The following is a 57,671-nucleotide window of genomic DNA, read 5'->3' on the forward strand; positions in this document are numbered from 1 at the left end:
CACAGCTTCTCCGATTGCGTATTCTATACCATTTGCAGGTGAAGTGATGGACACTTCAGGAAGGATATTGTCAGCGATAACTGTTACAGTCACAGCAGCTGAAGTAGTTTCTCCGCCTCTGTCATCTGTGGCAACAGCTGTCAATTCAAAGTTTCCTGCTTCTGTAGCATTCCAATTTATAGTATAAGGCGCTGTATTGTCAGATCCGATCAGGCTTCCGTTGACATAGAAGTCAACTTTAGTGATAGCTCCGTCAGCATCTGTAGCATCTGCGGTGATTGTTACCGATTTACCGATAGCGTACTCAGAACCATTTGCAGGTGAAGTGATGGACACTTCAGGAAGGATATTGTCAGCGATCACTGTTACAGTCACAGCAGCAGAAGTATTTTCTCCGCCTCTGTCATCTGTGGCAACAGCTGTCAATTCAAAGCTTCCAGCTTCTGTAGCATTCCAGTTTGCGGTGTAAGGCGCTGTATTGTCAGAACCGATCAGGCTTCCGTTGACATAGAAATCAACTTTAGTGATAGTTCCGTCAGCGTCTGTGGCATCTGCGGTGATAGTCACAGCTTCTCCGATAGCGTATTCTGAACCTTCCGCAGGTGAAGTGATGGAAACTTCAGGAAGAACATTGTCAGCAATAACTGTTACAGGAACAGCAACTGAAGTAGTTTCACCTCCTCTATCATCTGTGGCAACAGCTGTCAATTCAAAGTTTCCGGCTTCAGCAGCATTCCAGTTTGCCGTGAAAGGTGCTGTATTGTCTGAACCTATCAGGCTTCCGTTCACATAGAAGTCAACTTTAGTGATAGCTCCGTCAGCATCTGTGGCATTTGCGGTTATGTTTACAGCTTCTCCGATTGCGTATTCTGTACCATTTGAAGGTGAAGTGATGGACACTTCCGGAAGGATATTGTCAGCGATCACTGTTACAGTAACAGCAGCAGAAGTAGTTTTTCCGTTTCTGTCATCTGTGGCAACAGCTGTCAATTCAAAGTTTCCTGCTTCAGCAGCATTCCAGTTTGCGGTGAAAGGAGCATCTGACGAAGTTCCGATCAGGCTTCCGTTCACATAGAAGTCAACTTTAGTGATAGCTCCGTCAGCATCTGTGGCATTTGCGGTTATGTTTACAGCTTTTCCGATGGCGTATTCTATACCGTTTGTAGGAGAAGTAATAGAAACTTCAGGAAGGATATTGTCAGCGATCACTGTTATAGTCACAGCAGCTGAAGTAGTTTCTCCGCCTCTGTCATCTGTGGCAACAGCTGTCAATTCAAAGTTTCCTGCTTCTGTAGCATTCCAATTTATAGTATAAGGCGCTGTATTGTCAGATCCGATCAGGCTTCCGTTGACATAGAAGTCAACTTTAGTGATAGCTCCGTCAGCATCTGTAGCATCTGCGGTGATTGTTACCGATTTACCGATAGCGTACTCAGAACCATTTGCAGGTGAAGTGATGGACACTTCAGGAAGGATATTGTCAGCGATCACTGTTACAGTCACAGCAGCAGAAGTATTTTCTCCGCCTCTGTCATCTGTGGCAACAGCTGTCAATTCAAAGCTTCCAGCTTCTGTAGCATTCCAGTTTGCGGTGTAAGGCGCTGTATTGTCAGAACCGATCAGGCTTCCGTTGACATAGAAATCAACTTTAGTGATAGTTCCGTCAGCGTCTGTGGCATCTGCGGTGATAGTCACAGCTTCTCCGATCGCGTATTCTGTACCATTTGCAGGAGAAGTGACAGACACTTCAGGAAGGATATTGTCAGCGATAACTGTTACAGTCACTGCAGCTGAAGTAGTTTTTCCGTTTCTGTCATCTGTGGCAACAGCTGTCAATTCAAAGCTTCCAGCTTCTGTAGCATTCCAGTTTGCCGTGAAAGGTGCTGTATTGTCTGAACCTATCAGGCTTCCGTTCACATAGAAGTCAACTTTAGTGATAGCTCCGTCAGCGTCTGTGGCATCTGCGGTGATAGTCACAGCTTCTCCGATCGCGTATTCTATACCATTTGAAGGTGAAGTGATGGACACTTCAGGAAGGATATTGTCAGCAATTACTGTTACAGTCACTGCAGCTGAAGTAGTTTTTCCGTTTCTGTCATCTGTAGCAACAGCTGTCAATTCAAAGTTTCCTGCTTCAGCAGCATTCCAGTTTGCGGTGAAAGGCGCTGTATTGTCAGATCCGATCAGGCCTCCATTGACATAGAAGTCAACTTTAGTGATAGCTCCGTCAGCGTCTGTAGCATCTGCGGTGATTGTTACCGATTCACCGATGGCATATTCTGTACCATTTGCAGGTGAAGTGATGGACACTTCTGGAAGGATATTGTCTGCAATTACTGTTACAGTCACTGCAGCTGAAGTAGTTTCTCCGCCTCTGTCATCTGTGGCAACAGCTGTCAATTCAAAGTTTCCTGCTTCTGTAGCATTCCAGTTTATAGTATAAGGCGCTGTATTGTCTGAACCTATCAGGCTTCCGTTGATATAGAAGTCAACTTTAGTGATAGCTCCATCAGCGTCTGTGGCATCTGCGGTGATAGTCACAGCTTCTCCTATGGCGTATTCTGAACCATTTGCAGGTGAAGTGATGGAAACTTCAGGAAGGGTATTGTCTGCAATTACTGTTACAGTCACTGAAGCCGAAGTAGTTTTTCCGTTTCTGTCATCTGTGGCAACAGCTGTCAATTCAAAGTTTCCTGCTTCAGCAGCATTCCAGTTTATAGTATAAGGTGCGGTATTGTCTGAACCTATCAGGCCTCCATTGACATAGAAGTCAACTTTAGTGATAGCTCCATCAGCGTCTGTGGCATCTGCGGTGATAGTCACAGCTTCTCCTATGGCGTATTCTGAACCATTTGCAGGTGAAGTGATGGAAACTTCAGGAAGGGTATTGTCTGCAATTACTGTTACAGTCACTGAAGCCGAAGTAGTTTTTCCGTTTCTGTCATCTGTGGCAACAGCTGTCAATTCAAAGCTTCCAGCATCTGTAGCATTCCAGTTTAAAGTATAAGGCGCTGTATTGTCAGATCCGATGAGGCTTCCGTTGACATAGAAGTCAACTTTAGTGATAGCTCCGTCAGCGTCTGTGGCATCTGCGGTGATTGTTACCGATTCACCGATGGCATATTCTGTACCATTTGCAGGTGAAGTGATGGACACTTCTGGAAGTATGTTTTCATTCTGAATATTAACAGTAATAGGAGAGGAATTTACCTTATTTCCTACGTTATCATAAACAATAGCATTCAAAACGAATGACCCTGAAGTTTCAAAATCCCAAATAAAATTCAAATCATTTGATTCAAAGACCTTAACAACTTGATTATTCACAAGGAATTCAAAAAATAAAATTTCCGAATCAGGGCTTAATATTTCTAGATTAATATCTATAATTGATTCTGAAATTGTTAAATTATTTTGAGGAGAAACAAATTTAACTGTTGGTTCAGCCTGCTTTACGAACTTTCCTACGACATTAATATCTTTTGAAGGCATTTTAAATTCATACTCATGCCCCCCACCTACATTTACGCCATCTATTTCCCAATGGCTAAAGACATATCCAGTAAAGGAATCGGCTACTATTTGGACGTTTTCGCCTTCAATTACTTCTAATTCTGATAATCCAGAAAAATCGATTTCTCCACTTTTTGAAAGTTCATTTTTAACACCTAGTGTATAATTTTTTACTTCATAAACATTGGGTGTAGTTGGATTTTTGCCAACAACATAATGATCAGTAAAATTATCCCATCCATCCCTATTTTGAACCTCTGTTGAGGCCTCATTTAATTCGCCTTTATAGACCAATTTCTCTTCTCCAAAAATACCTGCTAGTAGGAATAAGATCCCGATTTTTATAAACCCCACCATATTTACAACACTTTACTTTTCAGCTCTTGATTTTTGAAGTTCAAATGCATTTTTTTATATTTTGAGAATTAAAATATAATTTTATGCGTTTGATTAATACTAATATGTTATTCCGTATTTTCTTGTTATTCACTTAACAAACAGAATATTTCATTAAAAAACAAAATCAAAAATGCTGAAAAAAAAGTATAATTGATCATTAGTTATAGCGGGAATATTATAAATAAAAGTAATTGCGATTCATATACTATTTTATGATAAAAGTGTCAAAATAGGGTAAGATAAATAGTGTATTTCTTTGCCAAAATATTTTTAAAAAACATAGGTTAATTTAATTATCACAACTCCATATTGACACTTTGACAAAATTCAAAAGAATAAGCGTTTCTGAAAGTAGAGGTCTTAGAAAAAAAACAAAAAAAAAGCATCTGATAAAGAGGCCTCATTATTTCGTAAAAGTTACTTTTAGTTTCTAGCCTACCTCAAAAAGCTTCCCCAAAAGTCAAATAGAACAACAGGCCCTCGCCGGGGGAATGGGCAAGGTCAAAACGGAGGTTGAGCTTTTCTTTCTTGGACAGCTTATACCTCAATCCTGTACCGTAGGTGAGTTTGGTGTTTTGAATTTGAAAAGGCCTGGAAGATGAATAAATATTGCCCAATCCACCAAAGCCTACCAAACCCCACCTCTCTTTAAACTTCCAACGGTATTCACTTTGGAGCAAAACCATATTGTTGTCCCTGAACTTTCCTTCAAAAAGTCCTCTCATCAACCTGTTGCCTCCCAGCAAGGGAAGACCAAAAAAAGGTACATTGCCGTTTAGCATCTCTGCGTATGCCTGATAGACAAATACAGAATTTTTCCCTGTTGGTAAAACCTGCCTAAAATCAGCCATCCACCTGACATACCTGAAAGATGAGCCTGCCCATGAATCAAAAAACTGTAAACTACTCTCAGCAAATATCCCTCTAGTTGGGTACAATTGGCTATCTCTATTGTCTAAATATACCATGGGGCCAATCCCTCCTACTCTGCCACCTTCATTTCCCAGATAGTCTTCTGAAGCTAATAAGCCCCCTTCCTCAACATTCCGTATATCAAAATCATCATACCAATACCTTAATCCAACATAAAAATCACCTTTGACCTTTTTCAAATAATCAAATTTAATCCTTGGTAACCTTGCTTGAAAAACTTCTCTATTGGATTGGGGTACACCTGAACCTACTCCAAAAAAGAAAAAGACATAATCGTACCACCCTATTTCACCAGCAAACAAGTGTTGATTTTCTGATGTGAAAATCCGCCAACTCCCATAACTTAGAAACTGATTGAAAAGGGTATAGGCACCACCAATAGCCACTTGGCTCTCAAAAGTATTGGATTTGTCCCCTAACGTGAAGTTTGCAACCGCACCTGCCCCAAATGCCCAAGAGGTCTCTGGGGTATAATAAACCAAAGGCAATACTGCCAATGATACTTCCTTCGCTGAATCTAATGGTTCTTTTTCCGGAAAGTCTTGACCCAAACCTGAAATACAAAAGTTGGTCAAGATATAAAGTGTAGTGACAAAATATCTCACGTTTGAATTTACGGATATTCTCTCTAAAACGGATTAATTTCTAAACCTAGGTTCTACCCATACAAAAGTTAACGTAGCCAAAACAATCAGGAACCAGGCCCAATCCGGAATAAATTTTTTCACCTTCCTCAAACCCTCAATCTCATTTGCAAACCCTCTCCTGTGTTTTAAATATTCCAAGATCATCTGGTGCTGGCGAATGGGTTCAAAGTCATCGTAGGACTCCACATAAACAGACAATTCTCCAAATAGCTCTTGCCATCCCTCTTTTTTAGGGGTAAATTGGTAAATGAATACATTATCATTCACAGGGTCTTTTTTCCAATTTGTACCCATATCCTTTAGGCTCAAATTTTCATCGGAAAGATGTAAAGCAGTCAACTGACCTTCAAAAATCGGCTTCGAAAGTGAATAGAATCTTTTGGGTTTAGGTGAAAGCTTTTCCAAAATCGGTTCCCAAATTTTGGCATAACCAATACTGTCGCCAGACAACTGCAATTCAAAACTGCTTTCCAGTAGGCTTACTCCGATGACATAATCTCCTGTAATTTCAAATCCTGATGAAAATAAACTGTCCTGATTACTCTTGAGTAAAAACTCATAAGGTAAAACACTCACACCATTTTCACTCTCAACGGATACTTCACCGGTTTTATTTAGCTCAAATTTTGTATTTAGCTTTGTATTTATGTTGAGAATATCCTGTGCTGGGTTTGACAGATTGAATAAAAACAATCCTGAATAAACGGTTCCCACGTCATCAACATTTAGACTATTCAATTGGCTCGGATCAATAAAAAGAATAGTCTTGCCTTCGGAATCCATATCTGAGATGATCCTTGAATCTCGTGAAACCTGTACATCTAACTTGGCCCGCTCTCCTCTTCTTCTCAGGTAATCTGTGATGATCCTTGCCTCCGGATTTGGGAATCCTACCTTAACTTCAAGATCCAAAACTTCCGCTTCTTGCACAAAAAAGCGCATATCTCCCACTTTTTCATCAGCAATGTAAATCCCCAATTTATTTTTCCCCAAAACCAAAGCAGGGAAAATGACTTCCACTTTTCCATCCTCATCTATTTGATTTGCTGCCAATATTTCCTCAGAAAGTCTGACCTCAAGCTTACTGCCTGTAGCACCGGGTACTTTACCCTTTAATATTTGCCGCTGACCGTATTGAAGGACACCTTTCCAATTTAAATTTTCAAAATCTCCCTCCACAAAAGGTTGAGGGATCCAATCTATATCTACCAAAGGTATAGCTAGCAAGTCCTCCTCACTGAATTCCTGCCCGTAAAGAATCAGCTTGTTGACTTCCCTGATTTCTTCCCCCGCTTTAAATACCTTATCAGCATCATATTCCTTTGCCAAAGCAGTAAAATCTTCCTTTTTCTGATCTTTTGAAATCAATAAGGCTGTTTGCTCAGGTATCTCAGCTTCCCAATATGGCTGAAGCACAAACAAAATCAAGGTTAGGGTAAAAAGAGAAAACAGGAATGACTTAAGGCCTTTTCTGGTAATATTTTTGACAAAAAAATAGGTGCATTGTGCAAGACACAACAACAATAAAATCAAGATGACTGCAAACAAAAAATAGCCTTCCAATATTGGTTCAAACTGCATCATTTGTAATTTTTCCAGAAAGATTTGGCAAGTTTTGAATTACTGAAATCATTGGCCTGACTTCCTCTTTCAGATTGTAAAATCGGATTTAACTGTTTCCTCAATGTGGCTACTTCTGACGAATTGAGGGCTCCTTGTCTTAATTTTTGAATCAACAGCAAGGTATTCCAGTCTTCCATGCCGGTATCGGCCATTCTTATAGACCAGAGCTGTCCAAACCTATCCAATGCTTCCTTATCGTCTTCAGATAACTGTTGCAGGGTTGTCATCCCTATCACCTTACTGGCCAAAAAGGGCAGTTCTTTCAATGAGGCACTTACTTCTTTTCTGTAAACCGCATCCAAATCCTTGGCATCTCCAGTCAACCTCTTTTCTGCTTCTTTGATAGGTGTGGGGTCAAAGCCTGACTTCTTGACGTAGGTTCTGGATTTTTGCTGGACAGTTTTGAGGTATTCCAGTGCCTTTTCTTGAAAAGGAAGCGCTTTCTCTGGTTCAAACAACCTCAAGTGGAGTTCGGATTGCCACATTTGTTCCAATGCCATCTTCAATAAATTGCGAGTGGATTGTTCATATAAGGTGTTCATTTCTTCCGAATCATGGTTGTGCAGGTATTCTTCCAAAAGACTGGCCAAGGCATCGTCTTCATCGTGATCATGGTCATGGTGCTCATGACTGCCACCGGATATCTCTTCTAATTGCTGTTTGAGCATTTCCTGATTCTCGTCGTGGTTCTCCTTATATTGTTGCAAGGCAGCATACCTGAATTTACTCAATGCCGGTGCTCCTTCATTTTCCCCCTCATGGTCATGGTTGTGAATGAAGCTTTCCAAAATATTTCTTCCTTCGGGAGAACTTAAGCTTCCACCTGGAGCACTTGATTCGAATTCCTCTCCTAAATACTGTCCATAACGCATCCTCAATAGTTTTTGCTCATGTCCCAATTCATTGGATTGACTCTGAAATTCCTTTTCAGCTAACTCTTTCTTCTCTTTCAACAGCTTCTCTGTATCAATGATGATTTGGCGCTGACTCCTGAAATAATCAGGAAGCACATGAATGGCCATGGACTCTAGCTGCCCATCAGATAGACCTGTAGAGTCTACAAATTGGATAAAATAGGTGTCTGACTTCGTGATATTAGGTTCGGGCCTTTTATTGTCAATGGCCAACCAATAGTAATACAGTTCATCTCCTGGCTGAAAATCCATTGCCTCAAAATCGAACTGGTGATTGAGTATTTTTTCTTTGAAAGCTGTCGAAGACAATTGAATTCTGTTTTCTCTGAACTTGACATTTTCCCCTCTTCCTCTTGCCAAAGTGGCTACAAGGTGAACTTGACTGACCAAAAAATCATCGCTTATGCTGGCTTCAAGTGTCTTCTTATTCGGATCTTTTGCAAAGTGATACGCATACAAATCTTCTTGTTTTGGTATAATCAAAGGAGCTTTGTCTCTCACACTTTCCAACTTATGAAAGCCAGATTCAAAAACCAGAGAGTCTACAGCATATGCCTGAATGGCATATAAACCAGAGCCCTCCAAACGATCTTCCAACCAAAATGTATCATCATTCGCCTTGAACTCAACTTGAAGCCCCTTGGCGTCTGTCAACAACACACGATCAACTTTGGGTGAATAAAAATTCAAATGCCACTTAATCAGTGAACCTTCCAAGCCTCGGATATCAAATTCTCCTTGGGTTTTGGTGGCCAAATTACTATAGGCAGGCGGTGATATTGTCAAGCTAGCTTCAGAGAGTGCAATGAGAGCATCTCTCGTCTTGGCAGTGGTTTCTGGGGATTTTTGGGATTTTTTTTCTTTCGGGAAAATGGCTTGAATGTTCGTGAAATTGCTCATGGCAAAGATCCCGGTACTCAGTACGAGAAAGACAAGTACTGGCAGTATGTTCCTACCTATTAAAATCGGGACTTTAGTTTCTTGATATTGAGCATCCAATCTTTTTAGCTGTAATATTTCAGCTAGGTTCTTTTCTTTTTTGTCTAAAATATCAAGACTGTATTCCAAACCCGGAAAATTATGGTGCAAGATGTGTTTTGCGGTTTTTCTATCTCTGGTAAAGCCACCAAAAAACCATGCTGAACTGATAAGGACACCTGTTCCCAATATCAAACAATACTTGAGATCTAAGCCAAGCGCAGAAAAAGCAAAGCAAAATCCGACAGCTAACAATGAAGCCTTAAGAAAGGCGTTCAGCTGTTGCTGCAGTATGGTTTTAGATATAAGCCTCTCCAGTTTTGTCATAACCCTGCTTTGTTCGCTACTATTCTTTCAGCTATCAATACCAACAGGAGGATGACCCAGATAATTTCCTGTGCATTGGCTTTCTGTGATTGTTGTGAATAGGATTGTTGATCCTTAACAATGAATTTTTGCTGAATTTCTTCTTGATCCAATCGCATCGGATTACCCTCAATGCTATAAAAATGCAAAATTGAATTCAGTATTTCAGATGGCAATTGTTGCTTTGCTGAAAGTCTTCTTTCTTGATCAACCTTTATAAAATATACATTGGGATATTGGGCATTAATCCTGTCACCAGAAAAGTCGAAAATCAAAAGTTCATCCTTAATCTCTTGAAGCTTATCGGTAAATACCATATCTACTTCACCTTCCTCCTTGATTTCAAATTTCAACCCGAATACTTCTTCAATGGCTTTTAAGGAAGAAAGAACTTCCTTTTCCCTATCTGCTTGATTTAATTGAATACTTACCTTAAAATTTCCATTTGAAACCTTCCTAAGAGAAGAAAGATTATTGGAAACTGCCACCATCTGGTCTCCATCATTGATTTTCACTACTTCTTCAGGACTGATTTCAATAGCATTCCTGCCCCCCTGATACGTTACATGCTGCCCAATGAAAATTTCAGGATCACTTTCAACCAGGTATTTTGGCAAATCAAAACTACTGGCAAAACCAGTCAGGTAAAGTTTAAGCTCATAACCTGAATATTTTTGTATAGCCTTATACATATTCATTTTCTGATTTCCCGAAGTCTCATTCAACGACTCGCTACCAATAACTTCCAAGTCAGGATTTAACAAGATTACCTGGTCACCATTTTCGATAGCTTGATTGAGCTCAAACCTAAATTCAGACAGTAATTCTGGATTGGGTTCAACCAAATGGACAGTCATAACTTCTTTTTCATTCTCCAGAAAATCAAAAAACACCTGAACCATCACCAACACAAAAAGCGAGATAAAAACCATTCTCAACAGCATCAAAAACCACTGCTCTAACCTTATATGCCTGATCGGTTTATTGTCATTTTCTTCCAGAAAACGAAAAGCTGCCCAATACACTTTTTGCCCCTTTCTCCCATTCCAAAGATGGATAAGCAAGGGCACTGAAAGTGCTAGAAGACCCCAAAACATATATGGTGATAAAAAACCCATCAGCTCAAATGCTTTTGCTTAAGTACCCTTTCCAATATTTCCTCCACAGGCTCGTCTAATCTGACCCTATGGAGGCTGACCCCGGGAAATTGCAATGCCAATTCCAAAGAACTCAAATATGCTGTCATTTTTTGGTTATACCGCTCTACCAACTCCGATGCATTCGCATGAATAGAATGGCCGGATTCCAAATCTACAAACCTCATATTTCCATCTAAGCCCATTTTGATTTCATTAGACCCTAGCAATTGAAACAATAGGATATTTTTGCGGGGATGGACCATAGACCTGACTATGCTGGTCCACTCATTTTCTTCCTGAAGAAAATCAGACACCATGATGATCAACTCTTTTTCTTTTGACTTCAATTCAGGAAATGTAGTGGTTTCAATCGGCCAATTCCCGCTTGCTTCGGCTGATTCCAAATGGTATAAAATGGATTGAAACCCCTTTCCACTGGGAGAGGTCATTTGTTCCACTTTGCCGTTTTTCAAAAAATAAAGTGACAATCTATCCTCCTGCATGTAAGCTAAGTAAGACAATGAGGCCAACAGAACTTTCGCATATTGCAATCTCTGGATGCCATTTTCTGCATAATTCATAGAACCGGAAAGGTCTAATATCAATCTCACATTCAGGTGGCTGTCTACGGGTGATTCTTTAATCAGGTATTTTTCAGATCTGGCAAAAAGTTTCCAATCCAAGCGCTTCAAGTCATCCCCAGGTTCATAATGTCTATACTGTTCAAATTCAGCACCTGAACCTACTCTTTTACCTACATGACTGCCCTGTATCAGTTTTTCGCTGATGATTCTTGCAGCCAATCGGAGATTTTGCAGCTTGATGATTTCAAGATGTTCTTGTTTAGATTCCAATTTGTGCAGATTTGAGCATTTCGGCAATTACTTTATCAGCATCTACACCTTCCGCTTCAGCCCTGAAATGCATGGAAAGCCTGTGCCTCATCACTGGAAATACCAATAGCTTGATATCATCAGGAATCACAGAGAATCTTCCTTGAATGATAGCCCTTGCTTTTGCGCAGAGAATGAGTGCTTGACCTGCCCTGGGACCTGCCCCCCACTCTACGTATTTCTTTACCACTTCGGACTTCGACTCATCAGGACGACTCTGTCTGATTAATTGATTGATACTGCTGATAAGGCTTTTATCGATATGTACTTGTCTAGTAAGCTCCTGTAGCTTCTTGATATCCCCTGCGTTAAAAACCACATCAACGTTTTCTTGTCCTGTCCCTGTGGTTTTTTCCAATATTTCCAATTCCTCCTGCTCTGTTGGATAGCCCAGTTTGATATACAATAAAAACCTGTCCATTTGCGCCTCAGGCAGTGGGTAGGTTCCTGATTGTTCTATTGGATTTTGGGTTGCTATGATCAAAAAAGGATTGGGTAAGGTATAATTTTTACCTGCGTAAGTGACTTTTTTCTCCTGCATGGCTTCCAGAAGTGCCGCTTGTGTTTTGGGAGGTGTCCGGTTGATCTCATCGGCAAGGACCAAATTGGAGAATATCGGCCCCTGATTGAACTGGAAAAACCTCTTTCCTGTACTATGGTCTTCTTCCAGTACTTCTGTACCCAGTATATCTCCAGGCATCAAATCGGGTGTAAACTGTATCCTTTTGAATTGAAGGTCCATGGCTTCGGAAAGGGTTTTGACCAATAAAGTCTTGGCCAATCCCGGCACTCCCTCCAAAAGACAATGTCCACCAGCCAATAGGGTAATCAACACTTCCTCCACTGCTTCCTGTTGCCCCACTATGATTTTGGCTATTTCTTTCTTTAATGAAGGCAATCTTTGCAACAATTCCTCGTATGCCTGTGTATCTATATTTTCCAAAACTGATTACGTTAATGCATAAATAATGATGTTAATACCGAATTTGGTATTGTCTTCTCTCAGGAAACGCTTATTCCTGAAATCATAGTCCCACTCGCAACCATAGTCTTTATTGCTGTACAACACCCCTATTCTTCCATTGATGACAATTGCCTTGAGGTAATCATGAACCAAGTCATCTCCCCATCCATTGAGTTCAAAAGATGTGGTCGGAGGCCCATCCTCAAACTTGAAAAAACAAGAATATATCTCATGGTCATTTGGGATTTTTTGCAGTGCATTTTCTCCAAATATTTTCGCCATTTCTTCTTCAAATGATTTGGCAAACAGACCGTCAATATCATGATTGCAGTCATCTGCAAATAGAAAACCTCCATTTTGGATATAGGTCTTGAGGTTATTTCTTTCACTTTCTGAAAAAGCAACCAGCCTATGTCCACTGATGTAGCAAAATGGAGACTTGAAAATTTCCCTACTTCCTATCTCCACTATTCTTTCTTTTTCATCTATTGGAATCGTAGTGTATTCCACCAATGAATTGAGAATATTGGATGGCATACGATGATCGGTGTCCCAATTTCCGGAGTTGTATTTGATTCTGGTGAAGAAAAAAGGCTGCATGTAAACATAAACAATCCCCGGAATAGGAAGATTCCGGGGTTGGGTTTTCAAGGTGTAAGAATTATACTGCGTCAGAAAGACTGGTAAAGGTAAAGTCTCTGATTTTCATTGGCGGTATTAGGTTTCCTCCAGCTCTCTGTGGTTTACCCATAGCTTCAATATTATTGAGCATGATCACAGGGCTCTCGTTGAAACGGAAGTTTTTGACCGGGAACTTGATCTGACCATCTTCTATATAGAAGGTGCCATCTCTAGTCAATCCAGTGTAGAGCAATGTTTGAGGATCTACTGCCCTGATATACCAGAACCTAGTTACCAATACACCCCTTTGGGTATTCCTGATCATATCAGCAAGTGAGTCATTGCCTCCTTCAAAGATGATTCCTGTAGGTCTTCCGACCGGATCCACTCCTTTTTTGTCCGCCCAATACCTAGAATAGAACATGTTTTTGACAGCTCCATTCTCTACCCAGGTGATTTTCTCACTAGGCAAGCCTTCATTGTTCCAAGGTCTTCCGGGGAGATCCGGGTGCATAGGGTCTGAGTAGATATTGACCCTTTCATCAAACAACTTCTCTCCCAATCTGGTGCCCCCTCCTTTTTTACTCAAGAAACTTCTACCTTCATCCGCACTTCTTGCATCCATATTGAAGGCCAACAACCTCAATAAATCATTGGCTGCGGTAGGTTCTAGAATTACCGTATATTTTCCAGGTTCGATTGCTTGGGCATTGATTGAAGCTTGGGCTTTCTGAGCTGATATTTCGGTGACGTTTTTAGCGCTAAGCAAACCTACATCATTGAAATCGCGGATTGCATAACCGGATCCTGTTCCATCAGCTGTTCTGACTGTCACAGAAAAATCAACAGAGGAACTCTGGTTATAACCAAACATCCCTTTGCTATTGCCCATAGCTGTAAAGCCGGCAAAGTCTTCCATATACCCAGCTGCAGTGAGGTTTCCGGCATTGGAAACTTCAATGCTATCCATAGCAGCCTTTGCCCTGTAGGTAGGGTCAATGTCTGCCGTCTTTTGAGAAAAGTTTTTGGTTTCGGGATAATCCTGAGGCCCTAGCATAGGCATATACTCAGGATTTTCAGGCGCTAATTGGGCGATTTCTTCAGATTTCTCCACAATTCTTTTAAGCGCTTCATCGGTCAACTCATTTCCTGTGGCTACACCTGATTTCTTGCCATACACAGAAGTCACTGCCACAGAGATCGTGTTGGACTCACCACTTGTGTTCACTGTATTTCTTGCGTACCGTATATTACCTGTCCTGCCACCACTCACACTGACTTCTGTTTCATCAGCACTGGCATACGAGAGGACTTTATCTATAATCTGTTTTGCTTCTTCTTTTGATAACTTTGCCATTTTCTTTGATTTTAGATGGTTAAATCTGTCTTCCAGTGTTGATTACATTGACTCCGTTAAACCTTGTAGTGGCGCTGCCATGTGATACAGCGGAGACTTGAGAAGGCTGACCTTTTCCATCGAAAAAGGTTCCGAACAACTTGTAATCATCCTTGTCACAAATCTGTGCACAGGAATTCCAAAACTCTTGGGTGTTTGATTGATAGGCTACATCTTCCAACATGCCTACGATTTCACCATCTTTGATTTCGTAAAACAACTGACCACCAAACTGGAAGTTGTACCGCTGTTGGTCAATGGAATAGGATCCTCTACCTACAATGTAAATACCCTTTTCCACTCCTTTGATCATATCATGGGCACTGAGCTTGTCTTTACCTGGTTTCAAGGAGACATTTGGCATCCTTTGGAACTGTACAGAATCCCAAGAATCAGCATAGCAACAACCGTGAGACTCTGATTCGTCAATGATACTGGCCTGATCTCTGATTGCCTGGTAATTGACCAGCACACCATCCTTGATCAAATCCCATTCTTTGCACTTGACACCTTCATCATCATAAGCGGTAAGGCCCAAAGATTTGGATTGGGTTTTGTCCGCTACAATATTGACTAAATCACTGCCATATTTGAAATCACCTTGACGCCATTTATCCAGCGTGGCAAAGGATGTTCCCGCATAATTTGCTTCATAACCAAGAACCCTGTCCAACTCCAATGGGTGACCGACAGATTCATGAATGGTCAATCCCAAATGGTCAGGGTCCAAAACCAAATCATACTTGCCTGGAGTTACAGACTTGGCTGATAGTTTTTCTTTGGCATGTTTGGCCGCTGCCACTGCATCTTCCACCATGTCATAAGAATTCCTATAGCTGACCAAACCTGCCGGAGCCTGAATTTTTTCAGAAGCCAAGCCATCAAGGTACTCGTAACCCATTCCCATAGGTGCACTTAAAGCTTGCCTACTTCTGAATTTGCCTTCAGATTGATTTACTGCTGTGACATTGAACGTCGGCCAAATTCTGTGGATATTCTGATCGATGTAAGAGCCATCAGAGGAGGCAAAATACTTTTGCTCATTGACCATAAAAAGGTTGGAATTCACAAATGTGGCACCATTATCCATTGCGGCAGCATTGACACTTAGAAGAAGGTCAATTTTATCCGCTACCGGAATTTCAAAAGGATTTTTGGTAATCGGGGTCTCCCAGCTTACCTCTCCTACACCCTGAACCGGCGCAAGGATTACCGGTTCTTTTTGCATGATAGAATTTGCCTTGGCTATGGCTACGGCCGTTTCAGCACACTTCTTAATACCATCAGGACTCACATCATTTGTGGCTGAAAATCCCCAAGTACCTTCTGCAATAACCCTTATTCCTACACCGTAGCTCTCTGTGTTGGCTATATTTTGGACATTTTTTTCCCTTGTAAATAAAAATTGATTGAGATACCGCCCAATTCGCACATCAGTATAAGTGGCACCTTGTGATTTGGCTGCATTCAAAGCAATGTCAGCCAATGTCTTTTTCTCAGCATTTTCCAGACCTGGGTGCAACAGTTGCGCTGCTGAAACCGGATTTCCATTCAATAGAAAACCGGAAGTCACCAAAGCTCCCATTCCAAGGCCAGATAAATGAATAAAGTCTCTTCTTTTCAATGTTCCTCCTTTGTTAAGCTTGTCAGAATTTTTAATCACGGAAAATATCTCTATTTACCAAGGAATACAAAAACCTTTACAAGGCTGGTATTATTCAAGGATTGGGATGAGTCAGGACTCCCGAAGCTCAATTAGCTAAAGATTCCTCTTCGTGCTTTTTTAGGTGAATGACCATCTCTGTACCACGGCCATATTCACTGTTTACTTTCAAAAAACCACCGTTGTATACCAAAAGCTGTTTTACCAATAACAGTCCCAAACCAGTTCCTTTTTCTTCTTCAGTCCCTTGACTTGATGTAATCATGCTGAAATCATTCTCCAATCGTTCTCTTTTTTCAGGATCCATTCCTTCCCCTGAGTCTCTGACATGCACTTTGAGATGATCGGTTGTAGTCGTGTAAAAAATTGAAATCTGACCTTCTTTTGGAGTAAACTTTATCGCATTGCTAAGAATATTAAATAAGATAACCCTTAGGTTATTTTCATCCACTTTTGCATACACAGGGTTATCTGTGGACATTTGATGTTTCATTTCAATTCCCTTAAGCATCAATTGGTAATCGAATTGGCTGATTACTTCATCCATTACATGGCTGACATCGATTTTTTCAGGATTGGGGTCCAAGCCTTTCATTTGAGTGCTGGCCCATTGCAGGAGGTTTTCGAGAAGTTTGTCTGTTTTGCCTAACTGCTCTTCGATCAAAGTCAATGCTTCTTCCCTTTCTTCTTGCTCAAAGACACCCATCCTATCCAGTTTGAGGAAACTTTTCAAATTACCGATAGGCGATCTAAGGTCATGTGAAAGAATGGAAAAAAGCTTATTCTTGGATTCGTTGATTTGGTTTAAAGATTCATTTTGTGCGGTTACTAGTTCTTTTTTTTCAGCTAGCTCATGATTCAGCTTTTCAAGCTTAAGGCTAAAATTCTCCTTTACTTTGAGACTTCTACGGTAGCTAAAAATCAACAAAACCAACAATAAGACAACTATTGCCAATCCCAGATTCAACTGTTGGTTTACCCGTGACTTTTGTAAGATCAGCTCATTTTCATTAAATAGTTGTTTGTTTTCTGCCTCCACTACCTGTAACTGTAAAAAATTAATCTCCCTCTCTTTCTCCGTATTGAAAAGACTATCTGCAATATCTTTATTGAGCCGGGCTATTTCAAGTGCTTTTGGATAGTCACCAGCATTTTCTAAAGCTTGAGACCAAAGCTTTAAAGCCCTTTCCTGATCCCAAAGCGCATTCATAGACACAGCAGCGTTAAAGGATTCTTCTGCATGGAAAATTGCCTTTTGATATTCCTCATTTCGTAATTCGAGTTCGGCCAAGCCCGCATAAAGAAAAGTCTTCTCCCAAGTGCTGATCTCAGCCTCTCTTGCCAATAGTTTCTCGTAATACATTTGGGCATTATAATAGTCACCCATATCAAAATTGACTTTCCCCATCCTATTGATCACCATATCTCTAACAGGTAGATTCTCTTCAATCTCCAATATCGCCAAAGCTTTTTGCAGCCATTCCAAGGCCACTTCAAACTGTTTAAGTTGGGAATAAGCCAAGCCTATATTGAAAAGCAGGTTGGGTTGAAGCTCTAAACTCTTATTAGACTGAAAAATAGCCAATGCCTCCTTCCAAATTTGAATAGCCTGATCGTATTTTTCCTGGCCTAAAAAAACCAGACCCCTTCCATTAAGCACCTTAGCCTTTTCCAGAGGGTCATTGATTTGCTCAGCCAGCTGATATGCTTGATCGTAGACAGTTTGCGCTTTTAAATAATCTCCACTGATGTAATAGGCTCCACCCCGCAGGTACAAGATTTCAATTTTCATCTTAGGGTTATCTTTTTGCTCTGCGAGATTTTCTAATCTGTCTAAAAAATAAATGGTAGTATCAAGGTTGTCGTATCGGTATTTCAGAACTTTCTCCATCAAAAAATCATAATCATCCTCAAGGGAAAATTCCTGATGTTGAGAAACCTGAAAATAGAAGAATGAAACGAGTAAGTAAATTGAAACCATTAAGATTAGACAGGGTGATATTTGGGTGACAATGATAACTAGTGAACGCAATAAAACAAGCTACCAATCTACATTTCGGTTTTTTTTCTTTTCGGCATGAATCTTTTTTGATTTGAGCCTTTTTTCAATGGCTGCTTTACCAGGACGCGTAGCCTTTCGTGTTTTTTTCTGTTTAAATGCCTTTTTGATTAAATCATAAAACTTTTGAAGAGCGATTTCTTTGTTTTGGTGTTGCGAACGCTTCTCCTCCACTTGAATCACAATATCACCTTCATTGGTGATTTTATTTGACAATTTTTCGCCTATGATCTCTTTTTCTTCAATTGATAAGAATTGAGAATTGCTCACAGAAAACCTCAAGGTGATTTTGGAATTGACTTTATTGACATTTTGACCACCTGGTCCAGAACTTCGACTGGCCTGAAAGTCCAATTCTGAATCAAATACTCTTTTCGCTATTTTCTCTCTTATATTCATTTGGTTTTTATCGGAATGATATTTATAACAACTAAGCTATATAAATCCCTCCCAATTACCAATATCAAAAAGTATTGAGCAAAATGAGAGGAATTACTTAGATTCGGGCAAAATCATGGCAATCATGAAAATAAGAAAAATAAGCACTGAAGAACTGCCATTAGTAAGAGACGTCGCTCTTGATGTATGGCCAAAGACTTTCTCTGATGTCCTGACACCCACACAGGTCGATTTTATGTTGGACTGGATGTACAGTCTGGAATCGCTTAAAAATCAAGTGGAAGAGAAAAATCATGTATTTTTACTGGGTGAAGAAAATCATAAGCCCATAGGCTATTGCTCTTATCAACTGGATACAAAGGAAGTTAAAACCAAGATTCACAAAATCTACCTCTTGCAGGAAACACAGGGCAAAGGTTATGGCAAGATGTTGATAGAAGAAGTCAGGTCAATCGCAAAGCAGAACGGGCAAAGCCACATTTATCTAAATGTCAACCGACATAACCACAAAGCCATTTCATTTTACCTAAAAATCGGTTTCTACGAAGCCTATCGTGAAGTAATCGATATAGGAAATGGTTTTGTGATGGATGATATCGTGATGGAAATGGCTATCTAAGATTTTAAAATTTAGCATTTACAGAAAGAGAATGACAGTATGGTCCGCGTCATGCTGAACGGAGCCTACCTCGTATAGGCAGGCTTGCGAAGTTGAAAGCCTTTCTCGGAGCATTGCGGGGCATCTCCAAAAAACAGGAGATTCTTCTCCCCTTTAGCTATCGTGATCAGGGTGACGGTCCCTACAAATTTGTCTTTGATAGTGCCTCGGGCTGGTAGTTCCTAAGCGGCTCCTCCTCCATTAAGTGCTCAATGAAGTAATCCCACCGCTTTTTGGTAAAGTAATCTCCATATGCCCTGCCAAAGTTGTGGTTTCTACTTGGCCAGATAAAGAAGTCAAAGTCTTTTCCCGCTTTGATGAGGGCTTCTGCAAACTTATAGGAAGCCGATGGATTGACATTTTCGTCCATAGCACCATGAGCTATCAACAATTTCCCCTGAAGCTTATGTGCATTGGTCACATTGGATTGCTCGTGATAGAAGTCCTCTACAGGATAGCCCATAAACATCTCTGGCCACCAAGCTTTCTCCATCCTATGGTCGTGGTCACCGGCTGAACTCACCGCTACTTTATAAAACTCAGGATGAAGCAACATTGCCCTGGCTGCATCGTATCCACCCGCAGAATGACCGTAAATCCCAACTTTATTGATATCGATAAAATTGACCTTTTCAGCTAGCTGCTTAATAGCCAATACATGATCTGTGGTGCCATCTCCCAAGTTCCTGTAGGAATGATTATGAAAAACCTTCCCTCTCCCCGCTGTGCCAAGGCCATCTACCATCACTACGACAAAGCCCAATTCAGCCATTTGTTGTGGGTGATTAAGTATGGATGACTTGAAAGTTTTAGGCGTAGTGGCTGTATGTGGCCCAGTGTAGGTGTAATCAATTACAGGATATTTTTGATTTGGATCAAAGTCGGATGGAATAAAATACAAGCCATGAATCTCTGTCTTGCCATCTTTGGCAATCGCAGTAAAAGGATCTGGAAACTTGTAATTTCTTTTCTTCAAATTTGATATATCCGCTTTGGATATTTCTTGGAGGATTTCCCCATCTTTTGTAGACCTCAATACGGAAATGGTTGACATATTCGGCTTGGAATAGTTGTCTACGAATACAGAAAAGTCAGGAGCTAAAGAGATTTCATGGTAAGCATCCTCCTGAGTCAATAAAGCCAACCCTGTGCCGTCCAACTTCACTTTATATAGGTGATTGAAATAAGGGTTTCGACTATTTTCTTTCCCAGAAGCTTCAAAAAACAATAACTGGTTTTCTTCTTGTACTCCAGCAATTTTACTGACCACAAAATCCCCATTTGTCAATTGCCTGATCAACCTGCCGTTTTTATCGTAATGATAGAGGTGATTCCATCCTGATTTTTCAGAGGAAACGATAAAATCACCATTTTGGAATTGATAAAACAACATGTCCCTGTTAACAAATGTATCCTCTTCATCGCTGAACAAATCCTTGAAAGTCCCATCCAACCCAACTTCTAAAAAGTGTACTTTTTTAAATCCCCTTTCAAAATACATTCCTCTAAGTGACTTACTATCCTTTTGCCAACTTAGATTCATGGACATGAAATGTGGTCTCTTCAAAGATGTTAAAAGAACTTCCTTTTTATGCTCTACATCAAAAAGTACAGGTATAACCTGCACTACTGTGGTATCCCCAGGAGACCCTCTGTAGTATGCATAAAGGTCGGGTCTGAATTTATCATCCTGACTAAAGTCCAGCAAATACATTTTTTCAGCAATCCGCAAGTCGATCACATTGGTCAGGATCTTTTTTGAATCAGGTGACCATGAAACATATAACATTTCAGGCCTCACTCCTCCTTCCCCTTTGATCAGGTCACTCCATCCAAAGGATGATGCATATTCAAAATCTTTTTTTCCTGCAAAACTCAACTGATTGACATCCCCTGAAATCAAATTTTCCACATAAAGGTTGTGTTCTTTGGTAAATGCGCGCCATTGACCATCAGGGGAAACACCCGGTACAGATTCTATATTGTCTTTGGGGATAAATGTCAACTCGTTCTTGGCAATATGATACTTCCACGACATATTTCTCCATTCAAACTCAATCAAATCATTATCTTTTACCTTCATTTTGTCTAAAGGCAGTTTTGCTGAAGAAACATTTTCCCCTGATTGTTTTGTCAATAGTGCTGCAAGCTTTTGATGATCAAAAAACTCTTGTGTTGTCTGTCTTTTGGTATCACTTAGAAAATAGCGTTTTCCATTTTCTGTCTGGCTAACATGCCAGAAAAGAGTACCTCCTTTGATCCAGTTTGGACTTACTTCCAAGTGATAAATCTCTTTCTCTAGGTTATTGGTAAGGTAGTATGCGGCCTGCTCGTACCTTTCCTTGGGGAACTGAGCAAAACTTGAAGAAAAAGATATTACAATAAAAAAGAGCGTTATCAGAGCTTTCATAAGGATAATGTATAGTCAATAGCATTTTAAATATGAAGAATTTCTACTATACTTGTTAACTTACTTTGACAAACGGAATTTTAATTTTCTAACTTTTTGACCAATGGATACTCAAAAACCTCATGACCCCATTATCGGAATTTTCAATTGGTGCGACAGATGGTGTGAAAGGTGTATTTTCACTGACAGGTGCACCCTATTTGCCAAGGAACAAGAAAGAAAAGATGACTATGAAGACCCCGATTCTCCAGAGGCCTTGATGGAGATGTTCAAAGATTCTCTTGCCGAAAGTTTGGAAGCCTTAGGGGAATTGGCTGAAGAAATGGGCATTGATCCTGAAGAAGATCAAGATGAAGTAGAAGCCAATTTTGCCTCTTGGAAAGAAAAGGATAAGCTCGTCACAGATTCGGAATTGGTCAAACTTACAAGTCAATATACCTCAGAAGCCCGTCAGCTGATTAATGGTGACCTCCTCCCAAGGCTGACAGATGAGCTTATTCAACAAACAGAGCTTGGAATTTTGACAGAAGATGGTGCCAAGTTCAAATTAGCTGAAATCGAGGAAGCATGTGATGTCATTCAGTGGTTTATGTTTATGGTGCACGTCAAGTCAAAAAGTGCTATGCAAAGCCGGATTTCTGACGATCTAGAAATTTTTCCCGAAGAGGAAAGACATTATAATGGAACCGCCAAAGTAGCCAATTTAACCATTGAGCGGAGTATTGCAGCATGGGAAAAGCTTTTTGACATCTCAAATAAAGAAATGGAAGAAATTCTGAGCATATTGGCATTGCTACAAAAAGCAAAAAAAGAACTTGAATCAGAATTTCCACACTTTCAGTCTTTTGTCAGGCCGGGGTTTGATGAGTAGAAAGAATGGCCTAAATTATCTGCGTTTCTATCTGCTCCGATATTTTTATCGGGGTTGTGGCTAATTAAATTTTTTCCAAAGATGAAAAAGATCTACACGGATAAGCCATTCGTGGAGACACGAACGGCAGCACGGTAATTGGCCACAAAGGCTCAAGGACACAAAGGATGCTCTAAGTTACAGTTTAGAAATGCTTCGGATTTTTTGGCCTCGGTTAGTGTCTCCACTAACCGAAATTTAAAAGTTATACCCGCAACAAAATACCAAATTTATCTCCCACAGAACTCGCTGATTTCCGCGGATGAAATTCTTTATCATTGTTTTTATCTGCCCAGATAGCTATCGGGGTCAGTGGTTATATATTAGAACCACAGATGAAAAAGATAAACACAGATAAGCTCCGCTTGGCCTCGGTTAGTGTCGCCACTAACCTATTTTACCGTTACCCTGATACACTTCAAGAAGCCATTCGTGGAGACACGAACGGCGGCAAGGAAAGACATAAACAGCGACAAAAATCTAAAAATCAAACCCGGCCTCGGTTAGTGTCGCCACTAACCGAAATCAACATATATTTTTGTCAAACAAACCTGAACTTGAGGTATTTAATTTTCTCACCCTTGTCACTGAATATCTTTTCGTATCTGGTCTTGATTCCGTGGTGCTCGTCTTTCAATTCTGAAGTGTAAAAATCATGTGTATGAAATGTCAGGTTCACATCTTCTCGGCTTTGTAGCAATTCCAAAGTATAATCGAACAACCCGGTATTATCGGTTTTGAAATGCACAGTTCCATCCTTTTGGATCATTGGTTTGTACATATCCAGAAATCTTGGCGACGTAAGCCTCCTTTTTTCATCTCCATCCCTGGGAAATGGATCTGGAAATGTAATCCATAGCTCAGCAATTTCTCCCTCAGCAAAAAACTTCTCCAGCATCTGAATTTGCGTTCTAAGGAAGGCTACATTTTCCATTCCTTCTGCAATGGCTATGGTACTTCCTTTCCAAATCCTTGAGCCTTTGATATCAACTCCAATAAAATTTCTTTCAGGATATTGCCTGGCCAATCCGACTGTAAATTCACCCCTACCACAAGCCAACTCTACCGTGATGGGTTTTTCATTTTCAAATTGAAGAGTTTTCCAGTTACCTTTTATCTTTTCAAAAATCTCTTTTCCTTCTTGGACAACGTTTCTATTTTCCTCGTTTTCCTTAAACCTTTGCAGTTTTTTTCTGCTCATATTATAAATCCTTGATTTCAGCGACCACAAAGGTACTCCCTCCAATGAAAATCATATCCTTTGGGCCAGCTTTTTTCTTAGCCTTTTCTATAGCCACGTTTACATCTTTTTCAATTTCACCCTTCAAGCCCATTTCAAAAGCCTTCTCCGCTAAAGTTGCCGCTTCCAGCGCCCGAGGAATATTGGCCTGGCAGAAGAAATAATAGGCTGTTTTGGGTAAAAGCGACATGACTTTACTTACATCCTTGTCATTGACCATGCCCAGCACCATAATCAACTTTTCATGAGAGGTGTTGTTGATTTGATCCATCAACAGTTGAATCCCATCCTCATTATGGCCCGTATCACATACGACCAATGGAGATTGGGCGAGTACTTGCCATCTACCCTTTAGACCTGTAAGCCTTCCAATCTGCATCAATCCACTTTTGATATGACTATCTTTGATATTGTATCCCAACGTTCTAAGGACTTCACAGCTTTTTAATATTCCAGGGAGATTTCTGCCTTGATAAACTCCTAAAAGATCCATAGATACGGAATAGGAAAAAGCTCCTTTTCTTATGGTATAATTCCTGAGATCCGTACTAAAATTTGTGGATGGTTTTACTTCATACTCCTCTTCAGCAAAAAATATCGGAGCACTTTTTTCTTTGGCTAAATTGATAAAAACTTCTTTGATTTCATCTTGCTTTTGGCTGATGACAACAGGAACTCCCTGTTTGATAATACCTCCTTTTTCTCCAGCAATTTGGGTTAAAGTATTTCCCAAAAACTGCATATGATCCCAGCCAATATTTGTGATCACACATAACTTGGGATGTATGACATTGGTACTGTCAAACCTACCTCCCATGCCTACTTCTACAACTGCAATATCGACACCCTTTTTGGCAAAATACCAAAAGGCCATACCAACAGTCATTTCAAAGAAACTTGGTTTGACTTTTTCCAAGAAGTCCTGATTGATAGACACAAAATTAACCACGTCATCCTCAGAAATTTCCTGACCATTGACCTTAATGCGCTCAGTAAATGATTTCAAGTGAGGAGAAGTATACAGGCCAACATTATAACCGGCCTCCATCAAAACTGCGCAAATAGCGTGGGAAGTGCTGCCTTTCCCATTTGTGCCTGCAACATGAACAGCTTGAAATTTTCGCTCTGGATTGCCTAAATGGGTACAAAGCTGAATGGTGTTGCTGAGGTCCTTTTTGAAGGCTGTGGCTCCTACCCTTTGGAACATCGGCAAAGCATTGAACAAATAGTCCAAAGTTTCCTTATATGTCATTCTAATCAACCTTGATTCTGAAAGTGATTTTCCCTTGAGAGTAATCAGCTGTAGCAGCTGTCCCCTGTCTTCTGAAATTGATTTGGTTGACTACTGTTCTGTAGTAAGCCAATACATCATTGGATACATTGTATTCCAATGGTACTGCCTGTACTACCTTACCGCTGTTGTCTACCGTAATCCTAAAAACTATAATGCCATTCCTCGTAGAAACGTTGTCATTGATATTTGGTCTACCTGCAAAATCCCATCCTGCCAACTCTAGGTTATACCCCGATGCCGGACCGGGGTTGCCTTCACCTGATCCTGAACCCATTATTGCTCTTCCGTCAACAGTGCCCTGTGGCTTACCTTCATCGCCTTTTTGGTCAGAAGATCCTTGTGCTGAACCTTGCGCAGGCTGATTGCCTGTACCTGAAGTTCCACCACCGCCAAAGATTGCCCTTTGGTCAATTTTTGGTTTTTCCTCTGCTTTTGTAGTAGTTTTTTCAGCTTCTGATGTGGCAGGCTGTGTCACTGGTGTAGTTTCTTTTTTGACAGGGCTAGGCTCCTTAGGCGCTGGTTTGGGTTGTTCACTACCTCTCACAGGGCTTGGAGTCTTAGAAAGTGCTTCTACAGAAGGTTTCGCCGGTGTAGTCTGTGGCTTGGCGGCCTCAGTTTTTGGTTGTGTGATAGGCACCGCAGATTCTGTTGGTTTCGGCGCTTGTTCACCTGGAGCAGGAGCTTGGGTGTTTGGTGTTTGGGCTTCAGATGGAGGTGCGGTAGTCTGTAAATTACCACTGCCAAAATCCGAAAAACCTAAATTCAATTCCATACCATATTTAGGTAATGGAGGAATTTGCTCCTTCCATACTACAATAAAGAAAATAGCCAAAAGCACCAGGATATTTACTATCAAGGTGATAATGGCAGCTTTCTTTTTGTTTTCTGCCTCTTGGCTATCTGATTCCCAAATTTGCATTATTTGTATGGTTTGGTGGCGATGGTCACGTTAGCTTCCAATCCTGCGGCAATTCCGCCGATCTCCACCAAGTGTTCTACCGGTACTTCTTTGTCTATATGAAGGACTACCTGCCCTTTTTTATCCATCAGAAGGTTTGTAAGTTCTGCTTTCACCTGTTCTCTTGTTACAACCTTATCATTGACAGAAAACCTAAGGTCCTTTGTTACTGTAACGGTAATTTCCTGCATAACGATATCCGAAGATTCACTTGAAGGCAGATTGACAGGTAAACCAGAAGGTGTGATGAATGAAGAGGTAAGCATAAAGAATATCAACAACAGAAATATAATATCTGTCATGGAAGACATACTGAATGCTGCATCTACTTTATGTTTGGATTGCAATGCCATATTACTTGTCCTGAAGTAGGTCGATAAATTCTATGGAAGAATATTCCATACTGTGTACGAGCTTAGAAACCTGAGAGACCAGGTAATTGTAACCTAAATAAGCTATAATACCCACGACCAATCCTGTGGCAGTGGTAATCATAGCTTCATAGATACCAGTAGAAAGCAATTTGGGGCTTACCATACCTTCTTCCTGAGCCACACCGATAAATGCCCTAATCATACCAGCAACAGTACCCAAGAAGCCTATCATAGGTGCTGCACCGGCCACTGTTGCTAAAATGCCAAGATTTTTTTCCAGTTTATAAATTTCGATCTTGCCGACATTTTCTATAGATACTTCGATATTTTTCAAAGGGCTACCAATCCTTTCCAATCCCTTCTGTACCATGTTGATTACAGGGGTATCTTCTTGTTGGCAGAGCATCTTCGCTTGTTCGATTTTGCCTGCCTGTACCAAAATCTTGACCTGATCCATCAGGTTTTTAGGAGATTTGGAAGCTTTTCTCAAAGTGATTACTTTCTCTATAAATATGAAAATCGCCAGGACAAACAAAATATACAAAGGGATCATCATATATCCTCCTTTGATCATTAAGTCCATAAGTCCTATACTCTCAGGAGCTTTTTCCATTACCGAAAGGGTGTCGGCCATCATTTGGCCATCAGTGCTGATTTGCGTGATTGTCATATTAGTATTTCAAAATCCAGATTGATTCGTCAAATTCGGGTTTGGCTTCTTCCAAAGCTACAGAAGCTGCCCTGAAGGTGCTGTAGCTTCCAACGGAAATCCTGTAGTTTTTGGTTTCACCTTTTGGTGTTAATAAATAAAGGTCTTTTCCTTTTTTGAGTAACTTTTCAGCCTCGGTTCTTGCCAATCTTTCATTTGGCATACTTCCTACAATAATGTGATAAACAGGTCTATCACCTGAGGCAGGTATTACTTGTAATGTAGCTGGAGTATTGCCACCACTTGTAGCTGGCATTGGGCTTTGGGTTTCTTCCAAGTCTTCAGGTTCATTGGGCTCTTCCTCTTCATTGGCAATTTCCTCTTCCTCATCAACACCTTCATCCTCTGTCAAAGGAGGTTCTTCTGTCACCGGGGTAGTGTTTTCCTGAGCCACTCTTTGCTGCAAACCTGCATCCTCTGTAGTAGGCAAGTAGTACAAGAAATATGCCATCACACCCAAAACGACTACAATCAACAATACCAATGAAAATAAAACAGGAGATTGCCTTTTAGGACGTTTTTGGGATGGATTTGTAGGACTGATCAAACCTTTGCCAACAGTTGGTTTTATTGCATCAAAAGCTTTACCTGAAGACTCACTTTCATGAGTTTCTCCTTGTTTCTTTTTCTCTTTAGAGCTTGCCTCAGCCAAAGGCGTCACCTCTACAAAAGGAAAACCATAGTCTTTATCTTCAGGTGCTTTATTTTTATCAGGTTCTTTTGTTGACATAGTTCTGGATTTTCAATTAACCTACGAAGCTAAAATATTTGAAGCAATTGGCAAACCTTATATATAAGTGCTTTAAGTGCTTTCGCATTTAATAGCCAAACTTATACGTCAATCCAACTATTCCCTGAATACCCCTTACCGGATAATTCAGGAAACGCTGATTGGTCCTATTGAGAAGGTTATTTCCAATAGCAAATGCTGAAAATTGATCATTGATTTGATAGTCGGCTTTTAGCTGCAGGTCTATGATCACAGGAAGCATTTCACTTCGGAATAAAGTTGGGTTAGCAATTCCATCTGTAGCCGCAATAGGATCAAAAACGCCTCCTACTATTCCTCCCATTACATTGGCATTGAATTGAAGTAACCACTTCTCGTCCAACATAAAGTTATTGTTCAGGCTAAGTTCCCATTCCGGCCTTTGGAAGGCAGCTTCCAAAGTAGAGGTATTGTAGAAATAGTAATTCGCCTTGCCTATCAACCTGTACCATCCTTCATAGTTCCAGCTTACTTTGGCATTGTAATTCAAGACCCTGGTATCGTCATCGTAAAAAATATTGAACCTTGTGGTATCCATTCCTGAATTGGCAAAGAAATGCATATTTCTAAACCTTCCATACCCTATTCCAGCCTCATAGGTCAGCTCATTGTTCAGTACCCCCTTTACGCCACCTTTTATTTCATAATTCTGAATGGTATTCAAAAGCTCCATGCTCGGCCCCAAAAATGGATTTTCCATTACAAAATCCTGGTAGGTCTGTCTTTGTACATCGCCTTCAAAACCTGCATATATTCCAAATTCATCCTGAATCATATATTCTCCAAGAAGCTGAGGGAATACTTGAAAGTCTGATTCTTTATTTTGGGTCACGTCATTTTCATAGACAATATTTGCTCCTGCCCTGACTTTCAAATATTCATTTTGATACCCAACGAATGGATTGACCTTTAAGTAGTTTCTGTTGATGTTTGAATAAAAAACATCTTTTGGCTGCGTGAGAGACAAGTCCAAGTCAATACCAGAACTGATCGCATTGTCAAACCAATAGCCCGATTTTATTTTTAGCGCAATATCGGTTTCTGCAGCTTCGTAATTATCATTGAAGGCACGAATTCCCAAATTGACATCATAATTAAAACCTTCTGTCTTATCCAGGTCCTGTATACCTGCAGTGATTTTGAAGGTATTGAGGATATTTTGATTAGGCACATAATTTTCAAAATCGGGATTCTCAAAATCATATCCATAGAAATTAAACTTGTGTCTGTAATAATCTACACCACCATAGACTTGGAAAAAATCCCTGTAAAGGTTCCCATTTAATCCTACATCTGTAAAGTTTTCTCCTGAATTCCTTCCGTCAACAGGACCGGTATAAAAGCCTTCATGTTTGATTTTTACGCCATAGTTATAATCCCCCTCTTCCCAATTGTTGTACCTGCCTTCAATCAAAGGTGAACTATAATTTCCAAAACCCAATCGGGCAAAACCCGGGTAAAGGTCTTGCCTTCTTCTAGGCCATTGCTTTTGGGCTGCTTCCGGTTCAATCACTTCAGGAGCTAAAGAAAGAAAATATGGATTGACAACATAGTTGAATTTGCCATCACTTTGAGGGACAGGTAAAACGGGAGTTCTTTCAAACTTCCTTGGTTTTTGGGGCAAGGTCAACACCCTATCTTTTCGGATGACAAATTCTTGGTCTGTAACTTCACCCGCCTGCTGTGCTAGAACAGGCATTGAAGTGACCATCAAGACCAAACCTACCAATACTTTGATTTTCATATACTTGTCGGAAATATTCATGATAGGAATGATTAATTGATTTTGTTCAACTTTTCTTTGGCCAATTTTATCACTTCCTCATTATTTGAGTTTGCAATAATGGATTCCAAGGTTGCTTTTGCCTGAAAATCTTCATCGAGTTTGATGTAGTTTTCAGCCAAGAGGACAAAGGTTCTTCCATACCAATATCCATATCCCGAGTAAGGTCCTGAAAGGTCAAAAATCGTCTCATTGGATTTTTCGAATTCTCCGGCTTTGTTTTGAATTTCCGCTAATAGGAATAATGCCTCGGCGCCATGGACAGTCTTAAACTCATCAATCAAATCTTTAAATACCAGCTCGGCCTGATTGGTATTTCCTCTTTTAAGTAGCGATTTCGCTTTGATAAGCATAGCTGCCGGCACAGCTTCTACAGTTACATTACCTAAAGCAATTACTTTATCCGAATAAAAGGCAGCAGAATCAAAGGTTTCCGTTTCAAAGTGGGCCACCATCAGTCCTCTATTGGCCTCATATTCTTCGATTTGGTTTCTGGCATTTTTTGAGGATTCTCTCAGAAAAGCCAAGGCTTTACCATAATTCTTATTTTCCATTTCAATAGCCGCAATTCTTTGTACAGCCCTCAACCTTTGGTTAGAGTCCTTTTCTCTTTCTATCCTGTAGAAATTCTCCAAGGCCAAATCCTTTCTATCCGCCTTATAGTGAGACTCTGCAATAAAATAAACGGCTTCAGTCCTGTTGGAAGCTTGAGGATAATTTCTCAAATAACTTTCAAAAGCCTGAATGGCAGGCTGCCAGCTGTTGTCGAAATACAAGGCTTTGGCAGCTTCAAATTCAAGGTTCTGTAAACTTGTGTTGTCAGGATTAGCTCCTCTGAAACGTGTCAGGTATTGGGAGAATTCGGCAGACCTACCCTCAATGGCCAATGCTTCTTGAAGTCCAACCAAAGCAGCTTCGGAATTGGATGAATTGGGATGATTTTCCAAAATCCGCTTATAGTCATCAATAGTAGCACTGTAATTTTGAAGAGAAAAATTCGCCACCGCTCTGCCTTCTAATGCAAAAGGAATAAAAGGGCTATTTGGCTTCGAAGAAATCAATCTACCAAAACCGTCTCTGGCATCAGCATAGCGCATTTCCTCCATGTTGATTTGGGATTTTTGGTAAATAGCATCTTCCAAATGAAGGCTGCTCGGATAATTGTTGATCAGGTTATTCATTTGCTGAATGGCTTCATCATTTCTATTTTGAAAATTAAAAACCACACCACTTCTGAAATAAGCATAATCTATAAAGTCATTATTTTCTCTGATTGCTCTTTGAAAAATATTTTGCGCTTCAGAAAATTTCTTTTGCACGTAATAGACATCTCCAAGTCTGATTAAAGCTTCATCGTAATTTTCCGGATCAGTGCTTCCTTGTTTGCGGTCCACATAATTCCTGAATTGTGTTTCAGCTTTTGTATACTGTTCAGTATTGAAAAAGGAGTACCCAAGACCGTAGTATGACTTGATTAAATAAGGATCATTTGGATTAGGCCTCTGATTCTGCACTGCTTCATAGGCCCTGATGGCAGTTGGTAGATCCCCTTTTGCTGATAGTGCCTCCCCTTTCCAGAAATAAGCCTGTACTACGAGGTCTTTGTTGACAGGAGTTGCTATGGACTTATCAAAATAATTGGTTGCCAAATCGTGTCTATTGTCTCTGTAATAGACTATCCCTTGGTAGAAAGTGATTTTCTGATAAGCCTCTCTGATGCGTTGGGATTTGTTGGGCATGCCTTCTATATGTTCTATTGCCCTGAGGTAATTGTTTGTGTTGATCAACGCATCGGTCAGTAAAGCCTCGGCTTCTCGGGCATGCTTGCCATTTGGGAAACTATCCAAATACGTATCCAATGCTCCTACAGCATCCTGAAAACTCCCTCTTTCCAAGTTTACTTTGGCAAAATTGATCAAAGCATCTTCACGTATCTCTGAATTGGCTTCACTTTTATAAGCAGCAGAAAAACTGTTAGAAGCAAACTGAGGATTATTCAACTTTACATAGGCATGGCCTAAATAGTAAGAAGAAACCTGACCGATTTCATCATTTTGACCTGCAGATACTTTGAAATAATCCGAAGCCCTTTGGAAATTCTCTATCTCGAACTGCGAAATACCAGCCTTGTAAATCTGAGACCTATTCAAATCACCCTTTCGTGCATTGACAAAAGCATCATAATTTTCAGCCGCTTTATTGAAATTTCTTTTTTCAAAATAAGCCTCTGCCAAATAAAGATGGATTTCTTCTTTGCGATCAAGGTTCTTCCTATTCTGAAGAACATTCTCTGCATAAGAAATCAATTCATCATATTGAGCTTGGCGGTAATAGACACCCGCTAGCATATATGGAACTCTCGTTGAATAAAACTGAGACTTATCAGCAGCACCAAAGTCACGGGAAGCTTGTTCATAATTACCCTGATTCATGGCAATGAAACCAGCGTAATAAAAAGCATCCGCAGAATATTCTCCAGGCTTGCCTTTGATCTGATTGAAATATGATAAAGCGCGTGGAAGATCCCCCAACTGAAAATAGGCATAACCAGTTTTGAAAATCACTTCTGATCGCTGTACATCAGAGACCTTATCGACTTTTACCTGTTCAAAAGCAGGAATGGCTTCTCTGTAATTTCGGTTTTCAAAAAAGAAATTACCCAATACATGAGCTGCCTCATTTGTTTTGGGATGATTTCTGTAATCCCTTATAAATGCATACACCAAATCAGAACTCCCGGGAATGTCTATTTTGATAGAAGATATGGCATAATAAAAATCACTGAGAATTTTCACTTCGTTTTCATCAGTGGAAGTTTTCAGGTCTTCAAATTCATACTTAGAAGCGCTGAAGAGATGTTTTTGAAAAAGTTCGAAGTGATCATCCAGTTGCTTTAATTCACTGGTTTGGTACAAGCTTGATTGTGAATAGGCCGCATGACCCATGCCCAATATCAAGAGCAAAACAAGGCTTTTTTTCATAGTTTGGCACAATTATCAGTGCATGATTTTAAATATCATTTCCCGTAAAATTTCGGAATGCTCCATCCCTCCGGAATCGACTCCTTTAGAACGTAAATCCGCCTCACGGATGTATGTGAGGCAATCAATAACCTTGCCTAAGTGGTAATTTCGAACAGCTACCCTGTATTCTTTTAAGAAGTAAGGATGTACCCCTACTTTTTTGGATAATTCGGCATCACCCAAACTTGAATTGTAATGGATAAGGGCAACTTTATTGAAATAAGAATACACAAGCGCGATGATGGGTATTAAAGGATGACTTTTGGGGTTTTGAGAAAAATAATGGATGATTTTATTGGCCTTAATGACATCTTTGAATCCTATGGCCTTAGTCAATTCAAAAGTATTGTACTCTTTATTGATACCGATAAACCTTTGGATATGGTCTTTGGTGATTTTGGTAGGTTCATTAAAATTAATAAACATTTTGCCCAATTCATTGGCAATGACTTCAAGGTTATTTCCAATACTATCCGCCAAAAATGTAGCAGTTGGGCTATCAATCTGATGTCCTTTTTCGATAATGTAAGCCTCTATCCATTTTCCTAAATCCCAGTCTTTGACCTTATCACTTGTCACCAATATTGCTTTCTTATCCAATTCTTTGGATAAAGGCTTCCTTCCATCAAGTTTCTTGTATTTATGGGCAAAGACCAAAATCGTACTTGGAAGCGGATTTTGTAAGTATTGAATCAAAAGATTGTCTATATCCTCCTTGCCCAGCCCATAGATATTTTGTGCTTCTTTGACAATCACTACCTGTCGGTCTGCCATCATGGGGAACCTGCGGGCATTACTAAGGATCTCATTCATCTGGGCATCCTTTCCATACATGACGACTTGATTAAAGCCTTTTTCATGTTCTGCAATAGCATTGGTCTCAACAAAATCACTGATCTGATCAATAAAAAAGGGTTCTTCTCCCTGCAAAAAATAAACGGGTGCATATTTGCCCGCTTTCAAATCTTTGAGTATAACTTCTGCTTTACTTGCCATAGTCTGCTTTTCAGCTCAAAGATATAAAGAATTGCATTTTTCTAAAGCCGATAGTAGCCGCTTTAAGATTTAATTTTAAACTTTATCTAGCTTATTATTGTATTTAATTTGTAACCAATAAAGTATACCGTGAGTAATTTCGATAAGTCAGTAGCGTTTTTTAAAGAGGGAAAATTTATAGAGGCCTTAGAAACCATCAACATCAGTATTCAGGAAGAGAGCACCAATTCAGAATATTATTTTTTCAGGGCAAGAATACAGACAAGGTTAGGGAATTATGAAAGTTCTCTGAGTGATTTTGACCACTTGATATCCTTAGAACCATATAATCCTACCTATATCAGCGATAGGGCGGTGGTTTTGCATTTGCTTAAAAGGGATGATGAAGCCATGAATGAATTTGACAGGGCAATCAACCTCGAACCTCAGAACCCATACCGCTATTCCAGCAGAGCCTATTTCAAAGACAGAATCGGTGACCTGAATGGAGCAATTGAAGACTATGAAAAGGCGATTGAACTAGATCCTGAAGATGCAGTTGCATACAACAATAAAGGTCTGGTGGAAGAAAAACTTGGCTATCAAAAGAGATCCAAAAAAAGCTTCGAGAAAGCGGATGATCTGGTAGGATATAAACCAAAAGAGTCTCAAAACAACAACCTTCCTCCAATTGGGAAAAACAAGGAAATTGAGTCTGAATCCAGGGTAACAATAGAACCTATGGATCCCAATGAAGTACCCCGAAAAATAACTTTGAGTGGCTATCTCAGAACTTTAAGGAAAGTATTTACGGATAAAACCACTCAAAAGGAATTCTTCAGTTTTGTCTCAAATGGCTTTAAAAAGAAAGAAAACTAAAGCTATTTGGCTTATGCTCTTTTTAAAACTAAAAGAGGTTTATTGATGAAATAAGACATTTTCTTGGAAAGATTATTGGTGAATATTTGTTCAAACCAATCCTTCTTTTTACTCAAGGTAACCAAAATATCACCTTTGGCAGTAATCAGGTAATTTTCCAGCCCAAGACCAGGTTCGTCTCTATATGACTTCAAGACGAAATTGACCTTTTCATATTTGACAAAAGGTTTCAATTCTGCCACCATAGTTTTGTGCAGGGATTTATCTATGGAAGTGTCCTTTGATGACACATGTACTACATCTATTTCAGAGTCAAAAAAACCAGCTAATTCTACGATTTTTTGAATTGCTACTTTGTCCTCTTCCAAATAATCAGTGGCATACACATATTTTCTAGGCGGCTTGAAATAAACTTTTCTTGGTATTACGAAGACATCAATACTGGATTTGATAACAATTTTACTTGCTTTGGTGCCTATGTAGTTGTTTTTAAATTCATTGACACCTTCGGTACCCAAGACTATTAGGTCAGCGTTATTTTCAGTTGCAAAGTCCACTACTGTACTGACAATTTTCCCTTCCTTGATTTGCTTCTGACAGGAGACAAGTCCGTTTGGTAAACTTTCCTTTTCCACTGTCTCCACGAGACTTTCAAGCTTTTTCTCAATAAATGCATACTGATCGCCACTATGGCCATCCGTAGAGGCTAGCTTCTGATAATCTTCCTTGTCAGGGACATGGATCAGTATCAGGTCCGCCCTATATTTTTCGCCTAGCCTTGCTGCATATTCCACAGCATTTAAGGAGCATTCTGAAAAATCTACTGGGCAGACGATTTTAAAATTTTTCTTCATCGTCTTAGTATCCTCTTTTTCGGTTAATTTGATTAATGAATGGTTGACTTTTGTTAATTAGGTGGTAATTTTCAATAATCTGTGGGGCCGCAGCCTTCGGATTTGTCACACTCGCTATGTGCGGTGTGATGGTAATTTCATTTCTTTCCCAAAAAGGGTGTTCTACCGGTAAAGGCTCTTTTTGGAAAACATCAAGCATAGCACCTGAAATATAACCTTCATCCAATGCTTTCAATAGGTCCTCTTCTATTAAATGCTTGCCTCGGGCTACATTGATGAGGTATGTGCCTTTTTGGCATTTCTTGAAAAATTCAAGATTAAGTATACCTTCAGTTTCGGGTGTAAGCGGTAACATACATACTAATATATTTATTTTAGATAGAAATTTTTGTATTTCGTCTCCAAAATAATACTCATAACTTAAATTCTCTTTGGCTGAATTGCCGAATCCTATGACATTAAACCTCAGATTGATCAATTTATCTGCAATATCTCCTCCTAACTCTCCTACTCCAAGTATTCCTACAGTAACGGGAACTTCAGGATTTGACATGTCCCAAATTCTATTTTTCTGATCCTCTTGATACCTTTGAATTTGCCTATGGTAGTTGAGTACAGACATCACTACATAATTGGTCATAGAGATGGTAAGTTTGTCATCTACAATTCTGGTGATAGGAATGTCCTCAGCTATAGTTGTATCCGAAAGAATATGGTCTACTCCAGCTCCCATAGAGCATATCAACTTTAAATTTTTAAAGTCACTCAAAATACCTTTAGGATGATTCCAAAGTGCTACAGCTTTCACTTTTTCAGGTTCATTTATTTCAGGATAGACCTGTATTTCAACTTCGGGTGCTAGTTTTTTAAAATTCTCAACCCAGACAGACGCGTCCCTCCCAGGTGAAATAATAGCCAAGCTCATGAATTCAATTTTATAAGGTGAAATAAAATTGGCTTTCGTTTAATCTTTAGGAACAACAATTGCTATTTTCGCAAAGTGCCAATTATGTAATCAGTTTAATATGGGTAATATTACTGAGATAATAACAAAGTTAACATTTGAACTAATATTCGCAAGTGAATAACTACCAGTGCAATCAATTTAGGTTAAATAGAACATATTTTATGAAAACAAAAATCAACATTTTATTCCTTTCCCTACTAACCATATGTATTTCCGTGGTTGAAGCTCAGCAAATCCAAATGCCACAGGCAAGCCCAGCTGCCCAAATAAGCCAGAAAGTTGGTTTAACAGATGTGACTGTAGATTATAGTCGTCCTAGTATGCGTGGTAGGAAAATATTTGGTGAACTAGTCCCTTTTGGTGACGTATGGAGAACCGGTGCGAATGCCGCTACTACCTTGACATTCTCAACAGATGTCAAAATTGAAGGGAACGATCTTCAAGCTGGAACTTATGCACTTTATGCCATTCCCGGAAAGAGCGAGTGGACAATGATTATTTCCTCTAATACCAAGCTCTGGGGAGCTGTTGGGTATGATGCTGAGGATGATGTGCTGAGATTCAAAGTGAAGCCCGGCAAAACAGGGCAGAAATATGAGACAATGGAAATCAATTTTGTGGATATTACCGACACAGGATCTTCATTGGCTATCAAATGGGAAAATACCAGGGTGAAGTTCAGAATTGAAACAGAAGTGGATGAGATCGTAATGTCTCAAATCAGGGAGTTGGTTCTTGACCAAGAACCTACAAATCCTGGACTTTATTATCAGGCAGCAAATTACTATTTCACCAATAATAAGGACATGGAACAAGCTTATGACTGGATCATCAAATCTGTAGATGATGACCCGAAGTATTGGACCATGCACCTTAAAGCTAAAATTGAATTGGCTCTCGGAAAGAAAAAAGAAGCCATCACTTCAGCCCAAAAGTCAATGGATATGGCAAGAGAAGCCAAGAACCCTGATTATGTGGGATTAAACGAAAGATTGATCAGGTCCATCAAATAAGCGATCTGAACTATGAACAATTAGAAAAGTGGTCTACTAATGGCCACTTTCTTTTTTTTATAGAACCTGAAAGGTATTCTTCTGAATTTTTTTAATGTCATTGGTGTCAATAAGCGCTATCAGTTTAAAAGAAATAAAATTTAGAACACATAAAGCTTACATTTGGTCTTCCGCAGTGAGTCAATGTTTTAAGCAATTTCAATGTAGGATTACAAAAGAAAAATCATGGGGCACAAAATAAATCGTCATAGTCAAGCCTCCTATCTTGATGTTCAATCGATTGCGATAAAAGCAGGCGAACTTCTTCAAAGTATTTTTTTCAATAAACAGCTGTTTTTTTTAATAATATTATAATTTTGAATAGCAATTCACAAAATCTTCATAACAATAATGCCCACTAACAAAAAATTTATCATTGACTTTGACAGTACTTTCACACAAGTTGAAGCATTAGATGTATTGGGAGAGATCAGTCTTGAAAGCGATCCCAATAAAAAAGAAAAACTCAAGGCTATAAAAGACATTACCGACAAAGGGATGGAGGGAAGTCTCAATTTCAGGGAAAGTCTAGAGAAAAGACTGGAAATACTCGAAGCAACCAAACCTCAGATTGCCGACTTGGTAAATGCACTTAAAACAAAAGTGAGTAAGTCTTTCCAACGTAACAAAGAATTTTTTGAGGAAAATGCTCAAGATATCATTATCATTTCCAACGGATTTAAAGATTTTATCACTCCGATTGTAACCGAATATGGCATTAAGGCAGAAAATGTCTTTGCCAATGAATTTATCTATGATGATTCTGGGAAAATAGTAGATTTTGATCGAGAAAATATACTTTCCAAAAACGGCGGTAAACCAGAAACCATTAAAAACCTTAAATTAGAGGGCGATATTTATGTAATCGGAGATGGTTATACAGATTATGAGATCAAGGCCTCAGGACTTGCCAATAAATTTTATGCCTTTACAGAAAATGTAGAAAGGCCAAAAGTCACTTCCAAGGCTGACCATATCGCTCCTAGTTTGGATGAAATCCTTTATGTCAATAAGATGAACAAGAAATTTTCTTACCCAAAAAGCCGAATCAATGTCCTTCTGCTGGAAAATGTACACAGCATCGGTGTAGACCTGATGAAACAAGAAGGATACAATGTTGAAGAAATCAGCTCAGCACTAAGCGAAGATGAACTGGCAGAAAAAATCAAAAATGTAAGCATACTAGGTATACGTTCCAAAACCAATGTAACCAAAAAGGTTTTGGAAAACGCCAACAGACTGATCTCAATAGGGGCATTCTGCATTGGAACCAATCAGATCGATCTGGAAACTTGCACTGAGAAAGGGATTGCTGTCTTTAATGCCCCTTTCAGTAATACCAGATCTGTAGTAGAAATGGCGATTGCTGAAATCATTTTTCTTATGAGAAATTTTCATGACAAGAGTCTAAGAATGCATCAAGGTATCTGGGATAAATCTGCCAGTGGCAGCTTCGAGATACGTGGCAAAAAACTTGGGATCATTGGATATGGAAATATTGGAGCCCAGTTATCAGTATTGGCCGAAAGTATGGGATTGGATGTCTATTACTTTGATGTCATCGAAAAACTTGCCCTAGGTAATGCCACTAAGGTTGACTCACTTGATGAATTACTCTCTACTGTTGACGTGTTGACATTGCATGTGGATGGAAGGAAGGAAAATCAAAACCTCATAGACGCCAGTAAAATTAAACTGATGAAAAAAGGCAGCTATCTGCTTAACCTTAGCAGGGGTCATGTGGTTGATATAAAAGCCTTGAAAGAAGCCCTTGAAAGTGGCCATATTGCGGGTGCTGCTGTGGATGTTTTCCCTGAAGAGCCAAAAAATAACACAGAACCATTTGTGTCTGAACTTGTAGGTACAAGGAATACTATACTGACTCCTCACATAGGAGGTTCTACCTCTGAGGCGCAAGTCAATATTGCCCGTTTTGTTCCAAGCAAAATCATGGAATACATCAATACTGGCAATACTTATAATTCTGTCAATTTCCCAAATATTCAGTTGCCTTTCTTACAGAATGCGCATAGATTGATTCATATCCACCAAAATGAACCTGGCATACTCGCAAAAATAAATAGGGCATTGGCAGACTTTGAAATCAATATTGTAGGTCAATATTTAAAAACCAACGAAACGATTGGCTATGTCATCACAGATATTGACAAGGCCTATTCTCCTGAAATCATTGATGTGATGAAAAATATACCAGGTACGATAAGGTTTAGAGTTTTGTATTGATCATTTAAAAATAGTATACTGATTATCAAATGGTTCAAGACTTAAACTTGAACCATTTTTTTTTGTACTCCTTATTTTCAGTTTTAAAAAATTCATGTTTTGAAAACAAAAAAGGCTGCTTCATATGAGGCAGCCCTTTCTAAATAGATTTTAAACTAAACCTTAATCATTCATATTGGTAAGGCCTAAGCCCATATTTTCAAGTACAATATTATCTCCTGCATTTACGAGAGGTGCTCCTCCCCAAGTAGCAAAACCATAGCCTCTACCATCCCTAAACAATGTATTGTCTATAGAAAGCGATCCGTTTCTGACCAATATCGCGGCCAATGCTCCTCCTGAGGTCAAAGCTCCTGATCCTGTACCGCTAATAGTGGCGTGATTGATAGAGTTCCCTCCTGATGATGTAATATAAATACCCTTCCAAGTACCTACACCACTTTCTAGACCTTCAAAAACAACAGGATCATCTTCAGTTCCTTCTAATTTAATTGTACCGTTGGTAACTCTCACCAAGTCGTTGCCTCCTCCTATTCTTATAACGGCGCCAGCCTGAACCGTAAGGTCTCCATCTACCGCAATCCCACCTGCCACATAGGGCACATTGAGTTTTTGCCAAACCAAATCATCTGTCGGAGTGGTTCCAAAACTCAACCTTGAATCAATGATGTCATCCTCATTTCCAGTATAATCAGACTCACTATCCAACACGTGGAAATTACTAGCTGTTGCGAGAACAGGTCTAACATTATCTTTGTAATCATTGGCAATGTGGGTAATATTCAAATTGCTTCTACTGGTGACGATACCAATTTCAAGACCTGCATTTGAAGCATTGCTAAGTATACACTTTTCCATGTGAAGGCTACCATTATTTCCAAACGTTATCATCCCCCTGTCATTGTTTCGATTCCTGCCTCCATCACTTAGATGGACATACTCCATACGATTGTTTGCACTTCCCGAAACCCACCTGATGCTGGTCCAAAAACCTTTGGTTTTTTCTCTTCCATAGACCAAGATAGGTTCTTCTTCTGTGCCTATCATGTTTAGAAAACTATTGGCTTCCACATTGAATCCTACATTTTCGGTCATTTCAATCTCTACTCCAGGCAGTACAGTGATCTGACTTTCCCTCAATGAAACCAAACTCGTAATTCTATAGTCAGGCATTCCCTCCGGAGTGGTTCTTCCCCAGGTTTCTGTAACACCACTAAGAACACCTCCTACTTCCACTATTTGTGCGTCCACACGCACCATCATGGTTGCTGATTGCGATTCAAATTCCGTAGTTGCCGTAAGCCTAAAAACAAATTCACCTACCTGCAAGGGTGTGAATTTGGCTATTGGCCTATCCGTATCCTCCAAAGACGCTGGAGTAAAGTGATCACCGGGAAAACTTACTACTTCCCAACTATAGGAAATGGAAGCTCCTGAAGCATCCGAGGTCCTTGAACCATCAAGCTCTACAGTTCTCCCAAAGGAGGTTTCAAAGTCATCGGCAACAACCACTGTTAGGCTATCAGGTCTATTCCCTTCATCCTCTTCACATGAAAAAAACACAATGGAAACAAATAATAAGGCAATAATACCACTTTTAAGGTTAAAAGTATTCATCATTTTATAATTTGGTTATACATTAGAACTAAGTTCTAAGCTGACCATATTTAGTATAAATTAAAAGAGGTACTTAGGCATCGACCAATCGGAGTGAGTAAGTCAGATGTCTGAGTTAGGAGATATTACTTTCATTTTTTAGTGAAATCTTAAAAAACACAACTCACCAAGGATAATTACAAACAGTATTATTGATGTAATGGTCAATTATAATCTATCCAAAAGTCACTTCAAGCCTATTGCCATCAGGGTCCAATGTTTCGAATTCATAATATCCATCTCCTGTGGTGCGGGGACCTCTCAGTATTTCATATCCTGCTTTCTGGAGAGACACGGCCTTCAGGTCTACCGCTTCTTTACTTCCAAGCCCAAATGCCAAATGAATAAGCCCCAAATGTTGGGCAAATTTCCTATCGTCTTTGCTTTCAGGAATATCCTCTTTTTGCATAATTTCCAATCTGGCACCACTTTCAAAACTCAAAAAATAACTCTGGAAACCTGTTTTTGGATTGTGGTATTTCTCATTTGATTTTGCGTCAAAATGAGTCATATAATACTTCCTTAAAGCCTCGAGGTCTTTAGTCCAAATAGCTACATGTTCAATGATCACCCTTTAATTATTTTAGTTGTTTTGACTCAATTTAGTACCACAATACTCATATGAAGAATTGGGAATGGATTACCCTGTGCATCCAAAGGGTTTCTTTTCACAACTTCAAACCCCATCTTTTTGTAAAATCCGACAGCCTGTTGGTTTTGCTCATTCACATCTACATGCTTGATATTCTTTTCAAATATCGCAAATCGGGTTAAAGCCTGACCTACTCCTTTTCCCCTATGATCAGGATGGATGAACAACATTTCAATCTTATCAGTAGACAATCCTAAAAACCCCAATCTATTCCCTTCCATATCAAAAAAAGAAAATAAACTGACATGGGAAAATGCTTTACCCTCTATTATTATTTGCTTGATTTCAAGTATTTTTTCTTCTGTAAGAAAATCATGTGTAGCTCTGACTGAGGCCTCCCAAATATCCAGTAATGCTGGATACTCTTCAGGCTTATTGCTTTGTTTGATCATAATGGGTCTATTTCCAGCAAATAACAAAAATGAAAAAGCCTCCCCAACTTTTATTTGACGAAAGCCCAAAAAATTAATATGTGCATATCCACTTTCATACCAGTAGAATCTACATTATTAGAGTTAACCTGTGATTTCGAACTAATATCAGTAAAAAACTCGTCCTCCGTGGCGGACCCAACTCGCCTCCAGAAGGGGAAGTATCTATTAGTATCACTTTGCCAAAAAACCATCGTTTAATTGATTATGGGTATGATTGTAGATAATCATAATCAATAAAATCTATACCTACATACCAAACTATTTTTGAGTTTACATTTGGGTATTTCACTATAAAGTCTTTTTACTTCCTGCAAACTTCTGGACTGTCTGACTGTCCAGTCCATTGATATCTACCCTTTTAAAAACTTTAAAAACAGTCATAAACAAAATTTTAATATCTAGCCAAAAGGACTGATTTTCAACATACCAGACGTCCAATTCAAATTTCTTTTCCCAGGAAATAGAATTCCTTCCATTGATTTGAGCCCAACCAGTAATCCCGGGGGATACTTCCAACCTTCTTTTTTGAAAATCATCATAAAGCGGCACGTACTCCATAAGCAAAGGCCTCGGACCTACTAATGACATGTCACCAATCAGAACATTTAAGAGACTGGGTAATTCATCCAAACTCGTAGACCTTAGCTTTTTGCCAAAATCCGTCAGGCGAACATCATCATCCAAAATATTCCCAATCTCATCACGCTCGTCAGTCATGGATCTGAATTTCATCAACTTGAATGGCTTACCATTTTTTCCAGATCGTATTTGAGTAAAAACCACTGGCCTTCCAAGATTAATCGCTGTAATGAATGCCGTGGCCAATATCACAGGTGATAAAATCAGAAGTGCAGTGAGTGAAACTACAATATCAAAAATCCTTTTAAGCATGGGTGAATATTTCTTTCAAAATTAATATTCTTAATTGAAAGCTATAATTTTATCCCAAATTTCCTTGTCAACAGGAACTCCTTCTTTCATATTCTTCTCTCTTTTTTGCAAAAGATTTTCACCGGGAAAGCGTACTTTTTCATCCCCAAAGACTTTTGATCCCTGAAGGTCGTTGATGATGGATTCAATCTGGATATTTGACAAATCAGATAGACCTAATTTTTCGGGTGATATACTTATGAAAATCTGAGAAAGCGCATACTCTTCCCCTTTGAGCCCTATTTCGTGTACTGTATTGCCTCCTGAAAGGATGCTCGCCAGCATGTCTAGCACTAGGGAAAGTCCAGCTCCTTTCCACAGCCCGATTGGCAGCGCAAGTTCATTACCGATAATGGTTTGAGGATCCTTGGTCAAATCTCCACCATTGTCAAAACCCGCATCATAAGCCATCTGGGCACCTTGAGACTTAAAAATATTTAGCTTCCCATAAGAGTATTGGGACATGGCCATATCCAATAGTACAGGGCCTTCTTTGCGGGGAATGGCGATCACAAGGGGGTTGTTTCCAAGTTTGGGTTCAGCACCACCCCATGCAGGAAGGTTGGGTTTGGTGTTTGTAAAGCATATCCCAATGCAGCCCGCTTCTGTAGCCTGAAGTCCATAATTCCCAGCTCTCATCCAATGATTGGTGTTTTGTAATGCCACCAAACCGACCCCAAATTCTTTGGCCAACTGAATAGCCCTAAACATGGCAAATTGTGCATTTGAAGGGCCGGGTCCCAAATGGCCATTCCACTGTTCAAACATAATCGCTTTGTGGAGCAATTCGGGTTCGGCGCCAGGCTTCACCAAACCCTTTTCTATCATTTCCAAAAAAACAGGGAATCGATTGAGTCCATGGGAAGGAACACCATCAAGACTGGCTTGGGCAAATAGCCAAGCACAGGTTTCGGCTTTAGAATAAGAGAAGTCTTTTTTAGCAAGAATGTCTGTCAAAGTTTTAAAAACTTCCGAAAAAGAAATAAATATGGTTTTATTCATACATTAAAGATAGCCCATTTCACCTGAAAGGAACAATTGATCTGTGCGAAGGAAAGCATGTAAATGAGACAAAAAATAAAACCGAAAAATTTTATCGAAAAATCCTCAAAGATTTCATCAGATTTTTTGTTTGTTAAAACATAAATTCTACTTTTGCCAACCTGTTAAGGATAAAGAAAAAATCTAGTGATTAATTTCCTTGTCCTTTAACAGAAAAAAGTACCGATCGGGGTGTAGCGTAGCCCGGTATCGCGCCTCGTTTGGGACGAGGAGGTCGTAGGTTCGAATCCTGCCACCCCGACGAAAAGGCTGTTTCTTAATTGAAACAGCCTTTTTTTTTGGCATCAAGTATTCACTCAGCGTGAACTACTACTCTGTCCCCATAAAAAAGACCCGCTGATCTACAGGGGTCTTTTCAGTTTGTATTTGTTTTTTGATCTCTAATTTGATTTCTATTTAAACTCCAATTTAACAGACCCGCCTGCACTAGCCATTGTCACAGGGATGCCTCCACCATTGAGTTTTCCTTTAATCGCATTCCCTCTGATTTCACCTTCAAAATTCTCCAAACGCATTTTAGATGAAGTACCTTTCAAATCAAGGTCTAGCCCCTCTCCTCTTGGTAATATTGCACTTATACCGCCTCCGCTAGATTTCAAACTTACTTCACCCTCAAGGCTCAATAAGTTGGCTTTGATGCTGCCACCTGAAGTATTGGCTACCAAGCTTCCAGCAATATCTTCTAAAGATACGCTTCCGCCAGAGGAATTCACTCTTACGCCTCCTACTAGGTCATTCACTTTGATTGATCCGCCACTTGAACTGATTTCCATAGTCCCGACAAAACGATCTACACTAAAACTTCCACCTGCACTTTTGGCATTGAAACTACCTGCACAATCCATTACCCGGATACTACCTCCACTGCTTACTACTTCGTGATTTCCGTCCAAACCACTAAGTGCAATGCTTCCACCTGCACTTTTTAATTCGGCTGAGGTGTTTTCAGGAACAAATATCTCAAAAGTAAAACTCAATTGATTCCTTCCCATATTCCAGCCTCCTCTTGATTTTGAATGCATGGCCACATACACCTTCTGATCTTTTTGAACAATCTCAAAATCAAAATCATCCAATTTCTCCGCAACTTCAGGATCACTTAAGTTGACCGATTTCCCATTTCTCTTGACAAACACTTCAACTAGAATCTGATCATTTTCCCATGCTTCCACACGGATACTCGCTCCAGCAGTTTTCATTTCCAATTCGGCAAGCCCTGAAAAATCAAAAGATTCAGAAATATAGGGATCTCCCTCATTGATGGTTTTAGCTGTTACCGATAAAGGGAATGTTAAAAGACAGGCCAGCAAGATGTAAATTGCATTTTTCATGATCGTGGTATTTTGTTTAGTAACATTATACGACTATTGTGCCATTTCAAAAAATCCGATTGGAGGCTTTGTTTGACCCTTTTTAGTAAAAAAATGACCTGACAAGTGTTCGTTTTTTGTTCGTAATCGAACAACTCAAATAAAAAACAGCCCGCCTTCTTCCAAAACTTCCTTATATCGATTTTGATCAAACCTATACAAATAGGGAGATTTATGAGCCACACCTTTTTTTACTTCATTCAACCTGATAACAATGCCTGTTTTCAAGATTTTTTTCTGGAAGTTTCTAGGATCAATTTTCTTTGCCAAAATCGCTTCATACATCCTTTGCATGTCCGGCATAGTAAACTTGTCTGGCAATAAGTTCAATCCAATGGGTTGGAAGCTCAACTCAAACCTCAAAGCTTTCAGCGCTTTGTCCAAAATCTCATTATGGTCAAAAAGCAGTTCAGGCACTTCTTCAAGATCAAACCATTCGCATTTTTCAGTCAATTCATCCGGATTTGGAAACACCTTTTCATAGTCTACCAAAGCATAATAACCAATAGATACTACCCTTTCATGAAAAACAGATTCTTCTATCAGATGCGCCAATTTTTGACCTACAGCTTCATTGTCATATCGCTTTACTTTGCCAAAAGTGTAAAACTGTCTCAAAAATATTTCATCTAATGCTGTTCTTTCTTTCAATACCCGCACAGCGGCCTGATCGACAGACTCAGTTTGTTTTACAAAGCCTCCCGGTAAGCTATAAATGTTTGACCCTTTCCATTTCAGCAACAACACTTTTAAGGTGCTGTCATGAAAGCCGAAAATAACACAATCTAAACTTAACTGTGGAATGATATCTAAAATATCATCGTGAACTGTTTTTCTGATTTTCTCCGACATTTTTACTATTTCAGGCTCTAAGTAAAAGCAGAATATTCAAAATTGCTAATCAAAACAAAAATATACCATTCAAACATTAAGCAACCCGTCGCTTTGGTGAATAGATATATTTGTAATACAACATGACCAACCATTCAGTATTTATGATCAAACACTTACTATCAGCATCTATACTTGGATTGCTCTTGAGCCTTCCCCTTCATGCCCAGCGCATGGACGGTTTTGTAAAATCCAATGAAGAAAAACAAAAATCCATAGAATCACAATTTAAAGAAACTGTGGATTTCAGTCGATTCAAGACCCATTTGGAAGCTATCACTTCAGATCCACATCCGGCAGGAAGTGCCGCCAATGAAAAGGTCAAAGATTATATGGTAGAATCCATGAAAGGATCTGGCTGGGATGTAAAAGTCTATCCTTATGACGTATACCTTACTATTGGCCAGGGAGAATCAGCTGTAGAATTGGTAACGCCTATACGCCAGCCATTGAACCAGCAGGAATATGTCTTGCCCGACAATCCTTACTCGCTTCATCCTGATTTGAAAAAAGGTTGGAATGCCTTCTCGGGAAGTGGAGATGTGACAGCCGAAGTAGTATATGCCAACTATGGTACCAAGGCGGATTTTGAGAAACTGAAAAAAGAAGGTATTGACATAGAAGGTAAAATTGTCATTGCCCGATACGGAGCCAACTTCAGAGGGTACAAAGCAAAATTTGCAGAAGAGTATGGTGCCGCCGGACTGATTATTTATACAGATCCGGGCGACGCAGGTTATATGAAAGGTTTGGTATATCCGGATGGATTGTACTATAATGAAAGCTCCATACAAAGAGGTTCTTTGTTGACTGCTCCTTGGACTGGAGATGCATTGACACCATTTGAGCCTGCTTTGCCATTAGATAGCAAAACCAAGGTAAAAAGAATCACCCCGGAAGAAGCGGGTCTTCACACGATTCCAGTGACACCAATTCCTTATGGATCGGCTAAAGAGATTTTTGCAAGGATGAAGGGAAAACCTGTCTCTGCTGATTGGCAGGGGGGATTACCGTATACATATAGGTATGATGGCGGTGAAGAACTTTTGATCAGGTTAATGGTCGAGCAAGAAAGAGGATATGTACGTGCCAATAACGTCATAGGCACCCTTAAAGGAGAAACTAACCCTGACGAATGGGTGATTTTGGGTTGCCATTTTGATGCTTGGTCTTTTGGGTCTACCGATCCTAATTCAGGCACAGCAATGTTATTGAGCATGGCAGAGACTTTGGGGAAAATGGCAGATCAAGGTATCAAGCCAGGTAGGTCCATCATGATCGCCCATTGGGATGCTGAAGAACATGGTGTAATCGGTTCTACCGAATGGGTGGAGCAATTGAGAGACGAACTGGGTGCTAAGGCTGTTGCTTATATCAATCTGGATGCTGCTGTCGGTGGTAGAAACTTTGGTGGTTCTGCCTCTCCAAGTATGAAAAAAATCATGGTAGATGCAGCCAAAGAAGTGGCTTATCCCGATTCAGCCAAAACAGTCTATGATGTATGGGCAAGAGGAAAAGATGAGCCAGCTATAGGAAACTTAGGCGGTGGATCTGATCACATTGCATTTTACATGCATGTTGGTATTCCATCTATCAATGCAGGCGCAGGTGGTCCTACCTTGTATCACACCAACTATGATGACCTTTATTTCTATGAAAACTTTGCTGATCCTACATGGAAAATGGGTGGAACTGTAGAGCAGGTTATCGGAATAATGGCTTTAAGGCTGGCCAATGCTGACATTATCCCTTACCAACTCAGCAGGTATTCCAAAGACCTTGATCTACATTTTGAAAATGCCGAGAAGCAGGTCAAAGGATATCATAAAGACTTTGCTGGGTTTGCAAAAGCAAAATCAGCTGTTGCAGCATTAAAAAGCACATCAGAAGCTTTGGAAGAAAAAATCCAATCCGCAATTGCCTCCGGTGAAATAGATGCGAAAAAAGCCAAATCTATCAACAAAGAGCTTTTAACACTGGAAAAAAGCTTTATCGATCCCAAAGGCATGTACTTCGGAGATTGGTACAGGTCCCTTTATGCCTCTACTGACCCCTTCAGCGGATACGCCTCTTGGGTATTGCCAGGCATTCAATATGAAGTGGAAATGAAGGCTACTGACAAATTAGAAGAATGGGATGAGCGATATGCGGCAGCTATCACTGACCTAAAAAATAAAATGGATGCACTATCATCCAAGATATAAACCAAAAACGCCGGCTATCAACCGGCGTTTTTTTATTTTCCTTTTCCTTTGAATAATTCGTATTTCAATAGCCTACAGTCTATTGTTCCATTGTAGAATTCTATCCTTTGAGAAGTCCTCAGGCCAATTTTTTTAGCCAAAGGAAGATTTCCTGTAAAAACATATCCGGTATAACCTGCACACTTTTGTTTCATGAAGTCGCCTATACGTTTGTATGTTTCCGGAAGTTCATCCTCCTCTCCTAGTCTTTCTCCATATTCGGGATTAAAAAACAAAACTCCTTCCCCACCTTCAGGAAATTCTGTTTCTGCAAAATCACACTGTTGAAAGTCAATCAAATCGGCTACACCGGCAGTTTCCGCATTTTCCTTGGAAAACATGATCGCTTGCAAGCTGATATCTGAGGCAATTATTTTTAAGGAAGGATTTACAAATACCTTTCTTTCTACTTTAGCCCTGATTTTTTTATATATCTCTTCATCAAAACCCAAGATATGCATAAAAGCATAATGGTCTCTGTATAGCCCCGGAAACCTATCCGTAGCCATCAAAGCAGCCTCAATGGCCAAAGTACCAGAACCACACATTGGATTTACGAATGGGCTCCTTTTGTCCCAGTCACTGGCATATATCGTAGCTGTGGCTAAGGCTTCCAACATCGGTGCATCTCCTGGAATCTTTCTATAGCCATGTTTGGCTAATGTTTCCCCTGATGTATTGATATATAAGGTGGCTTGTGTGTCCTTCCAAAACATCTGAAACACCGCCCCTTCTAAATCAGAACCAGAGTCAGGTCTGATTCCTGAAGCTTCCCTAAACCTATCTACTATGGCATCCTTGATCCTTACATTGACAAAAAGAGGATTGTCCACAGTTGGATTGTCCACATTGGAAATGACAGAAAAATAGGTCTGTTCATTGATATATTCCTCCCATGGAAGGGTTTTTACTCTTCTGTAAATATCATCAGCTTTGTGCAGGTAAAAAGATTTGATTTCATAAAGCACATGACTTGCAGTTCTAAGGTGCAAGTTGAGCGATATGCAATCGTTCAGCGAAACTTCCAATTCTATATGAGTCCTATGGACCTCTATGGGCATAAATCCCAAGTCTAAAATTTCTCGCTCCAAGTAAGGCGAAAACCTGTCTTTGCAGGTCACTACCACTTTTCCTTTTTTGTCAAAATCAATCATGGAGCAAAACTAAGCAAATGCCATCATAAGCAAGCCATCTATTTGAAAAATCAATCCGGTTCGATGACTACTGAAGCTGAAAGGAAAGGACTTACCATGAAATATCCTAAGGCTTCGGTGTTTCCTCTTACCAGTTGGATATTGGAAGCTGGATTTTGGGGAGGTGGACTAAACAGTCCTCCATCATTAAACAGCAAGCTGACCAATTGATTCAGGTAATTGTAGGCTTGACGATTGAGCCTGAACAGTTCTAACCTGACCCTGTCGTTGGCATTGAAAGGAAATCCCCCAAGTTCAAAACCTCTGTTGAGAATCGACGTGCCGAAAGTATCATCAAAAAGCAGATAATCATTCCGGCTATTTAGCAAGGTGTCATTTCTGACTAACCTTATCCTGTAGAAGTTATTGTCCTGAAAAGGAATGTCTCCAAACACAGTTATATAATAGCCCTCTTCACGAAAAACTCTACCCTCTTTAAACTCATACTTGATACTGTCTAATGTTGGGGGAGGTAATAATGTCCCTTTAGACATGTATTCATTTTCCCCAATTCTGACATTCAACTCGTAGGTTTCTCCTTCAGAGCCAGGAAAGTTATTAATCGGTAAGTACCTCCCAGATTGAATCGAGTAACGAAAATCAACAGAGACCCCTGTTTTCACATTGGTCACCGAAACATCTGCATCGCTTATGATTTCATTGGGTTCTTCGTCAAAATAATCTTTGGAGGCTGTGATTTTCACGAAATTGACAGCAGCATTATCGGTCCAAAAGGCCTCAATAACTGGCATTTTATCCACTGTCTGCAACTCTAAAGTAACTTCTTCCTGACAGGAAAAAAGCCCGATGGCAAGCAACACAAGTAGGTATTTATACTTTTTCATAATCAAAACTGAAAATTATAGGTCAATGCAGGAAGGAAAGTAAAGAGGTAAGTCATAACCACTCCCGGTCTTCTGCTCATGATTTCTTGTCCTGTGCTTGGGTCAAAATTGATTTCATCATTGATGATATCGGTAAACTGGTAAGCAAAAGGGTTTTTTCGACCATATAAATTGTAAATACTTAGGTTCCAGCTTCCTCTCCACTTCCTTCCTTTATCAGAATTCTTCCAAGTTACAGAGGCATCCATCCTATGATAGTCCGGAAACCTATCGGCGTTTCTCTGATTTCCGTAAAGCGGCAATCTTTGGTTATCCACTTCGTAAGAACCTACAGGAAAAGTGACTGCCTGCCCGGTAGTATAAATGAAAGTCATACCTGCTGACCATCGCTTATTGAACTCATGGTTGAGCACCAAGGTAAGGTCATGAGGCCTGTCAAAACGCGGGTTGTACCATCGGTCATCACTAATACCTTCTATCCTTCTCCATGTTCTGGAATAAGTATAACTCAACCAACCTGTCGTTTTCCCTACATTTTTTCTGACCAAAAACTCAGCTCCATAAGCATAACCGTTACCAGTCAGTAATTCTGTTTCCACATTATCTGTCAAAATCACACTGGCACCCTGTCTCAGGTCTACCAAATTTCGAAAGTCTTTGTAATATGTTTCAGCAGAAATTTCCCAGCTATCCTGATATAGGTTTTTGAATACCCCAATGGACACTTGATCGGCCCTGATAGGCGGAATAAAAGCATCTGCAGGCACCCAACGGTCTAATGGAAGCCCTGCGGAATTGTTGGTTGCCACTTGAATGTATTGGAAAGTCCTGTTGTAGGCAGCTTTGATAGAGAGGTCTTCTTGTATCAAGTAGCGCATTGATATCCTAGGCTCTAGACCTTGATAGAACTTCATATTTTCCAATCCTGAAAACCTCAAAGTATCAAGAATCGCAGATTCTGGGCTAGGCTGTTCATCTGAATATTGGTACTGAACTCCTTTCCCTACTCTGTGATATATTCCCCATCTTAGACCAGCTTCTATCCTGAAATCAGGCGTCACATCTGTACTTCCGGCAATGAACACATTGTTTTGCCATCCATTTCTTTGATTGGTCAAAATAGGCTCGATAGCCGAACCTGCCGCTGGTTCAAGATTAATCGGAGCAAAATGATATAATTGAGTATGAAAACCCCAATTGAGCTGGGTCCTTTCATTAGGGAGAAAAGTCCATTCTGCCCTTGTGCCGGTTTCGGATAGTACATTATCCCAATCAAAGCCATTGTCTTCGTCAACAAAATTGAGTCTATAGGTATACCTGCTATGGTAGGTGTTCAGATCAAAGAAAGTTCGCTCATTGATATTCCTGTTCCAGGTGGCAGAACTGACCCAATTGTCCCAACCAAATCCAAACTGAGCAGAAAGACCCAGATAATCAGAGCCATAATAAGAGGAAAATGAAAGCTTGTCCCTGTCTCCTATTTTAAATGTAAATTTACCACTGAGGTCATAGAAATATAAACTATTGTTATTGATGTTTTCATTGGGGGATAACCTCAGAAATACGTCAGCATAGGTTCGTCTACCCGACAATACAAAGGAAGACTTATCCGAAAAAAGAGGTCCATCTACGGTCAGCCTTGAGCTTATGGTACCTATACCACCCTCTCCTCTTACTTTTTGGTAATTTCCTTCTTTCAAGGAGACATCAATAACAGAAGATAACCTTCCCCCAAGCGTGGCAGGAATATTTCCCTTATAAAATTCCACCCCTTCCAGAGCATCAGGATTAAAAACTGAAAAGAAACCAAAAAAATGAGAAGGATTGTAAATAGGTGCACCATCAATCTGCACTAAATTTTGATCTGCGGAACCACCTCTTACAAAAAGACCTGTGGTTCCCTCTCCAGCTGTTTGAACCCCTGGCAATAACTGTAAGCTTCTCAATAAATCTACCTCACCAAATAAGGCAGGAATATTTTTAATGGTTTGAATGGGAACTACAGACTTGCCCATATCCAGACTTTTCACATTCTGATCAGGCCTTCTTTCCTGAATAATTATCTCTTCCAGAGAAAGTTCTTCAGGTCTCAGATAAAATTTAACATCTTTTGCGATATCCTTTTCTTGAATCAAGCGTATCGTCTCAGTAAAGCCTATGAAGCTTACCACAATCTTGGCGGGCAAATCAGTGACGGAGATGGTGAAATTTCCGTCCACATCTGAAACCACTCCCTTTTGAGGATCAGATTCCCAATAAATATTTGCTCCTGGAAGTGGTTCTTCGCTGTCAAACTCGTAAACTGCACCTTTAAGAAAAATATCCTGTTGAGCAAAAGATGACAAACTCAAAATCAAACACCCAATTACTAGCACCAGTCGGTATAAAAAACGCATTCTTATATTTATATTTTGGTTACCTAACGGATATTGACCGTTGGCTGTTGAAAATTAGTCCAATAAATTCTTAATTCTTTTCTTTTCATCTTTATTTCATAATTTCAAGCCATGATTTGGGCATTTCCGGACTTCTCACTCCTTCTTTGGTTAGCAATAATTTTCAGTTTGCTCTATGCAGCATACTTGTACCGTTTTTATCTCATCAATAAAAAGCTCCAAGTAAGCAAGCATAGGTTGTTTCTCAAACTATTGTTGCGAGGAACTTACTTTTTACTATTTCTGATAGCCTTGGCAGGGCCTTCTATAGGTACATCCATGAAAGAAATCAAGGAAGAAGGCAGAGATATTTTCATTGCCATTGACCTTTCACATTCCATGAATGCCACTGACATTGGTCCAAGTAGGTTGCAAAGAATCAAATTCGAACTCAAAAACCTTGTAAAAAGATTTTCAGGGGATAGACTTGGTTTGATCATTTTTAGTTCTGAAGCGTTTATCCAATGTCCATTAACATTTGATCAAAACGTATTACAACTGCATCTTGACGGATTAAACACCTATCTCGTTCCAGCACAGGGAACAGATATCAGTGCACCTTTGGCGATGGCGCTTAGCAAGTTTCAAGCAGAAGAAACCAACGAAAACAAATCAAAATCTGTAATCTTGATCTCTGATGGTGAAGATTTTGCCGATAATTTTGGGGGCTTGACAGCAGACCTTAGTGACGCAGGTATCAGAGTGTTCACCTTAGGTGTAGGCACCGATCAAGGTAGTACCATTCCTAGAGGCAATGGGTTGATAATTGATCCCAAAACCAACCAACCGGCAATTACGCGATTAGAGCCCGGGAACATGAAACTTATTGCTTCTCAGACAGACGGTCAATATTTTGAGTTGTCAGATGCAGTACAGGAAATCCCCGAATTGATACAGGCCATTGAAAGGGTTGAAGGAACTGTCACCGGGTCTAGGATGGTTGAAGCCTCAGCCAACAAGTATTTCTATTTTCTGCTGGCTGCTTTAGGCTTAGCAATCTTAGATATGGTTTTGCCATTTAGAACCATTAAATTGTGATCTCGTCAAGTATATATTCAATGACAAAATATCTCTTATTCATATTGCTGCTTATCCCCTCTTCTTTGACAGATATTGGGAAGAGGAATAAAGCCATTAAGGAAGCTGCCCGCAGTTATGCTTCGGCTGATTATGAATCTTCTGTTGAAAAGCACCTGGCACTAAAGACAGACTTCAATGTAGATTCCCCAAACGCTAATTTCAACCTGGCCTTGAGCCATCATTACAATGGGGACATGGAAGAAGCACAAAGGACTTATGCAAGTTTGATTACCTCTTCAGATAAATTTATTGCCTCATTTGCTTCCAATCAGAGAGGAATTATTCTCGCCAACGAAAAAGAGTTTGAGGATGCCCTTGGCGCATTCAAACTTGCTCTAATAAAAGACCCGACGAATGAAGCAGCAAGATACAATTATGAATTGCTAGCGAGATGGCTGGAAGAAAATCCAGATCAACAAGAGCAACAGGATCAGGAAGATCAAGGTGAAGATTCAGAAAACCAAGACCAGCAGGATCAAGACCAAGATCAAGAAGGTGACTCCCAAGAAAACAAAGATGGAGAAGGTGATGAACAAACTCAGGACGATGAAGCATCAGAATCTCAGCAAAAGGATGATAAAGAAGGTGAGAAATCACAGGATGAAAGTGATTCTCAAGACCCATCTGAACTTGATTCAGATTTAAGTGAAAGGGAAAAACAAATGGAGAAGATGCGCGAACAACTCCAAGAGATGAATTTAACGCCCGAACAGGCTGCTCAAATTTTGGAAGCCATGAATGCGGCTGAGTTGAGGTATATACAGCAAAACAGAAAAAAACCTACCAAAAGACCTGAAAGAGGGTTACCTGAATGGTAAGTTTTGAGTTAATGGTTAAGAGTTAACTAAGAACAACCCTTCATGCTTCTAGTCTCTTGCAACTTTTCTCTCGCTTCTCGCATCTAGTCTCTGGCATCTAATTGAAAACTAAACATAATATAAACCCAATGAAAGAAGTATATATAGTATCAGCCGTAAGAACTCCCCTAGGGAGTTTTGGAGGAAAATTATCAGGCCTGACAGCTGTAGAATTAGGAAGTTTTGCGATCAAAGGTGCCTTGGAAAAGGCCAATGTAGCTGCAGATCAAGTTGAAGAAGTATTGATGGGCAATGTCATTTCCGCCAACTTGGGTCAAGCGCCCGCAAGACAGGCAGCTATCGGCGCAGGTATTGGTTACAATGTCCCTTGTACCACCGTCAATAAAGTCTGTTCTTCAGGAATGAAGGCAGTAATGTTTGCAGCCCAATCCATCATGACCGGACAAAATGATTTGGTTGTAGCCGGAGGAATGGAAAGCATGTCAAATGTACCTTATTATATACCAAAAGCCAGATTTGGGTACAAGTATGGCAATGCAGAGATGGTAGATGGTTTGGTTAAAGATGGCTTGTTTGAAGTGTATTACAAGTTCCCGATGGGTAATTGTGCAGACAATACTGCAAGGGAAATGAACATCAGCAGAGAAGAGCAAGACGAATATGCTATCCAATCTTACACAAGGTCGGCGGAGGCATGGAAAGCAGGTGCATTTAAAGACGAAGTAATTCCTGTAGAGATCAAAGGAAGAAAAGGAGAAACCATAATCATCGATGAGGATGAAGAATTCAAAAATGTGGTTTTTGAAAAAATCCCTAACCTGAGACCTGTGTTTGATAAAGAAGGTACAGTCACCGCTGCCAATGCTTCCACGATGAATGACGGTGCTTCAGCATTGGTTTTGGCAAGTAAAGAAAAAGTGCAAGAATTAGGATTAAAGCCATTGGCCAAAATCCGAGGTTTTGCAGATGCAGCACAAGACCCTATCTGGTTTACGACAGCACCGGCTTTGGCTATTCCAAAAGCCATCAAAAATGCTGGTATCACAGAAAATGATGTAGACTTCTATGAAATCAACGAGGCATTCTCAGCTGTAGCCATAGCAAACCAAAGACAACTCAACTTAGATGGAGACAAACTCAATGTTTATGGAGGTGCAGTATCTCTCGGTCATCCCTTAGGAGCCTCCGGAGCGAGAATTATTGCCACTTTGAATTCTGTCCTTCATCAGAAAAAAGGCAAAATTGGCGTTGCAGGCATTTGCAATGGTGGCGGAGGTGCATCCGCAATTGTAATCGAAAAAGTATAATATAACTTAGGCAGCAGTGAAATCTGCTGCCTTTCCCCATACCCATCCTTTTAATTCTCCTTGATGAAAATCAGATTAGTGTTTCTGCTTTTTCTTTTTACCCACCTATCCTCCTATGGACAGGAACTTGTAAGGACCTTTTATGACGACGAAAAAAGAATAGTCAGAGAAGTTTACAGAGCGGTAAATGGTGTAGCAGAAGGTGAATACAAGCTTTTCTATGAAGAAGGCGGTTTGGCTGTGATTGGCCAATTGAGTAATGATAAAAAAGAGGGGCTTTTTGTCGATTTTTTCCCAAATTCTCAAGATACACTCCGCATTATATATTACGACAACAACCTCAAACAAGGACCTTCAAAAAACTACTATCAATCAGGTGCCATTTCCCAAGAACTTAATTATATAGATGATAAATTAGAGGGAGAAATCATAAGTTATTTTGAATCGGGAATAATAAGGCAGAAAGCCAACTTCAAAAACAACAAGCCAGAAGGCTGGACATTTGACTATGACCCAGAAGGAAATCTCCTAGAAAAAGGTTTTTACAAAGAAGGTCTTTTAAATGGTGTCAGAGAACAATATTATGAAGATGGACAACTACGTGCTAGTACTACCTACAAAAACGGGGAGATTGATGGAGAACAGCTTAATTTCTACGAATCTGGAGAGCTGAGATCAAGGTTTTCTTATAGAAGGGGTTATCAGCATGGCCCCACCATTAGTTATTACGAAGACGGATCTGTAGCCAGAAAAGGCAAATACCGAAGAGGAGATCCAGAAGGGGAATTTGTCAGTTACTACGAAGATGGTCAGCTGGAAGAGCTTGCCAAATACAAAAGAGGCTATGCAGTCGGAGAGGTAAAATCTTACTATCCTGACGGCACTTTGCAAGAGGTCTCAACTTTCAATGATGCAGGGTATATCCAAAAGTTGATTGCCTACCATCCGAATGGCGAAAAAGAGAGGGAAGTTTACTACCGCAATGGACAGGAGGAAGGGACTGCTGTGAAGTATTTTGAAAGTGGTCAAATCAAAGAAACAATGCCATTTGTAAGGGGAACTCCCCATGGTACGCAAAAAGTATACAATGAATCCGGAGACCTAGTTTTAGAAAGACAATTTAAAGAGGGAAGGAAAATCGGTGAGATT

The 57,671-nt window shown here is 39.9% G+C and carries 44 protein-coding genes and 1 tRNA gene (1 of these 45 cut by a window edge); 11 read left to right on the forward strand and 34 right to left on the reverse strand.

The window, feature by feature from the left end; all coding sequences use genetic code 11:
- The 12 genes from CLW00_RS21325 to arfB form a co-directional block, all read right to left on the reverse strand.
- Positions 1-3,870 (reverse strand): Ig-like domain-containing protein (locus CLW00_RS21325; protein WP_106132090.1); only part of this gene is annotated, 3,870 nt, incomplete at its 3' end.
- 482 nt (positions 3,871-4,352) lie between these two features.
- Positions 4,353-5,450 (reverse strand): BamA/TamA family outer membrane protein, encoded by a 1,098-nt coding sequence (locus tag CLW00_RS02795; protein ID WP_106132091.1) that lies wholly within the window; start codon positions 5,448-5,450, stop codon positions 4,353-4,355.
- 33 nt (positions 5,451-5,483) lie between these two features.
- Positions 5,484-7,076, reverse strand: a complete 1,593-nt coding sequence (locus CLW00_RS02800) for a hypothetical protein (RefSeq protein ID WP_146131359.1) — start codon at positions 7,074-7,076, stop codon at positions 5,484-5,486.
- A complete protein-coding gene (locus CLW00_RS02805; protein WP_106132093.1) occupies positions 7,073-9,334 on the reverse strand; it encodes a hypothetical protein in 2,262 nt (753 codons plus the stop codon). Before CLW00_RS02805 ends, CLW00_RS02800 begins: the two co-directional genes overlap by 4 nt.
- Complete coding sequence (locus CLW00_RS02810; protein WP_106132094.1) at positions 9,331-10,491, reverse strand: BatA domain-containing protein; 1,161 nt, start codon at positions 10,489-10,491, stop codon at positions 9,331-9,333. The genes CLW00_RS02805 and CLW00_RS02810 overlap by 4 nt, the downstream gene beginning before the upstream one ends.
- The gene (locus CLW00_RS02815) at positions 10,491-11,366 is read right to left on the reverse strand and encodes a DUF58 domain-containing protein (RefSeq protein ID WP_106132095.1); all 876 of its coding nucleotides are present in this window, start codon (positions 11,364-11,366) and stop codon (positions 10,491-10,493) included. Before CLW00_RS02815 ends, CLW00_RS02810 begins: the two co-directional genes overlap by 1 nt.
- A complete protein-coding gene (locus CLW00_RS02820) occupies positions 11,356-12,348 on the reverse strand; it encodes an AAA family ATPase (RefSeq protein ID WP_106132096.1) in 993 nt (330 codons plus the stop codon). The genes CLW00_RS02815 and CLW00_RS02820 overlap by 11 nt, the downstream gene beginning before the upstream one ends.
- 6 nt (positions 12,349-12,354) lie before the next feature.
- On the reverse strand, positions 12,355-12,969 hold the full coding sequence (locus CLW00_RS02825; protein ID WP_106132097.1) for a DUF4159 domain-containing protein: 615 nt from the start codon (positions 12,967-12,969) through the stop codon (positions 12,355-12,357).
- A 61-nt stretch (positions 12,970-13,030) separates the two neighbouring features.
- A complete protein-coding gene (locus CLW00_RS02830; protein ID WP_106132098.1) occupies positions 13,031-14,347 on the reverse strand; it encodes a TldD/PmbA family protein in 1,317 nt (438 codons plus the stop codon).
- Between the two features lie 19 nt (positions 14,348-14,366).
- Positions 14,367-16,010 carry a TldD/PmbA family protein gene (locus CLW00_RS02835; RefSeq protein WP_106132232.1) on the reverse strand — a complete coding sequence of 548 codons (1,644 nt, stop codon included), beginning with the start codon at positions 16,008-16,010 and terminating at the stop codon, positions 14,367-14,369.
- 127 nt (positions 16,011-16,137) lie between these two features.
- Positions 16,138-18,030: an ATP-binding protein gene (locus CLW00_RS02840; RefSeq protein WP_106132099.1), complete on the reverse strand. Its 1,893-nt coding sequence runs from the start codon at positions 18,028-18,030 to the stop codon at positions 16,138-16,140.
- A 60-nt stretch (positions 18,031-18,090) separates the two neighbouring features.
- Positions 18,091-18,507 (reverse strand): alternative ribosome rescue aminoacyl-tRNA hydrolase ArfB, encoded by a 417-nt coding sequence (arfB, locus tag CLW00_RS02845; protein ID WP_106132100.1) that lies wholly within the window; start codon positions 18,505-18,507, stop codon positions 18,091-18,093.
- Positions 18,508-18,631: 124 nt separating this feature from the next.
- Here arfB and CLW00_RS02850 point away from each other — a divergent pair, with 124 nt between their 5' ends.
- Entirely contained in the window at positions 18,632-19,126 is a 495-nt protein-coding gene (locus CLW00_RS02850) for a GNAT family N-acetyltransferase (protein WP_245917149.1), read from the forward strand.
- A gap of 181 nt (positions 19,127-19,307) precedes the next feature.
- On the opposite strand, the gene CLW00_RS02855 is transcribed toward CLW00_RS02850, so the two are convergent.
- Positions 19,308-21,575 (reverse strand): S9 family peptidase, encoded by a 2,268-nt coding sequence (locus tag CLW00_RS02855; protein WP_106132101.1) that lies wholly within the window; start codon positions 21,573-21,575, stop codon positions 19,308-19,310.
- A gap of 103 nt (positions 21,576-21,678) precedes the next feature.
- Between CLW00_RS02855 and CLW00_RS02860 the strand changes: the two genes are divergently transcribed.
- Positions 21,679-22,446: a hypothetical protein gene (locus tag CLW00_RS02860; RefSeq protein WP_106132102.1), complete on the forward strand. Its 768-nt coding sequence runs from the start codon at positions 21,679-21,681 to the stop codon at positions 22,444-22,446.
- Positions 22,447-23,026: 580 nt separating this feature from the next.
- On the opposite strand, the gene trmB is transcribed toward CLW00_RS02860, so the two are convergent.
- From trmB to holA, 9 genes are all read right to left on the reverse strand, one after another.
- Positions 23,027-23,686 carry a tRNA (guanosine(46)-N7)-methyltransferase TrmB gene (gene trmB, locus CLW00_RS02865; protein ID WP_106132103.1) on the reverse strand — a complete coding sequence of 220 codons (660 nt, stop codon included), beginning with the start codon at positions 23,684-23,686 and terminating at the stop codon, positions 23,027-23,029.
- Position 23,687: 1 nt separating this feature from the next.
- Positions 23,688-24,977, reverse strand: a complete 1,290-nt coding sequence (locus CLW00_RS02870; protein WP_106132104.1) for a bifunctional folylpolyglutamate synthase/dihydrofolate synthase — start codon at positions 24,975-24,977, stop codon at positions 23,688-23,690.
- A 1-nt stretch (position 24,978) separates the two neighbouring features.
- A complete protein-coding gene (locus CLW00_RS02875) occupies positions 24,979-25,938 on the reverse strand; it encodes an energy transducer TonB (RefSeq protein WP_106132105.1) in 960 nt (319 codons plus the stop codon).
- Entirely contained in the window at positions 25,938-26,330 is a 393-nt protein-coding gene (locus CLW00_RS02880; protein ID WP_106132106.1) for an ExbD/TolR family protein, read from the reverse strand. Before CLW00_RS02880 ends, CLW00_RS02875 begins: the two co-directional genes overlap by 1 nt.
- Before the next feature lies 1 nt (position 26,331).
- A complete protein-coding gene (locus tag CLW00_RS02885) occupies positions 26,332-27,021 on the reverse strand; it encodes a MotA/TolQ/ExbB proton channel family protein (RefSeq protein WP_106132107.1) in 690 nt (229 codons plus the stop codon).
- A gap of 1 nt (position 27,022) precedes the next feature.
- On the reverse strand, positions 27,023-27,790 hold the full coding sequence (locus CLW00_RS02890) for an SPOR domain-containing protein (RefSeq protein ID WP_106132108.1): 768 nt from the start codon (positions 27,788-27,790) through the stop codon (positions 27,023-27,025).
- Between the two features lie 88 nt (positions 27,791-27,878).
- Positions 27,879-29,594: a TonB-dependent receptor gene (locus tag CLW00_RS02895; protein WP_245917150.1), complete on the reverse strand. Its 1,716-nt coding sequence runs from the start codon at positions 29,592-29,594 to the stop codon at positions 27,879-27,881.
- A gap of 11 nt (positions 29,595-29,605) precedes the next feature.
- Positions 29,606-32,593 (reverse strand): tetratricopeptide repeat protein, encoded by a 2,988-nt coding sequence (locus CLW00_RS02900; protein WP_106132110.1) that lies wholly within the window; start codon positions 32,591-32,593, stop codon positions 29,606-29,608.
- Positions 32,594-32,608: 15 nt separating this feature from the next.
- Entirely contained in the window at positions 32,609-33,631 is a 1,023-nt protein-coding gene (gene holA / locus CLW00_RS02905; RefSeq protein ID WP_106132111.1) for a DNA polymerase III subunit delta, read from the reverse strand.
- A gap of 129 nt (positions 33,632-33,760) precedes the next feature.
- Between holA and CLW00_RS02910 the strand changes: the two genes are divergently transcribed.
- The gene (locus tag CLW00_RS02910) at positions 33,761-34,489 is read left to right on the forward strand and encodes a tetratricopeptide repeat protein (RefSeq protein WP_106132112.1); all 729 of its coding nucleotides are present in this window, start codon (positions 33,761-33,763) and stop codon (positions 34,487-34,489) included.
- An 11-nt stretch (positions 34,490-34,500) separates the two neighbouring features.
- Here CLW00_RS02910 and CLW00_RS02915 read toward each other — a convergent pair whose 3' ends face one another.
- Positions 34,501-35,343, reverse strand: a complete 843-nt coding sequence (locus CLW00_RS02915) for a universal stress protein (RefSeq protein ID WP_106132113.1) — start codon at positions 35,341-35,343, stop codon at positions 34,501-34,503.
- Between the two features lie 4 nt (positions 35,344-35,347).
- Entirely contained in the window at positions 35,348-36,268 is a 921-nt protein-coding gene (locus tag CLW00_RS02920; RefSeq protein ID WP_106132114.1) for a 2-hydroxyacid dehydrogenase, read from the reverse strand.
- A 203-nt stretch (positions 36,269-36,471) separates the two neighbouring features.
- Here CLW00_RS02920 and CLW00_RS02925 point away from each other — a divergent pair, with 203 nt between their 5' ends.
- Positions 36,472-37,323: a DUF2911 domain-containing protein gene (locus tag CLW00_RS02925; protein ID WP_106132115.1), complete on the forward strand. Its 852-nt coding sequence runs from the start codon at positions 36,472-36,474 to the stop codon at positions 37,321-37,323.
- Positions 37,324-37,713: 390 nt separating this feature from the next.
- Complete coding sequence (gene serA / locus CLW00_RS02930; protein ID WP_106132116.1) at positions 37,714-39,606, forward strand: phosphoglycerate dehydrogenase; 1,893 nt, start codon at positions 37,714-37,716, stop codon at positions 39,604-39,606.
- Between the two features lie 162 nt (positions 39,607-39,768).
- Here serA and CLW00_RS02935 read toward each other — a convergent pair whose 3' ends face one another.
- The 5 genes from CLW00_RS02935 to yiaK all read right to left on the reverse strand — a co-directional run bounded on the left by CLW00_RS02935 (position 39,769) and on the right by yiaK (position 44,280).
- Positions 39,769-41,226 (reverse strand): PKD domain-containing protein, encoded by a 1,458-nt coding sequence (locus tag CLW00_RS02935; RefSeq protein WP_106132117.1) that lies wholly within the window; start codon positions 41,224-41,226, stop codon positions 39,769-39,771.
- A gap of 211 nt (positions 41,227-41,437) precedes the next feature.
- Positions 41,438-41,833, reverse strand: coding sequence for a VOC family protein (locus CLW00_RS02940; RefSeq protein ID WP_106132118.1), 396 nt, complete (start codon positions 41,831-41,833; stop codon positions 41,438-41,440).
- A gap of 26 nt (positions 41,834-41,859) precedes the next feature.
- The gene (locus CLW00_RS02945) at positions 41,860-42,306 is read right to left on the reverse strand and encodes a GNAT family N-acetyltransferase (RefSeq protein ID WP_106132119.1); all 447 of its coding nucleotides are present in this window, start codon (positions 42,304-42,306) and stop codon (positions 41,860-41,862) included.
- A 330-nt stretch (positions 42,307-42,636) separates the two neighbouring features.
- Positions 42,637-43,239 carry a sugar transferase gene (locus CLW00_RS02950; protein ID WP_106132120.1) on the reverse strand — a complete coding sequence of 201 codons (603 nt, stop codon included), beginning with the start codon at positions 43,237-43,239 and terminating at the stop codon, positions 42,637-42,639.
- A gap of 30 nt (positions 43,240-43,269) precedes the next feature.
- The gene (gene yiaK / locus CLW00_RS02955; RefSeq protein ID WP_106132121.1) at positions 43,270-44,280 is read right to left on the reverse strand and encodes a 3-dehydro-L-gulonate 2-dehydrogenase; all 1,011 of its coding nucleotides are present in this window, start codon (positions 44,278-44,280) and stop codon (positions 43,270-43,272) included.
- Positions 44,281-44,507: 227 nt separating this feature from the next.
- Between yiaK and CLW00_RS02960 the strand changes: the two genes are divergently transcribed.
- A tRNA-Pro gene (locus CLW00_RS02960) sits at positions 44,508-44,581 on the forward strand.
- A gap of 151 nt (positions 44,582-44,732) precedes the next feature.
- Here CLW00_RS02960 and CLW00_RS02965 read toward each other — a convergent pair.
- Positions 44,733-45,671 carry a DUF4097 family beta strand repeat-containing protein gene (locus tag CLW00_RS02965; protein WP_106132122.1) on the reverse strand — a complete coding sequence of 313 codons (939 nt, stop codon included), beginning with the start codon at positions 45,669-45,671 and terminating at the stop codon, positions 44,733-44,735.
- A gap of 135 nt (positions 45,672-45,806) precedes the next feature.
- The gene (locus CLW00_RS02970; protein ID WP_106132123.1) at positions 45,807-46,562 is read right to left on the reverse strand and encodes an NUDIX hydrolase; all 756 of its coding nucleotides are present in this window, start codon (positions 46,560-46,562) and stop codon (positions 45,807-45,809) included.
- A gap of 143 nt (positions 46,563-46,705) precedes the next feature.
- Here CLW00_RS02970 and CLW00_RS02975 point away from each other — a divergent pair, with 143 nt between their 5' ends.
- Entirely contained in the window at positions 46,706-48,805 is a 2,100-nt protein-coding gene (locus CLW00_RS02975; RefSeq protein ID WP_106132234.1) for a M28 family peptidase, read from the forward strand.
- 32 nt (positions 48,806-48,837) lie between these two features.
- On the opposite strand, the gene CLW00_RS02980 is transcribed toward CLW00_RS02975, so the two are convergent.
- The 3 genes from CLW00_RS02980 to CLW00_RS02990 are packed head-to-tail and all read right to left on the reverse strand — an operon-like array spanning position 48,838 to position 53,278.
- Complete coding sequence (locus CLW00_RS02980; protein ID WP_106132124.1) at positions 48,838-49,998, reverse strand: THUMP domain-containing class I SAM-dependent RNA methyltransferase; 1,161 nt, start codon at positions 49,996-49,998, stop codon at positions 48,838-48,840.
- A gap of 50 nt (positions 49,999-50,048) precedes the next feature.
- Positions 50,049-50,882 (reverse strand): DUF4249 family protein, encoded by an 834-nt coding sequence (locus tag CLW00_RS02985; RefSeq protein ID WP_106132125.1) that lies wholly within the window; start codon positions 50,880-50,882, stop codon positions 50,049-50,051.
- 2 nt (positions 50,883-50,884) lie between these two features.
- Positions 50,885-53,278: a TonB-dependent receptor gene (locus CLW00_RS02990; protein ID WP_106132126.1), complete on the reverse strand. Its 2,394-nt coding sequence runs from the start codon at positions 53,276-53,278 to the stop codon at positions 50,885-50,887.
- A gap of 111 nt (positions 53,279-53,389) precedes the next feature.
- Between CLW00_RS02990 and CLW00_RS02995 the strand changes: the two genes are divergently transcribed.
- The 4 genes from CLW00_RS02995 to CLW00_RS03010 all read left to right on the forward strand — a co-directional run.
- Positions 53,390-54,355: a vWA domain-containing protein gene (locus CLW00_RS02995; RefSeq protein WP_106132127.1), complete on the forward strand. Its 966-nt coding sequence runs from the start codon at positions 53,390-53,392 to the stop codon at positions 54,353-54,355.
- A gap of 20 nt (positions 54,356-54,375) precedes the next feature.
- The gene (locus CLW00_RS03000; protein ID WP_106132128.1) at positions 54,376-55,215 is read left to right on the forward strand and encodes a hypothetical protein; all 840 of its coding nucleotides are present in this window, start codon (positions 54,376-54,378) and stop codon (positions 55,213-55,215) included.
- 128 nt (positions 55,216-55,343) lie between these two features.
- Positions 55,344-56,522, forward strand: coding sequence for an acetyl-CoA C-acyltransferase (locus CLW00_RS03005; RefSeq protein ID WP_106132129.1), 1,179 nt, complete (start codon positions 55,344-55,346; stop codon positions 56,520-56,522).
- Positions 56,523-56,585: 63 nt separating this feature from the next.
- Positions 56,586-57,671, forward strand: partial view of a toxin-antitoxin system YwqK family antitoxin gene (locus CLW00_RS03010; RefSeq protein ID WP_106132130.1) — the 5' portion only. 24 nt of this gene lie beyond the right edge of the window; 1,086 of the gene's 1,110 nt are visible here — the first part of the coding sequence; its start codon is at positions 56,586-56,588; the stop codon falls past the right edge of the window.

Origin of the sequence: Mongoliibacter ruber, from assembly GCF_003003005.1 — a bacterium.
Classification (GTDB): domain Bacteria; phylum Bacteroidota; class Bacteroidia; order Cytophagales; family Cyclobacteriaceae; genus Mongoliibacter; species Mongoliibacter ruber.

Excerpts from the sequence above, each read along its gene's own strand:
- CLW00_RS02800 (WP_146131359.1), bottom strand. The coding sequence starts at position 7,076 with ATGATGCAGTTTGAACCAATATTGGAAGGCTATTTTTTGTTTGCAGTC.
- CLW00_RS02805 (WP_106132093.1), bottom strand. The coding sequence starts at position 9,334 with ATGACAAAACTGGAGAGGCTTATATCTAAAACCATACTGCAGCAACAG.
- CLW00_RS02810 (WP_106132094.1), bottom strand. The coding sequence starts at position 10,491 with ATGGGTTTTTTATCACCATATATGTTTTGGGGTCTTCTAGCACTTTCA.
- CLW00_RS02825 (WP_106132097.1), bottom strand. The coding sequence starts at position 12,969 with ATGCAGCCTTTTTTCTTCACCAGAATCAAATACAACTCCGGAAATTGG.
- CLW00_RS02830 (WP_106132098.1), bottom strand. The coding sequence starts at position 14,347 with ATGGCAAAGTTATCAAAAGAAGAAGCAAAACAGATTATAGATAAAGTC.
- CLW00_RS02840 (WP_106132099.1), bottom strand. The coding sequence starts at position 18,030 with ATGGTTTCAATTTACTTACTCGTTTCATTCTTCTATTTTCAGGTTTCT.
- arfB (WP_106132100.1), bottom strand. The coding sequence starts at position 18,507 with ATGAATATAAGAGAGAAAATAGCGAAAAGAGTATTTGATTCAGAATTG.
- CLW00_RS02850 (WP_245917149.1), top strand. The coding sequence starts at position 18,632 with ATGAAAATAAGAAAAATAAGCACTGAAGAACTGCCATTAGTAAGAGAC.
- CLW00_RS02855 (WP_106132101.1), bottom strand. The coding sequence starts at position 21,575 with ATGAAAGCTCTGATAACGCTCTTTTTTATTGTAATATCTTTTTCTTCA.
- CLW00_RS02860 (WP_106132102.1), top strand. The coding sequence starts at position 21,679 with ATGGATACTCAAAAACCTCATGACCCCATTATCGGAATTTTCAATTGG.
- trmB (WP_106132103.1), bottom strand. The coding sequence starts at position 23,686 with ATGAGCAGAAAAAAACTGCAAAGGTTTAAGGAAAACGAGGAAAATAGA.
- CLW00_RS02870 (WP_106132104.1), bottom strand. The coding sequence starts at position 24,977 with ATGACATATAAGGAAACTTTGGACTATTTGTTCAATGCTTTGCCGATG.
- CLW00_RS02875 (WP_106132105.1), bottom strand. The coding sequence starts at position 25,938 with ATGCAAATTTGGGAATCAGATAGCCAAGAGGCAGAAAACAAAAAGAAA.
- CLW00_RS02880 (WP_106132106.1), bottom strand. The coding sequence starts at position 26,330 with ATGGCATTGCAATCCAAACATAAAGTAGATGCAGCATTCAGTATGTCT.
- CLW00_RS02885 (WP_106132107.1), bottom strand. The coding sequence starts at position 27,021 with ATGACAATCACGCAAATCAGCACTGATGGCCAAATGATGGCCGACACC.
- CLW00_RS02890 (WP_106132108.1), bottom strand. The coding sequence starts at position 27,790 with ATGTCAACAAAAGAACCTGATAAAAATAAAGCACCTGAAGATAAAGAC.
- CLW00_RS02895 (WP_245917150.1), bottom strand. The coding sequence starts at position 29,594 with ATGAATATTTCCGACAAGTATATGAAAATCAAAGTATTGGTAGGTTTG.
- CLW00_RS02900 (WP_106132110.1), bottom strand. The coding sequence starts at position 32,593 with ATGAAAAAAAGCCTTGTTTTGCTCTTGATATTGGGCATGGGTCATGCG.
- holA (WP_106132111.1), bottom strand. The coding sequence starts at position 33,631 with ATGGCAAGTAAAGCAGAAGTTATACTCAAAGATTTGAAAGCGGGCAAA.
- CLW00_RS02915 (WP_106132113.1), bottom strand. The coding sequence starts at position 35,343 with ATGAAGAAAAATTTTAAAATCGTCTGCCCAGTAGATTTTTCAGAATGC.
- CLW00_RS02920 (WP_106132114.1), bottom strand. The coding sequence starts at position 36,268 with ATGAGCTTGGCTATTATTTCACCTGGGAGGGACGCGTCTGTCTGGGTT.
- CLW00_RS02925 (WP_106132115.1), top strand. The coding sequence starts at position 36,472 with ATGAAAACAAAAATCAACATTTTATTCCTTTCCCTACTAACCATATGT.
- serA (WP_106132116.1), top strand. The coding sequence starts at position 37,714 with ATGCCCACTAACAAAAAATTTATCATTGACTTTGACAGTACTTTCACA.
- CLW00_RS02935 (WP_106132117.1), bottom strand. The coding sequence starts at position 41,226 with ATGATGAATACTTTTAACCTTAAAAGTGGTATTATTGCCTTATTATTT.
- CLW00_RS02945 (WP_106132119.1), bottom strand. The coding sequence starts at position 42,306 with ATGATCAAACAAAGCAATAAGCCTGAAGAGTATCCAGCATTACTGGAT.
- CLW00_RS02950 (WP_106132120.1), bottom strand. The coding sequence starts at position 43,239 with ATGCTTAAAAGGATTTTTGATATTGTAGTTTCACTCACTGCACTTCTG.
- yiaK (WP_106132121.1), bottom strand. The coding sequence starts at position 44,280 with ATGAATAAAACCATATTTATTTCTTTTTCGGAAGTTTTTAAAACTTTG.
- CLW00_RS02965 (WP_106132122.1), bottom strand. The coding sequence starts at position 45,671 with ATGAAAAATGCAATTTACATCTTGCTGGCCTGTCTTTTAACATTCCCT.
- CLW00_RS02970 (WP_106132123.1), bottom strand. The coding sequence starts at position 46,562 with ATGTCGGAGAAAATCAGAAAAACAGTTCACGATGATATTTTAGATATC.
- CLW00_RS02975 (WP_106132234.1), top strand. The coding sequence starts at position 46,706 with ATGATCAAACACTTACTATCAGCATCTATACTTGGATTGCTCTTGAGC.
- CLW00_RS02980 (WP_106132124.1), bottom strand. The coding sequence starts at position 49,998 with ATGATTGATTTTGACAAAAAAGGAAAAGTGGTAGTGACCTGCAAAGAC.
- CLW00_RS02985 (WP_106132125.1), bottom strand. The coding sequence starts at position 50,882 with ATGAAAAAGTATAAATACCTACTTGTGTTGCTTGCCATCGGGCTTTTT.
- CLW00_RS02990 (WP_106132126.1), bottom strand. The coding sequence starts at position 53,278 with ATGCGTTTTTTATACCGACTGGTGCTAGTAATTGGGTGTTTGATTTTG.
- CLW00_RS02995 (WP_106132127.1), top strand. The coding sequence starts at position 53,390 with ATGATTTGGGCATTTCCGGACTTCTCACTCCTTCTTTGGTTAGCAATA.
- CLW00_RS03000 (WP_106132128.1), top strand. The coding sequence starts at position 54,376 with ATGACAAAATATCTCTTATTCATATTGCTGCTTATCCCCTCTTCTTTG.
- CLW00_RS03005 (WP_106132129.1), top strand. The coding sequence starts at position 55,344 with ATGAAAGAAGTATATATAGTATCAGCCGTAAGAACTCCCCTAGGGAGT.